This is a genomic window from Microcystis wesenbergii NRERC-220, from assembly GCF_032027425.1.
In the GTDB taxonomy this organism is placed as follows: domain Bacteria; phylum Cyanobacteriota; class Cyanobacteriia; order Cyanobacteriales; family Microcystaceae; genus Microcystis; species Microcystis wesenbergii_A.
Genome location: NZ_JAVSJA010000001.1, coordinates 3,879,043 through 3,936,713, shown reverse-complemented (window position 1 = coordinate 3,936,713; position 57,671 = coordinate 3,879,043). Strand labels below are relative to the sequence as shown.

Below are 57,671 nucleotides of genomic sequence, written 5' to 3'. Positions count from 1 at the left end.
TAAGAAACATTATCAGAGGTTGCGAAGAGCAGCGAAAAATCTTTCTAGAAAACAGAAAGGCTCAAAAAATCGAGAAAAAGCAAGAATCAAAGTAGCCAGAATTCACGCTCAAATCACCGATAGCAGAAAAGACCATTTACATAAGCTAACCACTCAATTAGTTCGTGAAAACCAAACGATTGTGGTTGAGAATTTAGCCGTCAAGAATCTGGTCAAAAACCCGAAATTATCTCAGGCAATATCTGATGTTAGTTGGGGAGAAATAACCCGACAATTAGCCTATAAATGCCGTTGGTATGGGAGAAATTACATCGAAATAGATAGATGGTTTCCTATGGCATAGAACGAGTTAGTTAGGACAGATGCCTGAAGGCTTTACTCACAGCATCCACAAGGTTTTCACTATCATTGATAATCTGACTAACATAGTTTTTCAATCTAGCCCAGAACTTTTCAATTTTGTTGAGGTCTGGAGAATAGGCGGGTAAAAATAGCACTTCACATCCCGCTTTAGCTAACAATTTTTTGATTCTCTCTTTGGGATGAAAACTGGCGTTATCAATGATGATAATTTGACCGGGTAGTAGTTCGGGTAATAGCAATTGTTCTATCCACTCACACACCAACTCTGTATTACAGTACCCCTCAAACACCATTGGCGCGATCGTGGAACCACGCCACCAACCGCTGATCACACTAACTCGTTCGCTACAGTGACCTAACTTTAAAGCCTCAAATCTTTCTGATTTGTGACAATATCCATAAGGATAATCGATGGTGTTATCTATTCCAGCTTCATCAATATAGACAAATCTTTCCGGGGCATAACCTCTGATTTTTTGGAGAAACTCTTTTCGGGCTTCTTCATCTCTTTCTCTGTAGCCATAAGTTTTTTTTTTCTAGTAAATCCAATTCTTTTGAGCGCTTGACCAATTCTCATCCTACTGACTGGGTTAGCCCATTTTTGCGCCATTTTTTCTTGGGTCAAATGCCCATATTGTTCGGCCAACTTTTGAAAGGCTTCTAAATCGTCAATTTTGGGCTTCGGCCCTCGACGATAGTTAGTTTTAGCGGCCACCGTCCCAGTTTGTTTCTTCCGTTTCAGCCATAGGTCTAATGTATTACGACTAATATTGAGGGTGCGACAGACATGGCTTTTTTTCTCCCCTCGCTCTACGGCACTCACTGCTTTCTGTCTTAAATCATCACTATAGGGTGCTGCCATGAAAGCTTCTCCTCATTTCTTTTTCTCTATTATGTCCTAACTATCCCGCTCTTTGCTATAGCTCTAAAAGATGTAGTAATTGCGGGTATATTGCTGAAAAAATGCCGTTAAATATTCGAGAATGGGACTGTCCAGACTGTGGGACTCACCATGACCGAGATATTAACGCCAGTAAAAATATTTTGGCCGCAGGGCTTGCGGTGTCAGTCTGTAGAGCGACCTGATGACCAGAACAGAGTAAAACTGGGGCGGCAGGTGCGAAAAATCCTTCGGGAAAGAAGCAGAAACTCAAATCGTGAGGTTTGGGAATCGCCGTCCGTTTTACGGCGGCGAGGATGTCAAGACGATCCATCGCCCTATATAGGGTTTGCGGCAAAAAGTTTTTCGTGGGGGCAGGGTGTGGCCCCCCCAACCCCCCACCCCCCCTGCCCCCCCGACATCGGGGGGGTTGGGGGGGTTGGGTGTGGGGTGTAGGGTTTTACCGATTTTGAGGTAGTCAGTTACCTAATTTTCAGGCAAAAAGTACCGGAATTTTACCCCCGATCAGTGCAAGGGTCGGCACTTTTTGAGGTCAAAAAAGTCTAAAAGCCTTATCCAACAAGTTTTTTAGATTTATTCAGCCAGCCCTATATAGGAGCGATCAATCTTTGTGTCCTTTGTGTCTTTGTGGTTCGTTCCACTCGCTCGCCGGCAGGACTGTATCTTAGAATACATTTTACCCAGCAAACCCAAGAGAGCCTGCGGGCTTCCAATCCAGCAATGATTTATTAATAAATGTCACCGGATTTACTGGTACTTTACCAGCTTTAGGTAGCATTAATGTTAGTAGCTTCTTTATCTAAGTAAGCTAAGACGCATTTAAAGCGCTTATTCTTAAGATTAGCCGAATCTCCCCCAATCCCTTTACTGTTGCCTCTTGCAAGAGTGCCTCTTGCCTCGTCTCAACAAGCAATTTAAATGCGCGGGCAGCTTATCTAAGCTCTCCTTCTGTGATTCGGTTAGCATAATGATTAAAAATTAATCAAACAACCGCTAATTATGATCAACCCTGGGAAGAAGCATTAAGCGAATATTTTTAAGCGTTTTTATGCTTCTTTTTTCCTGAAGTTCACCGATTAATTGAGGTTCTTCGGTTTGTGTTATGCAATAGACGGATTTAGAAGGAGTGAAACCCTTACGTAGAAAGGTATTCGGCGATTTTTGTCAATTGTTTTCGATCTAGAACGAACTAATCAATTAAGTCTCCTGCCAAATAAGGATTTAGTCGCACCTGAGCGAACCATACCAAGTAACGAAGAACCTTAATTGATTGGACAAAAATTCCCGAATCTCCGTACATTTTTGTGGATTAAGTGGGATAAGCTAAGACGCATTTAAAGCGCTTATTCTTAAGATTAGCCGAATCTCCCCCAATCCCTTTACTGTTGCCTCTTGCAAGAGTGCCTCTTGCCTCGTCTCAACAAGCAATTTAAATGCGCGGGCAGCTTACCAACATACGCCACCTGAAAATCAAACTCCGAGAAAATCTCACTTTAACTGATAGTTGATAACCGATTCCTTGATGCTGTTATTCCCAAATTGGACCGGCTGCAATTATTTCTTGGGAGGCAGTGGTAAATTGACGGAAATTTTCCACGAAACGATGGGCCAATTCTCGCGCCTGTAGGTCGTAGGATTCGCCATCTTGCCATGCTTGTCGCGGGTCGAGGATTTTTTTGGGAACTCCGGGGACAATTTCGGGGACGAGAACTTGAAAGATGGGATGAGGATGGAAAAAGACTTCCTCTAAATCGCCATTTAAAGCGGCGGAAACCATAGCGCGGGTGTGTTTGATCGAAATGCGATCGCCGACTCCGTAGGGACCGCCGGACCAACCGGTATTAATCAGATAAACGGAGGTTTCGGGGTGTTGTTCTAAACGTTCCCCTAACATTTGGGCATAGACAAGGGGTGACAGAGGGAAGAAACATTGACCGAAACAACTGGAAAAAGTCACCTGTGGGGCGGTGATTCCCCGTTCCGTTCCCGCTAATTTGCTAGTATAGCCGGAGAGGAAATGATACATCGCCTGGTTCGTGGTTAATTTGGCGATTGGTGGCAGTACCCCAAAAGCATCGGCAGTTAAGAAGATAATAGTTTTCGGGTGGGTTCCCATGCCAGATACGGCACAATTAGGGATATAACGCAGGGGATAGGCGGCGCGGGTGTTTTCGGTCAAACGTCCATCATCGTAGTCGGGAAGGCGATTATCGGGGGACAGGATCACGTTTTCGAGAATAGTGCCAAATTGAATCGCTGCCCAGATTTGGGGTTCGTATTCGGCACTTAAACGGATGGTTTTAGCGTAACAACCGCCTTCAAAGTTAAAAATGCCGTCTTCTGACCAACCGTGTTCATCATCACCGATGAGGCTGCGTTTAGGATCGGCGGAAAGGGTGGTTTTACCCGTACCGGAGAGACCGAAAAAGAGGGCTGTATGACCGTGTTTATCCATGTTAGCGGCACCGTGCATCGGTAAAACCCCTTGTTTGGTCATCAGGTAGTTCATCATCGAGAAGACGGATTTTTTGATTTCGCCAGCGTAGCGAGTGCCACCGATGAGAACGATTTTTTTGGCCAGGTTGAGGACGATAAAGGCTTCGCTGTTCAGGTCGTCATCTTCGGGATCTCCCTGTAACCCCGGCAGGGCAATCACGGTAAAATCAGTTTGATGGGCAGCTAGTTCGATCGCACTGGGCCGGAGGAATAACTGATGGGCAAAGAGGTTATGATAGGCGATTTCGGTGACAACGCGCACGCCAAAGCGACAATTAGGATCGGATCCGACGTAACCATCGAAGATATATAGGTCTTTTCCCTGCACATAGGCGAGGACTTTTCGGTATAACTGCTGGAATTTTTCCTCGCTAATCGGGGCGTTATGCTGATTCCAGTCGATTTCCTTTTCGCTATTGGCTTCTTTGACAATGAATTTATCTTTGGGGGAACGACCGGTATATTTACCTGTTTCCACCACTAAAGCCCCATTATCGGCTAAAACGCCCTCATGACGTTCGATCGCCTGTTCGACTAATTGCGGTACGGAAAGATTGCGATAAACGCGACCGAGATTTTTCATGCCTAGGTTTTCGAGGCCGTAGGTGGGATGAATTTGATTTTCTAATTCGTAGTAGAAATTGACATTCTCCATGCGATCGGGCAAGGGACAAGAGATACTATCATTGGTCAGCGTGTGTAGAGTCGGCATAACCCCAATTCTCCTGATAATTTAGTTGTCGGTTTAGAGCTAAGTTCCAGGTCTCTGATTAGTGCAGTTATAGAAACTAGAAAAACTCCGTTCTCTGTCCTTTTCACTCCCAGACACCTAAGGAGCTATATTAATTAGTTTATTTGACGATATTTGCCTGATTAATCTGGTCTTTCGCTGTCGGTAAAGCCAATCTTAGAGCGGTAATTCAGGATTATTTGCGTATTTACCCCTCATCTCCCAGTCAGGGTTTTTACCTTTTCCCTCTTGCCGATCTAACTGCTTTTTCTAGATATTTTTAGTCTATCTGTACAATAGGATACAGACGATGTTTTTTTTACAAAAATTAACAGCTAAACAAAATTGGTCAGCTAATCTAGCAGTTAAGCTGCCCGCGAATTTAAATTGCTTGTTGAGATGAGGCAACAGGCAACAGGCAACAGTAAAGGGATTTGGGTAGATTTAGCCAATCTCAAGGATAGGCGGTTAAAATGCGTCTTAGCCTATCTTCATGGTGGCGTAGGAAGTCTCTGGTTTTGGGCAACGTCAGAACAATAGCTGGTCGTCCGGAGATGATGCCAAGGATCCTAAACGTGGTCAAATCGATTTCACCCCTAATCAAAAAAGTCGATTGACACAGGGACCAGTTAGCGGCCAAAATTAACTCTATTAGCCGTTGGCAAGCTTTAGAATTGATTGTGTAAGTAGTCGGACATAAATTCTGTTGTCTATCTTAAGAAATGTAAATTGCCGCAATTCTTACTGACGACCGACGACCGGCTACTGACTCCTTACCCCACAGTTAACTTTACTTTTGTCCAACTACTTAACAGGTTAATTAAGTCTAGCTCGATCTCGAAAAAAAACAACTAATAATGATCATCGCGGGAGAAAGAAGCGGAGTCGGTAAAACTACGATTACTCTGGCAATCTTGGCCTATTTAATCAGTCGTGGCGATCGAGTGCAATCTTTTAAAGTTGGGCCAGATTATATCGATCCCATGTTCCATACTCATTTTACCGGTCGCCCCTGTCGCAATCTCGATCCGGTTTTAACTTCTGAAGACTATGTAAAAACCTGTTTTGCCCAACATTGTCAAAATGTCGATTATGCTCTGATTGAAGGGGTAATGGGGCTATTTGATGGTATTCAATTAAGCGATACTCAATTTCCCGATTATGCCAGTACCGCCCATATTGCCCGTATTTTAGGGCTTCCTCTGCTGTTAGTTATCGATTGCAGTCGTTTATCTACCTCTGTCGCCGCTATTGTCCGCGGTTATCAATCTTTAGACAAAAATCTCCATCTAGCCGGAGTTATCCTCAATCGGGTTGGTAGCGATCGCCACCAGCAATTACTGCAAACCGCCCTAGAATCGATCAATATGCCGATTGTCGGGGTTCTGCGTCGTCAAGATTCCCTGACAATTCCCGATCGCCATCTAGGATTAGTTCCCAGGGATGAACTAGGAGAAATCAGGCAACTGCAAGATCAACTGGCTTCTATTGCCCAAAACTGCTTTAATTGGGACATTCTCTTGCCTTTACTGACCATTTCTCCCCCAGAGAACCCGAAAAATCCCACAGGAGCAAATAAGCTTTTTCCCCCTATCCGTATCGGTATTGCCAGAGATAAGGCTTTTAACTTTTATTATCCCGATAATCTCGATATTTTAGCCAATTTAGGCGCAGAATTAATCTTTTGGAGTCCCTTGCAAGGGGCAAATTTGCCCGAAAACCTACAAGGATTGTACTTTGGTGGCGGTTTTCCCGAAATCTTTGCCCCAGAATTAGCCGCTAACACCCCTATCTTAACTCAGGTGAGAAAAGCGATCGCCTCTGGAATGCCCACCTACGCCGAATGTGGGGGATTAATGTATTTATGTGAAAAAATAATTGATTTTGAGCAAAAAAACCATTCTATGTTGCAAATAATCCCCCAATCTGCTATAATGTCACCGAAATTAACCCTAGGTTATCGGCAAGCCATCGCCAAACAGGAGACGATCCTGCTCAAAGCAGGTCAACCAGTGCGCGGCCATGAATTCCATCGCTCCCAATTAAGCGGGGTGAGCGACGCACCGATTTATCAACTGCAAGCATTCCCAAAAAGTGCTATCAATGCCGAAGGGTGGCAAGGTAAGAATCTGCACGCTTCCTATCTCCACCTACATTTTGGGGCTAATCTGGGCCTGCCGAAAAAATTTTTAGCTGCCGGCCTTGATTTTTTCCGCACAGCTGCGTTAAGCTAATTACAGATAAATTTGATAATCAATCCGTTAAGGGATACAGGAGGTGATGTCGATGGTAGAAAGTAGTAAAAGCATGGGTCTCCTAATCGACAATAGCCGGCTGTGCGCCGGGGCTGTTCTCTAGACCCCCACGTCTAAACAAGATTTAGACTAGCTGGAGTTCCTTCCGGCAGTCTGGTGTCGATTCCGATGACCCGCTACACCGCCCTTACCGAGCAATTGGTAAGGGCGGATAGTTTTTGAGGGTTTCCCGTCATCTGGGAACCCCAGAACCAGAACTAATATCAATTTTTTCCTAAGTGAGCCTTTCTTGACTTTAACTCTACGGGCGCAAACTAACCCAGCGTCGCTTCTGGTTTGGGGACACCATTTTAACGCCTGTCACCGAGATAATATCATTGGCCAAATTCTCTGCCATCATGGGAATGAGTTGATTTATATTATTCTCATAAGCTTTTATCCAGAATTTAGCTAGTTTCTCTCTCGCCTCCTCATTGACGTAGATAGTTTTATCTGGCGTAATCAATACCATTGCCACGTGACCGGAGTTTTCCGTGACGGCAAAGACAAGCTGATCCCGGTCGGACTTGAGACCTTCGTACCAGTAGTCTATGTGTTCTTCTAATTCGTATTCATAGAGAGCGCGTTCCATCTTGCCATCTTCTAGCAAGGCTTTACGCAGTGTATTGGCTATCTTTCTTTTTTTCATGGTCTTGTCCCTGTTTTTGTGGGCGCTAAGTTTTGCCCATTAGGCATCACTCCATATTTAAGAGTGCCACTATAGGAATCATCAATTAACTTTACAACAACCCAGTCCAGTCGTCGTTATCAAAATCACAGAACCTTGCCCGACTCGTCTAGACGAGCCTGTTATTTGAGATTAAGTTTTCTCTCTGCAAGGATTCTAACCTAGGGTTTGCTGAATAATGGTAAAACCCTTTTAAAATAAGGCTTTTGACTTGTTAAAATCCGATGTTCATGCTGCGAAAATAGGATTGGAACCTTCAAAAACCTGGCATTATCCTTCTTTTAGTAGAAAAATTGTACAAAAAAGAGGGCAACAAAGCCTGAAACGACCAGCTACTGACTCCTGACGACCGGCTACTGACTCCTAACCCCACCAACAAACTTTTTGCCGCAAACCCTAACCTACTTTAGTTTTTGTTTAAGTGCCGTTAGGAGCGACAGGGTGGCCACTTTGTCAACTGGTCAAGGGAAAAAAATGAGATCACATCTTTCCCTAAGTAATTAAATTGTGTATAATAGCAAAAGAATAGCAAGGCTATATGCGTCGTCAAACTGTGTAGTCAACCTATAAGGTGTGAGGAAAAAACCATCATGTTAAGAATGTTCTGGAAATCATTGCTGGTTAGCCCAGCGATTTTAGGGGCTACCCTAGTAGCTTCCGCTAATGCTAGTAGCTTCGATCCCGCCAAATCTACCAGTGTTTCTACCGAATTTAACAATCTAGAAATCGCTCAAGTTCAGGACAACGCTGCAGGAACTGGCGAATTACTCAATCAGATCGAGCGCTACGGTAACGAAGGTCAAGTTGCACCCGTACAGGGGAACACCATCGATCAAGTCACCAGCGTTAACCAACTGCGGGATGTTTCCCCCACCGCTTGGGCTTTCGAGGCTTTAAGAAGTTTAGTTGAACGCTATGGTTGTATTGTTGGTTATCCCGATCGCACCTTCCGCGGCGACCGAGCTTTAACCCGTTGGGAATTTGCGGCTGGTTTAAACGCTTGCTTAAACGTGATGGAGCGTTTAATTCAAGATGGTGTCAACGTCCTCAAGGAAGACTTAGATGCCCTCAAGCGCTTGATGGATGAGTTCCAAGCTGAGTTAGCGGCCTTGGGAGCTAGAGTTGATAACTTAGAAAGCCGGGTGTCTTTCCTCGAAAATAACCAATTCTCCACCACCACCAAATTAGCTGGGGAAGTTATCTTCGCTGTCACCGATACGGTTGGTGCCGGTAGCCCCGCCTCCCAGGCCGCCATGCAATACCGCGCTCGTTTAGTTTTAAACACGAGCTTCACCGGTCAGGACGTTTTGAAAACCCGTTTAGCGGCGGGTAGTGCCACTCCCTTCGGATTTGATTACAAATCGACCACCACACTACAAAATGGTGATCCCGCTTCCGTCAGATTCGATAACCTGCAAAGCCCTTCCCTATTCCAAACTTGGACTGCCGCCGGTAACGGTAGCGATGTGGTTCTCGACTGGTTGGCCTACTATACCCCGATTGACTTAGGTTATTTTGGTCGCTTCAATACCTACGTCGCCGCTTGGGGCGGTATTTGGAATGACTTCGTTCCCACCACTAATCCCTTCTTTGAAGACTTCGACGGTGGTAATGGTGCGCTTTCGACCTTCGCTTCCGAAAACCCCATCTACCGTATCGGTGGTGGTTCTGGGGCTGGTGTTAGCCTACAGTTAGGCTTCCTCCAAAGCATTGTCGGTCCGACCTCCCTATCCTTGGGTTACTTAGCCGGTGGTGGTGGCTCCAGTTCTGCGGCCAATCCTAACCCGGGTAATGGCCTCTTTAACGGAGATTACGCCGCTTTAGCACAGATTAACGCTAACCTCTTTAACTTCCTCAACGTCGGCTTCACCTACGTTAACGCTTACCAAGGTGCCGATACCGCCATCTTCGGTAACGGTGGTTCCTTCGGTGTAACGGGGACTTCCGCCGCTAACCTTTCCCAAACTCAGTTAAATACCCTGCTCAACGTCAACGGCAACGATCCTGATAGCGTCACCCTACAGGATGAAGTCGGTTTCTTCAACTTTGGAGCCAAAGTGTCCAATAGCTACGGTTTAACCGGTGCAGTGAATCTTGGTTTTGCCAGCTTGAGTGCCTTCGGTTCCTACTCCACCGTGCGCTTACTCGGTTTAGGTGATGCGGAAGTGTGGACCTACGGTGCTGGTATTGCCTTCCCCGACTTAGGTAAAGAAGGAAATATCTTAGGTCTGTTTGCTGGTGCGCAGCCCTACATCGGTCACTTAAGCTTCCGAGACATGGGGCTAAAAGTATCTAACATCGTTCCCTACCACGTTGAATTGTTCTACAAGTACCAAGTCACCGACAATATTTCTATCACCCCCGGTGTCATCTGGATTTCTGCACCTGAACAGTTCAAAGGCACTGGTAATGAGTGGATTGGCACTCTCCGCGGAACCTTTACCTTCTAGGATTTCCTAAATTAAACCCGAAACCCCACCCATGGTGGGGTTTTGTTTTAGGGAAATAAACGCTGATATTCTATCTGGATACAAGCATCCATAATCACATTTAAACCCGCCTCGATCGCTTTTTTTTCGGCAACTGGGTGATAAATTCTCAATTGTGTCCAAAGGGTAGCGGCCCGAATAGCAATAGCTGACTCGACAATTTCGGGTAGATAATCAGGATGACGAAAAACGTTAACAATATCCACAGGTTCGGGGATAGCCTCTAGAGAAGGATAGCAGCTTTGACCGTCAATTTGCTTGACCATCGGATTGACCGGATAGACTCGATAACCCACCGCTTGCAGGAATTTGGCCACCTGATAGCTGGCGCGGCTCGATTTCTCGGAATGCCCGACCACTGCGATAATTTTACTATTGCTGAAGATGGTTTTGAGCGCACCATCGTCTCCTTTAATATTCGGCATTGTCCCACCTATCTTAGAACAGAGTTTCGTTTCCCATAAAGATGAAGTTTAACCTAATTTGGCATCGACTTTTGACTCCAGCTTTAGCCACTCTGAAGAACTGGTAGGAATGTTTAACTTTTCTACCGGAAAAACAGTTAAGTAGGTAGGTGTTAAAAGTTGTCAGACACCCCCCTTATCAAGGGGGGCAGGGGGGATCCCCCCGCCTATCGGCACCCCCCTTATTAAGGGGGGCAGGGGGGATCAGAGGCAAAATCTATCTTCTATTTAATTATAACTACTTACTTATTACCAATCCCAGTCAATCCCTCGGTATCTGTAGGAAAATTTACCCGATGGTCGCCCCTAAATCCTGTGACTTTAGTTACCATAAAACCTGATGAATTATCTTAGTATTATCATTCCGACCCTGAACGAAGAGTTAAGGATTGCAGCAACATTAAAACAGATAGGTGCGGGAGTAGAAATTATTGTTGTCGATGGGGGAAGTACCGATAAAACTAGAGAAATAGCCGAACAATTGGGAGCGAAAGTAATTATTTCACCCAGTAAAGGTCGCGCCTTCCAGATGAATTTAGGAGCCAAAATAGCCAAAGGAGATGTTTTGTTATTTCTGCACGGAGATACTTTACTTCCCCAAAATTATCAAGAACAAATCATCAATACTTTATCCCAATCTGGGATAGTAGCGGGGGCCTTTGAATTAAAAATTGATGGAGAGGAAAAAACCCTGCGTTTAGTGGAAAAATTAGTTAATTGGCGTTCTCGCTGGCTTTCCCTTCCCTACGGAGATCAAGGAATATTTTTAAAAGCCTCAATCTTGGCCGATTTGGGCGGTTTTCCTGAGTTACCAATTATGGAAGATTTTGAATTAATACAAAGATTGAAAAAAAGGGGTAAAATAGCCATAGTTGATGCTCCGGTGATTACCTCGGCAAGACGTTGGCAAAAATTAGGAGTTGGCAAAACTACCTTAGTTAATCAATTAATAATTATTGGTTATTATCTAAAAATTCCGCCGCATTTGTTGAAAAGTTTTTATCGTTTATGGTAGTAAAATAAAGGCTGGTTTAAAAAGTATTTTAGGTTATTGTGCAATGTAGGGGCGCAACCTGGTCAGTGAGTTTATCGAACTGCTTGCGCCCATAATGTGACATTGTGAACATTTTTCAGCCAATATCCAAGAGAGGCAAAGACAATTATACAATCGAAGAAACTCTACCAAAGAAGAGGTTTCCATGGCGCAAACATTAACAAAAATAATTAAAAATGCGGGGGGGGTAAGCATTACTTATTGGTAGCAGGCAATACCAGTCTTTTGAAAAATACAATTATATAATCGAAGAAAACTTACCAAGGAAGAGATTTCCATGGCGCAAACATTAACAAAAATTATCAAAAATGCGGGGGGGGGTAAGCATTGCTTATTGTTAGCGGGGGCAACTCTAGCCATCCTAACCCCTTTCCAAGCCGCCCAAGCGAGTGTTATCTTTAGCCAAGCTGCCGACTTTCCCAGTGGCAACGTGTTCGCATCCCAAAATGATACTAATTCTTTCGGTAATTTTGCCACTGTTTACGACAACTTTAGTTTCTCCAGTGACAATTTAGTTGATGGTGTTGACTGGGTGGGGGGTTATTTTAATGGTAGTCCTGCAGCCATCTCCTCCTTTGCCCTCTCTATTTTCGGTAATAACGCTGGTCAGCCCGGTTCTTTGCTTTTCTCGGAAACGATAACGGGGAATGCGGGGGAAACTTTTATCGGCACAAATAATCTTGGCGCTCCCACCTATAGTTATAGTGCGAACTTGACCAATACTTTCCTCGCCCAAGCGGGTGCAACCTATTGGCTGGCCATTGTTCCTAGTCTTGGATTTCCGCCCCAGTGGGGATGGTACACCAGCAGTCAGGGCGATGGTGTTTCTTATCAAGACTTTTTCGGGAGCCGCAGTCAACTTGGAACGGATTTTGCCTTTAGTCTGACCGGCCAACAGGTTCCCGAACCTTCGGCAATTTTAGGATTATTAGGTTTAGGACTTTTGGGCATCGGTTCTCAATTCAAACAAAAACGATAAATTGACAAGTGTGGGGGTGGGATTTTTTCCTTCCCCACTTGAGAAAAAACGCGCTCTAGAAACCTTCCAAATTTAACTCTTAATTTGAGTAAACAAATTTTTTTAAATCCCCCAGCAATTACTCAAAAAATTTGACATCTTATAGCGGACAGGTAAAAATAAGTAGTCGTGCAAAATTAATTTCCTAGTGAAGATAGGCAAGAGGCAAGAGGCAAGAGGCAAGAGCGGGGTTAGATATGTGTAATTAATTTTGCCTAGGTACTTAAAAACTTTTGTCTGCCAAGGCACCGATCGATAGGATAATTAATAATCGGAACATCTGCTCTGAGAATATGTCTTTTGATCGCCGTCAATTTCTTTATCTTTTAGGTGCTACCCTTGGCACAGCCACTCTTGCTGGTTTTAACCCTGCCGCTTTTGCCGCTACCGGTCCCTATAGTCTTATTGCCCTACCCTATAGCTATGATGCCCTAGAACCTTATATTGATAAGGAAACGATGCAATTTCATCACGATAAACACCATGCTGCCTACGTTAATAATCTCAACCTGGCAGTGGCAAAATATCCAGAATTGCAGAAAAAAACAGTAGTAGAATTAATTAAAAATCTTGACTCTTTACCCGCTGATATTCGCACCACTATCCGCAATAATGGCGGCGGCGATCTTAATCATACGATGTTTTGGCAGATTATGTCCCCCGATGGCGGTGGCGAACCAAAAGGAGAAATAGGAGCGGCAATAATCGCTAAATTTGGCAGTTTCGAGGAATTTAAAAACGCTTTCAACCAAGCAGGTACTAAACTTTTTGGTAGTGGTTGGACATGGTTGGTTTTAAATAAGTCAGGAGAACTGGAAATTATCAGCACTGCTAACCAAGATAGCCCCCTAATGAAGGGATTACAGCCAATTATGGGCAATGATGTCTGGGAACACGCCTATTACTTAAAATATCGTAATCAACGGGCTGAGTATTTAAAACAGTGGTGGAATGTGGTTAACTGGGAGGAGGTAAATCGCCGCTATCTTCAGGCAAAAGCTTAACCATGTCAACTTTTACGGTAACAGTTCCCGCTACCACTGCTAATATTGGGCCCGGCTTCGATTGTCTCGGAGCGGCCTTAACCCTATATAATCAGTTTACTTTTACCCTGCTGCCGGCAACGACAGCTAACCCTGTCAGCATTAGTGTCAAGGGAACTGAATCAGCTAAAGTTAGCCAAGGGACTGATAATTTAATCTACACTTCTTTTTTGCAAGTTTATCAAAAAATAGGACAGAATCCGCCCCCCATCGCCATCGAGATCGGTTTAGGGGTTCCTCTGGCTAGAGGTTTAGGTAGTTCTGCCACTGCTATTATCGGTGGGTTAGTGGCTGCCAATCAATGCGCCGGAAATCCTTTATCTATGGGGGAAATCGAAGCATTAGCGATCGCATTGGAGGGCCATCCAGATAATGTGGTGCCAGCTTTGCGGGGCAACTGTCAGCTATCGGCAGGAGATAGCACAAATTGGGCTATTTGTCAAGTATTTTGGCAAAAAAATCTCATTCCCGTCCTAGCGATTCCCGATTTTGAACTGGCTACGGAAAAAGCTAGGGCGGTTTTACCCGAAAAAATTAGCCGTCAGGAGGCAATTTTCAATATTTCCCGCTTGGGTTTATTATTGCGGGGATTAGAGACGGGTAACGGCGATTGGCTGAGAATTGCCCTAGAGGATAAACTGCATCAACCCTATCGCCAATCTTTAATACCGGGTTACGAAAAGGTGAAAAAAGCCGCCATTAATGGGGGTGCTTACGGGATGGTAATTAGTGGCGCAGGTCCGACCCTATTGGCGTTAACTAACCCCGACAATGCCCAAAAAACAGCCACAGAGATGACAAATGCTTGGGAGGAAGTGGGGATTAACTCTGAGGTGAAAATTTTAGCTTTAGATACCCTAGGGGCGCAAGTAAACTGTTAAGAGTCCCTGGCAGATGGGTGTAGGGTGTAGGGTGTAGGGTGTAGGGTGTGGGGTGTAGGGTGTAGGGTGTGGGGTGTGGGGTGTAGGGTGTGGGAAGAATAAATAAAAATAATCTCCTGAATCCTGACTCCTGACTCCTAACTCCTGACTCCTGACGACCGGCTCCTATCTCCTGACTCCTATCTCCTGACTCCTGACTCCTGACTCCTAACCCCACCAACAAACTTTTTCAGCAAACCCTAATTATTAAGAAAATGACGCAAATTACCGTTATTGGTGCAGGGATTGGCGGACTAACGGCGGCGGCATTATTGGCGCGTCGAGGTTATCAAGTCACAGTATATGATCAGGCGCTTGTACCTGGAGGTTGTGCCTCGACTTTTTCCCGTCGGGGTTTTACTTTTGATGTGGGGGCAACTCAAGTGGCAGGATTAGAAGTAGGGGGCATTCATCAGCGCATTTTTGCCGAATTAGGGATAGATTTACCCGATTCTGTCCCCTGCGATCCCGCCTGTGCCGTTTTTCTGCCGGGGGAAACCACTCCGATTAATGTCTGGCGCGATCGGCAAAAGTGGCAAGAGGAAAGACAAAAACAATTTCCGGGCAGCGAACCTTTTTGGCAATTATTACAAAAACTCTTTCAAGCAAGTTGGCGTTTTCAAAGTCGCGATCCAGTTTTACCCCCGCGCAACTGGTGGGATTTAGGGCAATTAATCGCCGCTTTGCGTTTAGATACTGCCATTACCTTCCCTTTTACTTTGATGACTGTGGGCGATGCTCTACGATTATACGGCTTAGAGAGGGATAAACGCCTAAAAACCTTTCTTGATCTCCAGTTAAAGCTTTATTCCCAAGTTAATGCCGATGAAACTGCTTTACTTTATGCCGCCACCGCTTTAGCAGTTTCTCAGTCTCCCCAAGGTTTATCCCACCTTCAGGGTAGTATGCAAGTATTAAGCGATCGCCTAGTAACAGCTTTGGAAAAATACGGCGGTAAATTGCAAATGCGCCACACAGTAGAAAAAATACTGACAGAAAAGGGAAAAGCCACGGGAATTATCGTCAGAAATCAAAAAAATGGTCAAATATATCCAGAAATGGCCGATGAGATTGTGGCTAATATCCCGATCCAAAATTTACCACAATTAATCGATCGCGAAGCCATTCCCAGTCTTTATCACCGGAGAATTGAAAAACTTCCCCCCGCGTCCGCTGCTTTTGTGGTTTACTTAGGAGTCGATCGCGCTGCTATTCCCCCCGATTGTCCCCCCCATTTGCAATTCCTCTACGATTACGATGGCATAATCGGCGAAAATAACTCTTTGTTTGTTTCCGTGAGTAAAGAAGGGGATGGCCGCGCCCCAGAGGGAAAAGCGACGATTATTGCTTCTTCCTTCACCGATACCAGTCTTTGGTGGCGAAAAGGAGAAGATAATTATCAGCAATTAAAAGCAGCATACACCCAAGAGGCGATCGAGCGTCTCGGTAATTATTTCCATCTTAGTCCTGATCACATCGTTCATATCGAATCAGCTACACCTCGCACTTTTGAGCGGTTTACGGGGCGAAATCAGGGCATTGTCGGCGGTATTGGTCAAAGACTGTCCACTTTTGGCCCTTTTGGAGTAGCGACGCGCACTCCGATCCCCCATCTTTGGTTAGTGGGAGATTCCACCCATCCGGGAGAAGGCACTGCCGGAGTCAGCTATTCGGCACTAACGGTAGTTAGACAGATTGAGAATCAATTATTAGCTTCTAGTTAAGTGGGTGGGTGGAATTAAATCCGACATTCCGCACATCTTCATATACCTTTATATATTTTTACATTCCCCACGATGTTTTGACGAAAAAGCTTCATTGTAGAAACTACTATTGAGAACATTTTCAATAATTGATTTTTTCTGAGAAAACAAATTACAATTCTTCACCTTGATGAAAATCCATCATTCTAGCTATAATCCTTACTGGCAATGGGTTGTCAGCAATATGTTAGTAAAAATTATCAATTGAATGTTAAGAAGTGCGGAAAGTGGGTTGTAATTATTCTGTACAAAGATGAGAGGATTTTTCGTACCTGCTCTGATACTCTGGTTTTTATTCACCTTTAATGAGAGGAAATAACCTAGTGAAGCTCAATGCCCTTAATTCTTTAGCTTTCGCCACAGGGACAGTAACTCTACTGTTAAGTAGCGTGTCTTCTGTTAGTGCTTATACCATTTATACAAATCGGACTGCCTGGGAAGCGGCACTCGCCACTAACCCCTCGTACAAGATTACCACTGATACCTTTAGCAATCCCATTTCTTCGGCACAGTCAATTACCCTAGATTCAGGGATTGTTTCCACTAATTCCGCTCCTCCCACACTGCCTAATCCTCCGTTTAATAACAACAGTGTCAGCATCGTCAATTCTGGTGTTTACGATAATGCTTCCGGTACACTTACGGGTGCTTCTGATACCATAACCTGGCAGTTTCCTGCTACCGTGTTGGCTTTTGGTGCTGACTTTTCCCGCATTGATGAGTTAACTCTTACTGGCAATTTCGATGGCACAGGAGACCAAACTATTTCTATCAATCCTACAATTGGTGGAGAGAATGGGTTTCTCGGTATTATCGGGACAGCAGAATTTAGTTCTGTTATCTTTGCCAATAATACAACAGCTGTCGATAGTTTTAGTATTGACAATGCTTCCTTTGCCACCAAAGTTCCTGAACCCAATGCGGTTGTTGCTTTCGCCATACTTGGGGGCAGTCTGTTGTTAATTAAGAAAGCCAAGGGCAGCTGACCGGCTGACAAGCAGATTGAAAGTGAGAAGTGATCAGTAATCAGTAATCAGTAAACAGTGAAAAGACAGTAGGCAAGTGCTATTTAATACTACTCACTTAACACATACTGTGGGTGCATCTGACATTAGCAGAAATACCGACAATCAGCAATTATTAGTGACTCTTAAATGATGACAAATGTATCAGCAGCTGCCTGTAAGCATCCCACCGAAAAGCTAATGCGCGGGGGGTTTGGGGGCGGCGCCACGACCCCAACGGGGGGTTTGGGGGGTAGAACCCCCCAAAGGCTTGGATTGAGTGATAAAATCAGAAGTAATGTCCGATTTTAAAAGAGAGTTTCCCCTTAAAAATCCCAACTTGCTAGATTTGCAAAAATGAGATGCGCCCCATACTGCTCACTTAAAACTCAAATCTGATAACTGTTAACTTACCCACTGATAACTGATAACTGATAACTGTTATAAAGCACCGGCTGCCGTGCGATCGAGTATGCCCGCTCCTAGATGAGAGGTAATATTAATTGCTTGCAGGACCGGTTGAGATTCAACTCCTTTGGGATAATCGATAACACTAACCGCGCCATTTCCCTGTTTAATATTCCAGAAATTAGCGGGTTTTAAACCCAATAAATAACAAAGAATCACCTTATTAATGGCATCGTGAGCTACTACCATAATTGTCTTAGGACTATCACTATTACTATAGGTTTTAACGATTTGCTGCCAACAAGCGATCGCTCGATCCCAAACTTCCTGTAAATTCTCCCCTTCCGGCATTTGCACGGTTTCTGGGGCATTTTTCCAGTCTTCTAACATCCCGGGGAAACTCGCTTCAATTTCCTCCTCTAATTTACCTTCCCAAAGTCCGTGACAGATTTCTGTCAGATCCACTTGGGTGTCTAAGGTGACATTGGGGTGATATTGCAGGATAATTTGGGCAGTTTCCTTGGGACGGGATAAAGGACTGGTGACAGCGTGATCGATCGCCGTTTCTCGCAGAAATTCGGCGGCTTTCTCAGCTTGAGCTTTGCCATTATCATTGAGAGGAATATCGCGCACCCCTTGAAAACGTTTATCCCGATTCCATTGGGTTTCTCCGTGACGCACCAGCAGCAGCCTCGAACCTTGGAAAGGAGGACGTGGTGGGGGTAAAGCTATCCCTAAGTGTGCCGTTTGATTGAGGGATTCCACCTGGACAGGATCACCAAAATTACGCGTAAAATTGAGAACATTAACGCAACAGTTAGATTGTTGTAGGGAATGGTATAAGGAAACTGGAATACCGATGGCACTGAGGATTAAACAGCGATTAATGCCGTTATGGGCAACAATGAGGATAGTTTGTCCCTGGTGTTGGGGAATAATTTCTCGCCAAAAATCTTGGGCTTGTTGATAGAGAGAGAGAACGGGATAATGTTCTTGACCATCGGGCAGTATCATCTTAAATTCGTGAGGTTTTTGGTGCCAATCCCGATATTCTTGCGGGTATTGAGCTTTTACCTCCTCTTTGACCATATTTTCCCAGATAGGCAGATCGATTTCTAGTAACTGCGAAGTGGGTTGAATGACGGGAGAGTTATTTAAACGAGACTGAATCACCTCAGCAGTAGATTTAGCTCTTTGGAGAGGACTACAGTAAAAAGCGGCGATATCGATTTGACTGAGGGCATTTCCCACTTTTTCCGCGTCCAGATGCCCTTTTTCCGTCAAAACCGAGCCATCACTGCGACCTTGTATTTTCTGCTGTGCGTTATAACTGCTTTGTCCATGACGAACAATAATCACACGGGTAGCCAAGCGGTTCAGTCTCCTTAACTAAAAGTCTCAATATCAGATTACAGGCGATCGGGATCGGAGTACAAATCAGTGATCGGTAATCAGCTTCTGAAGGCAAAAGGCAACAGGCAACAGGCAAGGGGCAACAGGCAAAAGAAAGAATCTAGCAATTCTCCTACCTAAAAAGAAGGTTAGAAACTAAGTACATCAAAGCTTTTAGCTTAACCAATTAGGTTTTAGATTCGGTCGAGTGGAGAGTGTTAAGTAAACAGTGGGGAGCGGCGAGCATTTGTACTAAAATTTCCTGATGCAGTTTCAATGCAGCACAGCGTATCAAAACTTCCTGATATTACAATCTTTTTGGGATCAAGGGTTTGGCGGTTTTATCAAGAAATCATGACAATGTACTTGGCCAAAATCGGAATCTTACTGTTTAATAGGTATTTATAACAAGCGATCCCCTTGATCCCCATCGAGTGGATCTCTCGTTCACAAAGCAATCGATGAGTAGTTAGAAGGGTTAACCAGATCACTACTTTTGCAAATGCTCAAAAACATTTGCCGTCGTAACTAATCGGAGAGTGTCAACTCATGGTTCCAGAATACCCACCCTTAGATGAGATGACCTTGCGGCAGCTGCGACGAGTTGCCAGTCAATACAGCGTCTCTCGTTACAGCCGGATGCGGAAAATGCAATTAATCGAGGCAATTACCCAAGCTATGGGAGTCAGCGGCAATTTTAAATCTATTATTAAAGAGGAAAAACCAGTGGAAGCAGCAAAATTTGAATTAGGTCAAGCTAACCCGATCGAAGATATCCTAGGTTCGGTGGATGATGGTTTAGGAGATCTGCCCGGTGGCTACGGTGAAAATCGCATTACCCTCCTACCTCGCGATCCTCAGTGGGCTTATGCTTACTGGGATATCCCCAACGAATCAAAAGAAGATCTACGTCGTCAAGGGGGACAACAGTTAGCCCTGCGTCTTTATGATGTCACCGATATCGATATCAATAGCCAAGGCGCGCATGGCGTCCAAGAATATCTCTGTGATGAATTGGCCCGGGAATGGTATTTACCGATTCCGGTCAGCGATCGAGATTATGTTATCGATATCGGTTATCGTTGTGCTGATGGTCGTTGGTTAGTTTTGGCCCGTTCTCCTTTAGTGCGGATTCCTCCCGTCTATCCTTCCGACTGGATTGAAGATATTTTTGTCACCGTTAACTGGGAAGAAGAACTGGTGGGCAAAACTGTTTACGAACTCGTTCCCCCCAGCAAACGCTACGGCAGCAGCGCCGGAAGCACGGGAACTAGCCCCATCTACGACCAAATTTTCGAGAGTGTCGGCGACATCGAGGCCCTACGGGTGGCCGGTTCCTTGTTTGGTTCCATGCAGCACGTCGCTGGTTCCGTACCGATGTCGGAAGTGATCAGTTCTTATGTATTCCCCTCTGGGGTTGGTATGTGGGCAGTTCCCACGGTATCGGGACTAACCGCTTCCGGTATCGGGATGACTGCTTCCGGTATCGGTATGGGTGCTTCGGAAACCCTACAACGTCCGCGCAAATTCTGGTTAGTAGCCGATGCAGAATTAATCGTCTATGGTGCTACCGAACCCGATGCCACCGTAACTATCGGTGGTCGTCCGATTAAACTCAATCCCGATGGCACTTTCCGCTATCAGATGTCCTTCCAAGATGGTTTAATCGATTATCCGATTATGGCCGTGGCCGCCGATGGTGAACAAAATCGTTCTATCCACATGAAATTCACCCGGGAAACCCCCTCTCGCAATACCAACACTAAAGATGAGGCGGTTCTAGAATGGTTATTCTAGATCGGGTTTTCTAACGTTACCAAAGCCAAACCAATTACTTCCCCCTAACTAAATCTCAGTTAGGGGATTTTTTGGGGATTGTCAACGCTATCAACTTCTATTCCCAAATCTGACAGCTTAAATCGCCCGATTTTTGGGAAAGACGCAGATTTTCACCGTAATCGACGGGAACATCGATCACCGTAGGGACATCTTGCCGGAAAGCCTCCTCTAGGATCGGGATCAAATCCTGGGCAGATTCCACCCGATAGCCTTTTAATCCCATACTTTCAGCAAATTTAACAAAATCGGGATTACCAAACTTAATAAAAGAAGATGTCCCAAAATAGTTTAACTGCTTCCATTCGATTAAACCGTAACCGCCATCATTAAAGATGAGAGTGACGAAGGGAGTTCCCACCCGCAAAGCTGTCTCCAATTCCTGACAATTCATCATAAAACCGCCGTCCCCCGTCACCGCCACAATGCGCTTATCGGGATGAACTAACTTAGCGGCGATCGCACCAGGGATAGCAATACCCATAGCGGCGAAACCGTTAGAAATAATGCAAGTATTGGGACAATCGGAGTGATACTGGCGCGCCATCCACATTTTATGAGCGCCCACGTCACAAATAGCGATATCTTCCGGTCCCATCACCTGACGCAGATCGTAGATCAATTTTTGTGGCTTGATCGGAAAACCCGTATCATTGGCATAGGTTTCGTAATCGGCCCGAATTTCCGTCTTTAATCCCGCGGTGACAGGAGTTGGTTTATTCTGGCGATCAGCCCGTTTGAGGATATCGATGAGAGAATCGGTGATATCACCCACCACTTCCACCACCGGGGCATAACTGCTGTCAATTTCCGCCGGAGTCATGCCGATGTGAATAATCGGTAATTTACCGTCTGGATTCCATTTTTTCGGGGAATACTCGATTAAATCGTAACCGACAGCGATAATTAAATCACTGCGATCGAAGGCACAACTAATCAAATCCCGTTGCTGTAATCCTACCGCCCAAAGAGCCAGAGGATGGGTATAGGGAATCACCCCCTTACCCATAAAAGTGTTAGCCACAGGGATATTCAAGGCCGTGGCGAATTCCGTTAAAGCCTCACTAGCATTAGCGCGAATTGCCCCATTTCCCGCCAAAATCAAGGGATTTTTGGCTTTAGAAATCACCGCCGCCGCCATATTCAAAGTCCGATAGGAAGCGTAAACTTTTTCCTGACTATCGAGGGGCAAGGGATGACCATCGGCAGCCATAGCGGCGATATTTTCGGGAAGATCGATATGAACTGCCCCCGGTTTCTCACTTTGGGCGGTTTTAAAGGCTCTCCGTACCACTTCTGGGGTGATACCCGGCCGGACGATCTGTTTATTCCATTTCGTCACCGGGGCGAACATGGCCACCAGATCCAGGTATTGATGAGATTCAATGTGCATCCGATCGGTTCCCACCTGGCCGGTGATGGCCACCAAGGGCGCCCCATCGAGGTTAGCATCGGCTACCCCTGTCATCAGGTTAGTCGCCCCCGGTCCTAGGGTGGAGAGACAAACCCCCGCTTTTCCCGTCAAGCGTCCATAGACATCGGCCATAAAAGCCGCGCCCTGTTCGTGACGGGTGGTGATAAATTTGATCGAGGAGTTTTTTAGGGCTTCCAAAACATCGAGGTTTTCTTCCCCGGGTAGCCCAAAAATATACTCGACCCCTTCATTCTCTAGACATTTAACTAGAAGTTCGGCTGTGTTTAATTCCCCCATAATTCCCTCCTGTAGAGCTTACTTCATCAGTCAAGTCTCTAGAGATAGTTCATCCCGGCGGATTGAGGTTGTTGCGCTCAACTCGTCGGGATGATATCAGTAGACTATATGTACCAATGCAGCTGAATAAAATTTTGTTTAAGTCTATCCATATATCATTGTGACTTAGATCTTGACCTTTGGCAGATTATTTATTAGCACAATTGGGGGGAATTTTTTTTAGGCCGTTAATTCTTCGGCGGCGTGGGCTAGTTGGGCGGCGACTTTGGCTAAATAGGGACGACTTAACCACCAGATAAAGGGGGACAGCCAACCCCGCAGGGTGACAGAATAGGAAATATAAGTACCACAGAGGGTTGATTCCACTTGGTAGGTCATTTTCTGTTCCATGCCGGGGATAGCGAGAACTCTGAGGCTGAGGAGTTCCCCGGGACGGACATTTTCCACGAAAACCCGGATAGGAATGGGAGTCAGACGGGTGACAGCTTGATAGATTAACCCCGGTTTAGCGATTAAACCCAAGGGAACATCAGCCTTGGCAATCAAAGGATGCCAAGAGACATCGGCCACATTGATTAATTTTTGCCAGAGGACATCGACGGGGGCGCTACTGACCACCCGATAGGTTTTGTAGAGTGAAAACTTACAGAATAGTCTGCCTTTTGCCGCTACAATCCTTAAGGAAAAATTGAGAATCACCGATTGCCTCCCGCAAAAATAATCCAGGGAATTTTCTATTGTAAGGGCTGCATCCCCCATTTGCAGAAATACCGACAATCAGCAATTATCAGTGACTCTTAAATTGGTACAAAAAATCTGCACAATCGCGTGTAAGCATCTGACAGTTAATCTAATGCGCGCTGGGGTTTGGGGGGGTAGAACCCGCCAAAAGCATGGATTGAGTGATAAAATCGCAAGTAATGCCCAATTTTAGCCGAGAGTTTCCTCTTAAAAATCCCAACTTAGTAGATTGACAAAAATTAGATGCAGCCTTCGGTAAGTAAAACGACGAATGACTTAACGGCGTACTCATACCAAATCCGTTGAGTATGGGCTACATATCAGGACAGGCAAAAGGCAACCCCCCCCGACCCCCCGACATCGGGGGGGTCGGGGGGCAAGGGGGGGTAGGGAGAATAAATAATCAGTTTTTAATAACCGGATTTGATATAAATAGGGTTGGCTGAATATCAGTGTCAGCCTTTCTAGAAAAGGTTTTGGGGACTTTTGGGGCAAAAAAAGTGCAAGAAACAAACGTTGAGAAATCGAAATAGGAATCACTAGCATCCTCTGACAATATTTCCTGATTGTAGTGGTTATAAAAATATTCAGAGTCCATACTTTGATGGGCTAGATCCTAATTGATGTTGGCTATGGTTTTATTACTCATCTAACAGCGAAAGACATCCGATAAGAGTTCACTCTCGGCAGTTACGGTTAATTTTATTGAACTGAATAATCCCCATCCTTATCTGCGGTGAGGATGTGAATGTAGCTCATGATTGCAACAAACGCTATATACTAGACTGAAAGTAATCTTAAATTGAGTGACCTAGCCCTATTTTTTATCTAAAAGAGACAATAATGCTTAATCCCTATCCCATAAAAAAAGAAACGGCTAGTTTAATCACCAGAGATGGAATTAGTTTAGCTGCCGATATTTATCGTCCCGATAGTCGGGAATCTTTTCCCATTTTACTAATGCGACAACCCTACGGAAAAGCGATCGCTTCTACGGTGGTTTATGCCCATCCTAGCTGGTATGCACGTCAGGGTTATATTGTGGTAATTCAGGATGTCCGTGGCCGGGGAAACTCGACGGGAAATTTTAATTTATTTGCCGATGAAATTAGCGACGGATTAGAAACTATTGAATGGGTTTTAACTATTCCTAATAATACGGGTGTGGTGGGAATGTATGGTTTTTCCTATCAGGGAATGACCCAATTATACGCATCGGCTAATGGTCATGGTGCTTTAAAAACTATTTGCCCGGCGATGATTGCTCACGATTTGTATCGAGATTGGGGCTATGAAAATGAAGCCTTTAATTTACAATATAATCTCGCTTGGGCAATACAATTAGCAGCGGAAACAGCTAGATTAAAAGGGGAGGAAACTGCCTATCAAAAACTCTGGGTAGCTTCTCGAAATTTACCCCTTTTTGATCCTATTGCTGCCTCTCCTCAGATTCTGCAAGATTTAGCCGCCGATTCTTTTTATCACGATTGGATTACTCGTTATCTTCCCGATGACTATTGGCAAAATTTATCACCGCAACACCTTTTAAAAAATATCGATTTACCGATGTTACATATCGGGGGGTGGTTCGACCCTCATCTCCGGGGAACTTTGAGTTTATACCAAGAAATGCAAGCGCGTTCTATCTATCCCCAACGGCTAATTATTGGTGCTTGGACTCATCTACCCTGGGGGAGAAAAGTAGGAGAGATAGATTATGGTCAACAGGCAATTAGTCCTGTGGATAAAATGCAGCTGCAATGGTTTGATTATTTCTTAAAAGGTCAGGAAACGGAGTTATTAAAAAATCCTCCCGTGTATCTATTTCAAATGGGGTCTAATCAATGGCGATATCTGGAGAAGTTTCCAGGAGAAAATCAGCAAATTTATTATCTTGCTAGTCAAGGTTTAGCCAATCTGCGCGAGGATGAGGGGAAATTAAGCGCGATTTTGTTAGAACCTGCGATCGAGGATACCATCGTTCACGATCCTTGGCGACCGGTCCCATCTTTAGGAGGTCATAGCGCCCTACCGGGGGGAATATTCGACCGCACCATGCTAGACTGTCGCAGTGATGTGATTACCTACACTTCTCTCCCCCTAGAGAAGGATTTAACGATTTTGGGTAGTCCCCGTCTGGATTGTTATTGTCAAGCAGATGCGGTTAGTTTCGATATCTGCGCGGTGGTTTCTCAAGTTACCCCCGATGGTCGAGTTTTTAATATCACTCAGGGTTATAAACGGGTAAATAATCCCGAATCGCCCCTAAATATTGCCCTACAGGCCACTTTTATCACTATTCCTCAAGGTCATAGCTTGCGTTTAAGTCTGAGTGCCTCTTGCTTTCCTGCACATCCCGTCAATGCGGGGACGGGCAGCTATCCCCACCAGAGTCGAGCGATCGATTTTTCCATTATCACAATTAAGGTTTTTTGTCAAGGAAATTTTCCTGCAAAATTGCTATTACCTTTAGTCGGGGAAAGCTAAACCGCTGCGGGGATCGCGAATGTATAAACCTAACACCAGCGAGGAGATAACCGTATCCCAGACGGGGGTGAATTTTTCCGCATCATCGACCCAATAATCCATAGTAATTAAACATTGAACACCGGAACCAATACCCACGGCAATACGCGAATAAGCTGGCCGATTTTCTTGAGGGTCGATGAATTGAATTTGCACCCAAACAATGCGCGCAGTTTGGCGTTTTTCTTGGATAACTTCGCCGATTTCGTGAGGATTACGGCTATCTTCACGAGCTAATTTTTTGACCATTCCTTTTAGGGGTAATTCTTTCCAATCTCCGGGGGGAAGTAAATTATAGGAAACCTCTAAACGACAATCATCATCGGGGGGTTTTCTATCTAAAAAACGAAAGGAATTATCATCGGGTTCAAAATGCCAATCTTGAGGAACTTCAAAGCGAACTGCACCGCGACCAGCTACAAAAATACTGTTACCCGGACTAGATTTCCAGTTATGATCTGGATTTAAATCGAGGGTTTCTTTGATCCATTGCAGATTGTGTTTTTTGGACTTAGCCATAGGTATAATCCTGCGGTAAGAATCGAACTATAGCTATCATTATACAGGCTTTTTCCTGAGAATTAAATAGGGTGCATCTCACTGGCGTAAATCTACTAAGTTGGTATTTTTCAAGGGAAAATATCGGCTAAAATTGGGTGTTACTGCCAATTTTATCACTCAATCCCAGCTTTCGGGGAGTAGAACCCCCAAAGGCCACTTATAGATAGAAAAAAAGTCAAATTTTATCGGGGAATTGCCAGAAATTGACCGGGAGATAATTCGGCATTAACTAAAGACTTGATCGGGATTAATTTGACAGCACAAGCTTTTAATTCTGGTTGCAGGGAAATCGGACAAGCGGCCGGATGGGTGAGACTATTAGCCTCAGCATTTTCTGCCCATAAAGCCCCCCAGTGCATCGGCACAAAGACACAATTAGGAGCAATTGCTTTGGTAATTAAAGCGGGAAAACGGGCAAAACCGCGACGAGAACGCACCTCCACCCATTCCCCAGCTTCTATGCCCAATTTTGCCGCATCTTGGGGATGAATTTCCAGAAAAGGTGCGGGGTGCATTTTGACAATTTTCTCGATGCGGCCGGTGCGAGTTTGGGTGTGCCAGTGACCGTACAAACGCCCCACGGTCAACACTAGGGGATAATCATCGTCGGGGGGTTCCGCTAGACCTTTACTGTGGTAGGCGGCGAAAACAGCACGACCATCGGCAGTATTAAATTTACCATCGGTATAAAGGCGTTTTGCGGCTGTTTTTTGGCTTTTATGGTCATCTTTAACTAAATTACCCAGTAATTCCCCAGAATTAGCGGTTTTAGGGGCGGAAATTTCATCGATGGAATCGGGCCACGGTCGGGGAGTCTCGGCCAGGCGCTCATAATTAATCGCCGTCATATCACAAGGACGTTTATATGTCAAGCCAATAAACTCAGAATGTACCTCGGCCGAATCCTGAAAATTAAATTGTGCCTGAAACCCCAAACGGCGACCAACTTCGGCAAAAATTTGCCAGTCGGCCCTAGCTTGACCGACGGGAGGGCGAAAAGCCTTATTTAACGTCACCACGCGCTCAGAATTGGTCATTGTTCCCGTTTTTTCACCCCATTGGGCCGCCGGCAGTAATAAATGGGCGTAGGCGCTGGTTTCCGTGGGATAGTAGGCATCCTGATAAACAGTAAAAGGTGATTTTAACAGGGCCGCCTGGGTGCGTTTTAGATCAGGCATACTAACAGCCGGATTAGTAGCGGCAATCCAAAGCAATTTCACCTCTCCCGTCTCCAAACCAGTAATCATACTCCAAGCATCGCGACCGGGGACGGGAGAAATCCGACCGGCGGGTAAACCCCAAGCTTGTTCCACTTCGGCCCGGTGTTGGGGATTTTTGACGGAACGATAACCGGGGAGAAGATGGCAGAGGCCGCCGGCTTCCCGTCCCCCCATGGCGTTGGGTTGTCCCGTTAGGGAAAAAGGACCGGCCCCCGGCCTACCGATATTAGCCGTCATTAGGTGTAAATTGATTAAAGTGCGGGCTTTAGCCGTGCCTTCGCTAGATTGATTAATACCCATCGACCAGAGGGAAAGCACTCTTTTCGATTCGGCCCAGTAGCGGGCAGCCTGTTCTAAATCCTCGATGGGGATACCGCATTTAGTGGCGACTATTTCCGGGGGATAATGGCGGATAATTTCGGCGTATTTGTGGAAATCTCGGGTACATTTATCGATAAAATAGGTATCGATCGCACCCCAATTCAGTAACAGGTGAGCAATACCGTTAAATAGGTCAATATCGGTCCCGGGGTTAATGGCTAGGTGGAGATTAGCGGCCTCGGCAGTTTTGGTGCTGCGGGGATCAACGACGATTAATTTCGCTTGTTGGTTGCGTTTGAGATACTTGTGCAGACGGTTAAAGATGATGGGGTGACATTCGGCCGTATTTGTCCCCACCAAAAAGGCACAATCGGTTAATTCTAGGTCATCGTAACAGCAGGGGGGACCGTCAGACCCGAAACTGTCCAGATAAGCGGCCACGGCCGAAGACATACAGAGACGGGAATTAGCATCAAAGTTATTGACTCCCAGACAGCCTTTGACCAGTTTTTGGGCGATGTAGTAATCTTCGGTGTGAAATTGTCCCGAACCGTATAAACAGATACTTTCCTTTTCCCCCTGAGCGATTAGAGTTTGGATGCGGTTAACGATGCGATCGAGGGCTTCTTCCCAAGTACAAAGACGGAATTGCTCTTGGAGAGAATCGCGGATCATCGGGGTTTTGAGGCGATTTTTATCGATTGATTCCGCTACGGTGGCCCCTTTAACACAGACCATACCTTGACTGGAGGGGTGGGACTTGTCCCCGAAGACTTTCCATGCTTGTCCGGCCGACGCGGGGGGGGTGACTGTCAAACCACAACCTACTCCACAGTAAGGACATTGGGTTTTTGTAGATTCAGTCATAAGCGGTTGGTCTGATTAGTGGCGCTGTCTTTAGGCATACTAAGATAGTCGGCAGATTTTCTCGGCCAAATTGTAGTTATTAATACAATTTATTAGAAGCCTTAGCTAAATTGCCATTCTTGTGATGCAAATCGCGCATTAAAACTGGCTAGATAAAATTTGCTGATGGGTGCAGGGTGTGGGGTGTAGGGTGTAGGGTTTTATACTGTTGCCTGTTGCCTGTTGCCTGTTGCCTGTTGCCTGTTGCCTTTTGCCTCTTGCCTGATCTCAACAAGCAATTTCAATACTTAACAGCTTAAAAAGCATACACTTGTTCTCGTGTTGAAAAAGAATCGGGATAGGATAATAGTAGTCTCTAGGGTGCGGAAAAAGTTTTCAGCCAGTCATGACCTACGAACCTCTACATCATAAGTATCGTCCCCAAACCTTTGCCGATTTGGTGGGACAATCAGCGATCGCCACGACCCTGAGTAATGCCTTAATCAGTGAGCGAATCGCTCCTGCATACCTATTTACTGGACCCAGAGGCACGGGGAAAACCTCCTCGGCGCGAATTTTAGCCAAATCCCTTAACTGTCTGTCTAGTGACCATCCGACACCGATTCCCTGCGGTAAGTGTTCCGTCTGTCAAGCGATCGCCAATGGTTCCGCTTTAGACGTGATCGAAATTGATGCCGCTAGTAATACCGGTGTGGATAACATTCGGGAAATTATCGAGCGATCGCAATTTGCCCCCGTCCAATGTCGTTATAAAGTCTATGTCATCGATGAATGCCATATGCTCAGTACGGCGGCCTTTAATGCTTTGCTGAAAACTCTGGAAGAACCGCCGGATCGAGTGATTTTTGTGCTTGCTACCACCGATCCTCAGCGTGTCTTGCCTACCATCATCTCCCGTTGTCAACGCTTTGATTATCGCCGTATTGCTCTCGATGCGATGGTGGCACACCTGCAAAAAATCGCCCAAATAGAAGCGATCGATATTAACCTAGAAGCATTAACCCTTGTGGCTCAGATCGCTAACGGTGGTTTACGCGATGCCGAAAGTCTTCTTGATCAATTAAGTTTACTCGCAGGAACGATTACGGCCGAGCGAGTCTGGGATTTAGTCGGTGCAGTACCCGAAAGAGACCTCTTAACCCTACTTAAAGTCATTCATGGCAATATTCCCGATCAAGTTATCGAACAATGTCGCCATCTGATGAATCGCGGTAAGGAACCTTTAATCGTCTTGCAAAATCTAGCGGGGTTCTATTTAAACCTACTTTTAGCTAAAACCGCCCCTAATCGTCCAGAAATGGTCGCTGTCACTGCTCCCACTTGGCAGGAATTGTGTACGGAAGCGCGTACTTGGTCTTTAGAGGAAATTCTCCGCGGTCAACAACTGCTTAAAGACAGCGAAACGCAACTAAAAAACACCACTCAACCCCGTCTCTGGTTAGAAGTCACTCTCTTGGGACTGTTACCGCAATCACAGGTGATTCCTCTAGTTGCCACGGTAGCGCCTTCCCGTCCCCAAACCAGCGTCGAGAGGCCCCCGGAAGTGATCACAGCGCCGGCACCGGTGAATGAACCGATCAAACCGGCGGTTATCACCCCGACAACTAACGTCGCAGTGCCGAAAACTGAGGTTAAAACTGTTACCAGTGATGACAATCATGAACAAATTTGGCAGCAGGTTTTAGAAGTAATGGAACCCCCCACTACTCGCACTCTCTTGCGTCAGCACGGCAGTCTTTTTAATATGGAAGAATCGAGCGCTTATTTAAGCATATCTTCGGAACAATTATTAAAAATGGCCCGGCTACGCTTGACTAATATTGAGTCAGCTTTCGAGGCAGTTTTTCAGCGCCGGATTAAAGTTCATTTACAGGTAGGTTCCGCCACTGCTGCCATGGCTGCGGAAGTTTCCCAATCCCCGGCGGCCAGGATACAACCACCACCAGAAACCGCACCAACCCCACCAATAACTCCCGAAAATAAAGTTATGACCGTGGTGGATATTCCCCCGGTCAAAGAAGCAATTATCGAGAAAAAAGAAGCAAAGATCACCGAAGCCAGAAACCCAAAAACTCCTAGCACAGAACTGCCACAAAAAATCTTAAATTTTGATTCATCTTTAGAGACATTAGATCAAGATGTAGATGTTAGCGAAATTTTGGCGGCCGCTCAAAAGTTAGCGAAATCTTTTGATGGTGAAGTGGTCAATATGGGTTATTCACTGCCGGAAAATTCGGCCGCAGAAACTAAAGTTAATAAGTCTGTGGAAAATATGACTATCGTGCGCGGGAGACCTGATGTTAACGAAATTTTAGACAGTTTGGAGGAGGACGAAGACCTGCCTTTTTAAAGCTATCTCAACGGCTTGTGCTAAACTGATAGGATATGCCACGTCTCAGGATTGGCTATTCTTGCTCAAATTCTAGCTACTAGACCTATGACACCCGAAACTAAGGCCAGAATCGATCAATTAGTCCAGAATAACAAAGTTCTTGTGTTCATGAAGGGCAATAAATTAATGCCTCAGTGTGGTTTCTCGAATAACGTCATACAAATTCTCAATATTCTGGGGGTTTCCTACGAAACTGTCGATATTCTGCAAGATCAGGAGTTAAGACAAGGAGTTAAGGAGTATTCCAATTGGCCGACTATTCCCCAAGTCTATATCAACGGTGAATTTATTGGCGGATCCGACATTATGATCGAACTCTATCAAAATGGGGAACTACAACAAATAGTCGAGGTAGCCTTAGCTTCCTAAAAATTTTCTAGGTTAGGTTAGCTATCCTAACCTAGTTTAAACCTACCAAACAGTAATCAGTGATCAGTAATCAGTAATCAGTGAAAAGACGGCAATTTTCTACTTAGGGTTTGCGGCAAAAAGTACGGGCGAAGCATTCGGGCAATAACCTATCGGTGAAACCGTAGATTTTCTATCCGAATGCTTCGCCCCTACAGGATGCGGAGTGATAACTGATAACTGATAACTGATAACAAATCCGTTTTTAATAGTGTGATTAACTCTCAAGTTATGAATTGTTTCTCCCTTCTCCCCACACCCTACACCCTACACCCCACTCTCCTATACCTTTTAAACAGGATTTAGTATCACTCCCCTTTAAAACTGTCCCTTGAATTGTTCTCTATCTTTTGCTACGAGGACACTTTGTTGGGGGATACCGATGTGAATTCCCTTCTCCTCAAAAGCAATTTTTAGACGACGACGATACTCTCTTTCTATATCCCATTGTCGTAATCTTTTGACGACAATTCTGAGCATAATTTCCATCCCCGTGTGAGAAACCCGACTAACACCAGCAACCTCCACGGGATTGATGATATCTTCTTGCCATTGTGGATCCACAGCCATATTTTCAGCGATGGCTGCCATTAAAGCGATCGCCACATCTGGCTCGGTCTGATAGGCGACTTCGATGGTAAAATCGACCCGCGCCCAATCTTTACTGAGGTTGTGTGCGATAATAATTTGGTTATGGGCAATAGTGATTAAACGTCCATCGTCGGCCCGCAATTGAGTCGCTCGCAAACTCATATTTTCCACCAAACCGATAAACTCCTGAAACTGGATTATATCACCGACAGTGTACTGATCTTCAAAGACAATCAGAAAACCGTTCATCCAATCTTTTAAAAGATCCTGAAAGGCAAAGGTGAGCAATGCTCCCACTAAACCGGCTCCCGTGAGTAAAAAGGCGAAAGAAAGACCCATCCAAGCTAAAAAAATCAAAATTCCTAGAAAAATAGCGATAAATGTGATAATTTCTCGCCAAACTTCTAATAAAGTTGGAGCGCGCAGAATCCTCCTTTCCAAATTTTCCGAAAAAACCGCTCCTTCCTCTACCCACTCCCGTAGTCTGGAATTAACGTAGAGATTAACCATATTGCTCACTGATGTCAGCAGCAACCAGATGATAAAAATCTGTAAAGGAATACGGATTATTCCGCGTCCTTCTAGCCTAGTTTCGGGAAATACATACAAAATCGCCGCTATTCCGGCAAACCAAAGCAGTATCAGTCCAATAAGAGCCAGTCTTTTCCAGAGAATATTTAGCGTTAGTTGTCGCTGAATATCGGCCTGTTGACGGAATTTAGAGGAATCTTCTAGAGAGGCTAAAATCGGTTCTTGGGAGCGATCTTTTCTGGGGGGGGAATTTATAGGTAAATTTCGATCGGATTGACTTTTAGCCTGTTTTTTGAGGAGATTGAAGCGATTTCTTAAACGTTTCTGCCACCAAATTGATGCCCAGCTTAAGAAAATTAGCCCCAAAATAATTATAGTGGCAGTCATTACCTGTTGCCGACGAGGGGCGGGCTGACGTTCTTGCCAAGCTTGGATCAAAGCTGTTTGGATGATTTTAACCCATCTGTCCGCTAAATCGCCAACCGAAGAAGAATCGATCAGGGCATCAACTTCTGTCACTGTCAGAATTACCTGTTGCGGTAACTTCTGGTTATCCTTGGCCACAATCACGGTTAAATTATTGAGAGTCGCCGTACTTACTTGCAGGGTTGTCGGATCGAAACCCCGATTGATAATATTATTTAAACCTCTTTCAATGCGCCTAGCCCGTCTTTCTACCGGGGAGAGTTCCCGGGCCTCAGAAGCGGTAAAATCTTGGGAGGCAATCTGAAATAAGGCAAATCCATCTAGATGCACGGAAGCATATTCTATATCCCCGGCTACAAAAATCCTTGTCCCCGTGGGAGATACAAATGGAACCAGAAAATTTTGGCCTAGGGATGGCAGGGAATTAAGAACAAATATACTAACCAAGAGGCAACCCGCCAATCCTTGAATGACCAGATTGAAAACTTTTCTCCGTTGCCGTCGTCCCATTGCCCAAGTTTCCTTTTTGATTAACAATGATCTTGACTCGCTTTCTCAGCTTATGACAGTTATCTTAAGGGTGAGATCAGAAGTTTTCGTTTTGGGGAGTCGGTCGTCCTTCTCCCCTCTCCCCACTGATTACTGATAATTGAAGTCCCCAATCCCCAACATTAGTTAACTTCTCATGTCCAATATACCCCCACAGTGGCGCGAGGAAATAACCTCTTTACCTCCTTGGTTACGGCGTTCGCTCGGCAAATCTAGCGAAATTTCCACGGTTCAGCGCATTATCAAACAAAGGAACATTCATACTATCTGCGAGGAGGGTCGCTGTCCCAATCGCGGCGAATGTTATGCCCAAGGTACGGCGACTTTTTTGTTGATGGGTCCCACCTGTACCCGGTCCTGTGGTTTTTGTCAAGTGGATAAGGGTCATGCACCCATGCCTCTCGATGTGGAGGAACCGCAAAAAGTGGCAGAAGCGGTGCAATTGTTAAATTTAAGTTACGTTGTCTTGACTTCTGTAGCCAGAGATGATCTGGAAGACGGCGGAGCCAGTTGGTTCGTGCGGACGATGACAGCCATTCGCGAACTCAATCCCCACACTTTAATTGAAGTGTTAACCCCGGATTTTGCCGGAGGCAAGGGAAGTCAACAGGAACGGGTGGCGACGGTGGTAGGGGCAAAACCTGCCTGTTACAATCACAATATCGAGACGGTGCGCCGTTTGCAAGGACCGGTTAGACGCGGGGCTAAATACGATCGCTCTTTGGCGGTTTTGCGTTATGTTAAGGAAATCGATCGCTCAATTCCGACGAAATCTGGCTTAATGGTCGGTCACGGTGAGACAAAAGAGGAAATTATCGAGACTTTGGCAGATTTACGCGCAATCAACTGCGATCGAGTTACTATTGGTCAATATATGCGTCCTTCTCTGGAACATTTGCTCGTACAGAAATATTGGACTCCCTCAGAATTTAGCGAGTTGGGAGAAATTGCCCAAAAAATGGGTTTTTCTCAGGTTAGATCCGGACCCCTAGTCCGCAGTTCCTATCATGCGGGAGAGTAAATCAGTTATCAGTGATCAGTTATCAGTTATCAGTTATCAGTTATCAGATGTAAGTTTTAAGTTAATTAGTTAGTTATCATTATCTTTATCTTTATACCTGTTTACCGATTACTGTTTACTGATCACTGAAAAATCTTACCCACTTCCCTGATCAAGATGAATTTAGAAGCAATCATCCTAGAGGAAATTAAACAATCAGTAGCAGGTCGAATTAGCTTCGAGCGCTGGATGGATTTAGCTCTCTATCACCCCGATTATGGCTATTACACCTCTGGAAAAGTAGAAATTGGCTCAAAAGGAGATTTTTTTACTTCCTCGTCCCTAGGGGCAGATTTTGGCCAATTGTTGGCAGAGCAATTTGTCGAGATGGCGGAATTTTTGGGCAATTCCCGAGGATTTACTTTAGTGGAAGTGGGAGCAGGTTCGGGAATTTTAGCGAAAGATATCCTTGATTATTTAAGTGATAGCTATGCTGATTTTTATCAAAATCTCAGTTATATAATTATCGAACAATCTCAGAAACTCAGGGAAAGACAACGGGCAACTTTAGCGGGATATTCCCCGGTATCTTGGCGAAGTTGGCCGGATTTAGCCGATAATTCCCTTGTGGGTTGTGTGTTTAGTAATGAGTTAATCGATGCTTTTCCTGTCCATCGAGTTGTGATCGAGTCGGGGGAATTGCGAGAAATTTATCTGGGATTGGGGGAATCTTTTCAGGAGATTACCGCAGATTTATCCACCGACAGAATCAAAGATTATTTTGATTTAGTGGGGATACATATTCCTTCCCCACTTTATCCGGAGGGTTATCAAACCGAGGTAAACTTATTAGCTTTAGACTGGTTAGAAACGGTTAATCGGAAACTCGATCGAGGTTATATCTTAACCATAGATTACGGTTACACTGCTGAAAAATATTATCATCCCCAAAGAAGTCAAGGAACCCTACAATGTTATCGACAACATCAGCGTCATGATCATCCTTATTTGTGGGTGGGGGAACAAGATATTACTACTCATGTGGATTTTACTGCTTTACAACGTCAAGGGGAGAAATTAGGCTTAAAAAATCTCGGTTTTACTCAGCAAGGATTATTTTTAATGGCTTTGGGATTAGGAGATAGATTAAATCAACTTTCTCAAGGAAAAATCGATATATTAACTATATTTCAGCGTCGAGATGCCTTACATCAATTAATCAATCCCACCGGTTTAGGAGGATTTGGAGTGTTAATTCAGGGGAAAGGAGTAGAGGAAAGAATACTTCAGGGATTAAGCAAATAACTAAAAAAAATAGGGCTGAATGCTGTTAACTTTCAGCCCCAAGAAATAATTAAGCTCCTACGGATTCTTTAGCCGCATACATTACCTCTAAAGTTATTTCACCAATACCTCGCTCCCGGGCAAATTTTTCGGTATTTCGTTTGACTTTACCCCGCACAAAACCGGGTATTTTCTGTAATTCTGTCGTAGCTTCCTTATTCCAATTTAGGTCAGAATCTGCCGAGATACCTTTAGTAATTACCTCTTTGGTATCATGACCACCGAATATCTCCAATAGGTGATCTTCCATACCCAAAGTAAAGGAATTATAGACCAAATCGGCGATCTGATTAGTGCCTTCGTAACCTAAGAAAGGTTTATAACCGAGGGGGAAATTTTGGATATGAATAGGTGCGGCAATTACTCCACAGGGAATATCTAAACGTTTGCCCACATGACGTTCCATTTGAGTACCAAATATCGCCGCCGGTTCCAAGCGAGCAATAGCATCTCCTATCGCCCCATTATCATCACTAATTAACACTTCATCGCAATATTCACTCACTTGTTCCCGGAACCAATCGGCATCATACTTGCAATAAGTCCCCGCTAAAACCACATGAATTCCCATCTCCCTGGCGAGAATTTTTGTCATAGCGGCTGCGTGGGTATTATCACCAAAAACCACCGCTTTTTTCCCGGTTAAATTCTGACAGTCGATGGAACGAGAAAACCAAGCAGCTTGGGAGATATGCAGAGTTTGTTCATTGATAAAATCTTCGTAATCTACTGCCGCACCTTGAGCATTAATTACCTCTTGAATTTTGCGAATACAGCGGGCTGTTTCCACTACTCCCATGGGGGTAATATCAACGTAGGGCATGGCGAATTCACTTTCGAGATATTTGGCTGTCATTAATCCCACTTCTCGATAGGGAACCAGATTAAACCAAGCGCGGGGCAGATTTTTTAAGTTGTCCACCGAAGCAGCTTCGGGGAGAATTTCATTAACTTCAATGTCCAAATCTGCCATTAACCGCTTTAATTCTGTGCGATCATGTTGGTTATGGAAACCGAGGGTGGTAATACCAATAATATTAACCGAAGGTTTAGGGGTTTTTTCCGAGATAATTTCCCTTTTTCTCTGGGCCTTATCGAGATAATACTTGATAATTTGATAGAGGGTTTTATCGGCCGCTTGTAGTTCATTATAGCGATAGTGGTTGACATCGGCCAGCAGCACATCCCCCTCGGCATCCTGTCGCGCTCTTTCGACAAAGTTTTGTAAATCCTCTTGGAGAATGCTGGAGGTACAGGTGGGGGTTAAAACGATTAAATCGGGACTTTCTTCGCGATCTTTGCGAACAATATTATCGACGACTTTTTCTTGGGAACCCCGGGCTAAAACATTACGATCGACAATACTAGCAGTGACGGGGGTAAAATTACGCTCCCTTTCCAACATCGAGCGCATGACGTTAAAATAATCGTCTCCCAGAGGAGCGTGCATGATAGCATGAACATTTTTAAAGGAACTGGCGATCCTTAAAGTGCCAATATGAGCGGGACCCGCATACATCCAATAGGCCAATTTCATAGAGGGTTCTCCTACAGTCAGACTTTTTTGATTGTCTCAGACTTTACCGATTTAGGAGTGAACACTTAACGGAAGATTACAAAAAGTCCCCATGCAGATTAAGTATCTTTTTGGGGAAAAATGACACAAATATTAATATTAACTTTTTTAACAATTTATGTCATTAGGGACAAAATTTCTTTACCGACCGCTTGGTAACAAAGCCAACCGAAATTGGCCCGGGAGTCGGGATAATCTTTGACGATGACTCCTTTTTCGGCCGCTCGTTCAAAAGCAACTAAACGGGGAATTTCTCGCTTAAATACGGGTAATTTTGCTTCTTCTAGAGCTTTCCGCGCTTCTCGTCCTGTTTTTGTCCGTGAATCCACTTGGGTTAAAAGAACTCGATAATTATCGGTCATCGTGGACAGCAATTCTACCGCTTTAATCGCGACATCGATATCGAGATGATTGGGAGTGGTGGGTAGGATTAATAAATCGCTGCCCTGAGCTAAATCTTTTAACTCGTCTGGCTCTGGCCGGGCCTGGGTATCGACGATAATATGAGTGTATTGTTTCACCAGTCCCGTCGCTCCAGCTTGGGACGCTACCATAAAAGGAAGGGTATCTTCCCGGGACCAATGGAGAGCCGAACGATTTTTATCCGCATCGATCAATAAGGTGGGCGCTTTTTCTTGAAAATAGGCGGCCAGATGAATCGATGTGGTGGTTTTCCCGACCCCTCCCTTCAGTGCTACGACGGAAATAATCATGAACGGCTCGATCGAATAAGTGAGTATTTTCTAGTGTACTCCCAGACGGACTGAAAACCGTCTAAGTTTCCCCCCAGAAAGGCTATCTGTCGGGATTCTTGATTTTTGAGCGTGGCTCTCTCGAAATTATGGTGTAAAGTGTTTCTTAATGTTAGATTTTGGGCCGATGCCCTCCCGAGCGATCACTTTTTCCGCTCACCAAAAGTACGGGAGAGTCTTCAATGTTGAACCAATTCTTAGCAATAGCGATCGCTTTCATGATTGGGTTAACTGGGGAATTAGTCCTCTCTTTACCCGCTACTCGTTTATCCGATCGAGAAATCTCCCAACAATTACAGACTATCCCGGGCTGGCAGTTACGAGATCAACGGATTGAAAAAACTTTTAAATTTAACAATTTTATCGAAGCGATCGCTTTTGTTAATCGTTTAGTTACTCCGGCTGAATCCCTAGGCCATCATCCTGATATTACCATCAATTACAATCGCGTCACCCTTTCCCTAACTACCCATGACCTGGGAGGTTTAAGTAACTTAGATTTTGATTTAGCTCAACAAATCGATCGCCTGATTCCCTAGTTTTAAATCAGCTTTAACGCACACATCTATTATCTTGGCGAATATCCCAACTACCATCAACACGGAATAAAAATAAACAGCGTTTGTCGGGTGTACCGGGAGCAACTAAAGTAATTCTGCCTAACTGTCCCCAAGAACCGCCTAAACCCCCCCTTGTATCGGCCCAACTAGCGCGATAAATTGTACCTTGATTACCCGCCGGTCCACTAACTCGGCGTAGGGTAGAATTATTAGTATCGATGCTAACGCCGCGAGTGATGGGAGTCCAATCGGTGACATTTTCACACTCGTCCCCCTGCACTTTTGCCACTTTAATCTGTTCGGTTTCACTTTCTGCCATGCACAAAGATAGGGGATAAGAACCTTCTCCCATGGCTTGATAACGGGTATTTTTCCACTGTTGTGATATTTCAAATGTGGCGATATTTAAGCGAATCCAAGCCATTAAACGCTGATAAACAGAAAGGGCAATGGTTAAGAGAATTCCTAATAAAATTATGGTAACTAACATCTCTACTTGAGTTAAGCCAGAGGTGGATTTTTGCCGATCAAAAAGCTGTAAATTGCGAAAAGTATTGGAAGAAAGGTCGAAGACATTCATGAGCCTCATCTTGCCTTTTTATTTTCAATAAATTATGTAATTAACAAGGAGCAACAATTAATTTGCTCTAGGATAATCCACATAATTTCTTGCTGTTATTACGGACAAAATTGACGGTGATCGCTATTTTTTTCTGATACTGGCAAAAATGAGCTAAATACAAGCAATTTGCTAATTTTTTGGGTCAATTCAGTTTATTTGCTCTGTTTATATAGCAAAATGTCCCGCTAATGAATAAATCCCAATTGTCGTCTGGCCTCAAATAATCCGATCGCCACACTAACGGAAAGATTTAAACTTCTCACCCCCGGTTCTGCCATGGGAATATAAACCGTGTCATCGCACTTATTTAATAAATCTGCCGGAATACCGTCGGTTTCACTGCCAAAAAGTAGCCAATCTCCGCTTTGATAGCTGTATTCCACATAACTGCTGCTGCCGCGCACAGTAAACCCGATCGTCCGTCCCCCGCTCTTTTGTTGATATGCACAGAAATTATCAATTGTCAAGTGGTACATGAGTTTTACATAAGGCCAATAATCTAAGCCGGCGCGCTTCAGATAGCGATCGCTAATTTCAAAACCCAAGGGACCAACTAAATGCAATTCTGTCCTCGTTGCGGCGCAAGTACGGGCAATATTCCCCGTATTTGGCGGAATTTGCGGATTGATTAAAACCACTCGTAAAATCGGTTCAGTCATCATTTATCAGTCATCAGTCATCAGTTATCAGCTTCTGAAGGCAAGAGGCAACAGGCAAGAGGCAAAAGACAGAATCTGACAATTCTCCTACCTAAAAAGAAGGTTAGAAACTAAGCACATCAAAGCTTTTAGCTTAACCAATTAGGTCTTAGATTCGGTCGAGTGATCAGTCCACTGTTTACAGCAAAAAACTCCCCACCTCTCAATTTATAATTCATAATTTATAATTTATAATTCCCACTTCCCATCTCCCTTGGGTGAGGACTAACTATACTGGATTCTGCCCCACCCCAGTCAAACTTATTTTAAATTGGCATAACTATCCATACTCAACGGGACTAAATCGCCATGGATAGTCAAACCTAACAACATTGTTTCATTAGCGGGGATTAAATTACCTGTAAGAGCGCAAATCTCATTTTTTCTAGCTGTAGCGTTAAATACTGCCCTTATATCACCAGCACAAAACTGAGGTCGATAATCTCCTGATTTTTGCTGAACGAAATTCCATAAGACATCGCGAATGAGTGCTTGATAACCTTGATTGCCGGAAATCTCTTTCAGCTTGTCCTTGAGGACTCTTTCCAGACGAATGCTGGTGACTTCCATATCGGTGGTGGTGGTGCGTGTGATTGTCCGCATAATTTTTCTCTCCCGAATACTAAACCTATTGGTGTTACAAGTGTAGTATAAGAAAGATACCTTTAACAAGCACAACCGGCGAAACCGTGACCTCTGCTGCTCTTTTATTGTTACCTCTAAGGAGAAACCGCATCTAGTCAGAATCCTATTTTGCTGCTAGAAAAAACATTGCTTAACTCTGAAACGTGATTGCTATCTGAATCTTACCTGAAGGCATAACTTAATATAATAATTTCCTTCTTCCTGATATATAGTTCCATAATCATGTCTTGTTCTACTAGGTACATCCAGCTTAGTTTGAGTAAAAAGACAATCTTCAAAAGTTTTCCTATCTAACAAATAATAGGAAAGAACTTCACCATTTTTTGTGACCACTAAAAATCCATTAGGTGTATTATCTTTTTTCCAATCTTCCGAAGCTTTTAATCCTAAGGTTATATCAGTTAAAAAGTTTTTTATCTTTCTCTCATAAATTTCTCCGACATTTTGCAGTTCATAGCCACAGGGATTATCCATTGTCATTTTTTCGTGCAATTTTATTATACTTTTATTATTTTCACCACTATAAGCATTTAGCAGTAAGTTCGCCACAATAATTGGCATACTATCATCTATCAGGATGAGATTTCTATAAAAAGTGTTAGTAAACTCTCTGGTTTTTAACTCGTCAAATACTATTTGACACTGGCCTCTAATTGTTATTAAAATTTTTGTTGCTGATTTCAACTCTTTCAACTTTAGAATATCAAGATTATTATTGCTTTCAATCCTATAAATGAAAACCGTTCTTCTACCAGCATTAAAAATTGTTGGTGGTTGACCTAATTTAGATTTGATTGAGAAACTGAAATTGTCATGCTGATCTCTTTTTGTATCAATAATTCCAATTTATATATCTTTAACATTTCTTGAATCTTGTTTAATAGTTTGACAATTGATACTTTTGAGGAAATCTTCGATGGCTGGAATAGAAAAACTCCTTCCTTGACTATTTATAATAGCTTTAAATATGTCATTTGCTTTATCAATGAAATCCTGAACAGAAATTCTTTGATCGATGCAATTACTTCTTTTAATGACGATTTCAGAGAGATTTTTTTCTAATTGAAATTCTACTTTTTCTAGGTTCTCATAGTGAAAAATTCTGCTTATATAAAAGAAATCTGAAAGTTTTTGAAAACCCGCATCACCTTTATAAAGTTTTTTTGCCCCAACAAGTAAAATAATACATAAACTTCAGTCCATTCTCTCTTATTATAGCTGCGATAATTCATGGTGTTTTTTCAATTATGTGAATAACTCTAATTTTTTTCCTTGCCAGTCTGTAAATTTAACATTTACATTTGATTCCTTCGATAAATCTAAAGCTTTAATCACCTCTTTTGCCACTGCTTTTACCACGGGAATAGCCACAGAATTACCGAACTGTTTATAAGCTTGGACATCGCTAACAACAATCCGAAAACTATCGGGAAATCCCTGTAATCTTGCCCATTCTCTGGGGGTCATTCTGCGGACGAATAATTTATTTACCTCTCCCTTAATGCGAGTAACCGGAGTAAAATTAGTCAGTCTTTGATCGATAACTAAATTTCTTTCTTTTCCCATACCTCCCACTACAATAGCATTAGCGATACCATCGGGAGAAATAATCTCATAACCGAACCCATTACCTTTATTTTCGTGTCTGGCCCTGTGTTTAAACAAAGTTTCTAAATACTGATTAGAGAGATAATATTTAACGCTGACTTCCTTTTCTTCTAGGATATCTTTGAGACAAGTTTCTTGATGGGTTGGTTGGGGATAGGAAAAATGGTAAATATTTAAATCTTCTCGAAAACCGACGATAAAAATTCGGGGACGGTTTTGAGGAACCCCAAAATATCTGGCATTTAAAATCTGGGGACTAGGGACAAAATAATGGAAATCCTTTTCTAGTATATCTAAAATAGTTTTTAAAGTTTTCCCTCGATCGTGGTGAACTAAACCCTGGACATTTTCTAAGATAAAAGCTTTCGGTTTCTTTTCGTGTAAGATCCGGGCAACTTCAAAAAATAAGGTTCCGCGTGCATCTTCAAAACCGTGTTTTCTGCCGGCGATACTAAACGCTTGACAGGGAAACCCGCCGCATAGTATATCATGATCGGGGACAGTTTTTACCTCTAATTTTCTGATGTCTTGATTATCGGGTAAATGACCATAGTTAGCCAAGTAAACCTTTTGGGAGTGAGGATCGATTTCCGAAGAAAAAACGCATTGACAACCGAGATTTTCTAGGGCGATTCTAAATCCTCCTATACCGGCAAATAAATCAATAAAAGTCCACATATTTTCTCTATTCTAAGCTTCCGTTTTGAGCCCTGAGACGATAAGTACCTAAGCAAAATTAATTACACATCTAAGCCACTACTCCGTCAGACTTCTGGTGTGAGGAAACAGTGAACTAAAAACTCAAATCTGATCCCGTCTCCTGTCTCCCGTCTCCTGTCTCCTGTCTCCTGTCTCCGTTCGGACCTCGGCGTGAGCTTTTGTCGAACGCAAAAGCTCACGGCCGAAGCCTGTCTCCTGTCTCGACTGGGAAATTAATTTTGCACGACTACTTATCTTAGATTTTAGTATAAATGCTCGAATCTTTCTGGCCATCTCCCCCCGCAACACCAGGGAAGTGGTCTTCCCTGTCCGGGTAATTTTTTTCTCCCCAATACTAAACGGATTGGTGTTACAAGTGTAGTATAAGAAAGATACCTTTAACAAGCACAACCTAGAAACGGTTTTAGGGTTACTGAGTTTAGAAGTATTAGGAATAGGTGCAGCCTTAAACTGAAAACTGTAACCCCTAAATTATCATCTGCAAAAGTTCCCTGACTTCGTTGTCCATTTAAAGTCAGGGATTAAGGGTTTGCTTGACCCAAATTCGGAATTGTTTTAATACTAAAGCGACCATTACTGGTAGATTTAAAAGCCTATTTCTCATTAATTTCTCATGATTTCCCTGGAGATATTTTAAGGAAGCAAATAAAGTGGGTGTTAAGTATTGAGTTAATTCTTCTACCATTTGAGGAATTGCCAAGGCGGGGGACTGACATTGAGAGCGTAAGTCCAGATTCCTCTCTTTTTTCGGTCGTTGCTTAGAGTGCGTTTTCCCTGACTCACCTGACAGGGGGACAAGCCAGCTGAAAAGCTTATGTAGCATAAAATACAGACACAGACTCCCAAAAAAGATCAGTCATATTTACCATATATGACCTAAATAACGAAAATGATAAGTGAACTATACCAGAAAGTGTTAGAAAATGAACTGGGACGAGCCAGATATCTACTGTTGTTAATGATAGTTGGAACCTGGCAAATACTAAAGCAAGCTAAGTTAGAGATATTAGCTGAAGCCTTACCAATACCGATCCTGTTTGAGAGTCGGAGAAAAAAACTAAAAAGATTTTTAAAGCTGGAAATTCTGAATATTGAAAAAATCTGGTTTCTCTGCCTAAAAGAGATGTTAAAACAGCAGCAGAGATTCACAACAAAAGGATTAGCGTATATTGCTATAGACCGGACAAGTTGGGGAGCAATAAATATCTTGATGGTGAGTCTAATTTATGACAAGAGAGCCATCCCAATCTATGGGGAGATATTGGATAAAAAAGGAAGTAGTAATCTCGAATAACAGCAGCGAGTATTGGGGAAAATATTGACGGTGCTATCAGGTCATAAAATCGTGGTGTTAGGAGATAGAGAATTTTGCTCGGTCAGTCTTGGAAAGTGGCTTCAGAAGCAGAGTTTATACTTTTGCTTAAGACAAAAAAAAAGTACAAATGTCAAGACAAAAGAAGGAATTTATCAAGAAATGAGAGCCTTAGGTTTAAGTCCAGGAACTCAACTATTTTTAAATGATGTTAATCTTACCTCAAGGGGTGACAGAAAGGTTAAAGAGCTTGCTTGATAAGGCTCATAGCCGTTAACCCTTTGGAGAAATAAGGGTTTTTCTGGGGTTTGAGGCGTATCAAAGAAAGGGCAAGTTCCGAAAAAATATCCATCGACTCAACCCAAAAAGTACCATAAGTCCCTATCCAAAAATCACTATGTCTTTCAGCAGAACGATTAGATTCTTTGAGGCGACAAATATAAACACGGTGGGGTAAAATATTGAGTTGTTGACCCCGTATTGTATTTAAAGAATAGGCGATAGCAATTAATAAAACAAGAGCTAAAAAACGCGGTTCGCTAACTTTAGTTTTCTCGATATTATAACCTCCCGTTTTACAATCTTTGAACATTGCTTCAATGCCAAAACGAGATTCATATAAATTTAAAGTCTCATCCAAAGAGTCAAGATTAGTAAGAAGATACCAAGGAGCTTCGGCTTGTTTACTACGGTAGCGTCTTTTCCAGCGAGTGGCCAAATTAAAAGGGCCAAGTTTATGAGCAGATGTATGATAAATATCCGAAAAAAAATGCTGAGTCCCCGGTTGAATATCTAGAGCTTTTAGAGGTTGATAGTTTTCTTCACCTGATAATAGCAAAGATGTTCCCTTCTTTTGTCTCAGAATAAAGGCTATCCCCTTTTCGTCTAGCCACTTTCCTAGTTGAACACTGTGAAATTCTCGGTCGCCTATCACGACAACTGGGTAGGATTTCAAAAATTTTAATACCGGCTTGAGAAAGTTTTTTTGGTTCCCTAAATTACTGCTTCCTTGTTTATCTAACAATATCCAGTACACAGGTAACGCCCTTTTTCCACAAATAACACTAGCTACAAACAAATTTCTTCCTTTCCAATCTGTTCGGTCAATTACCAATAATAGATGTCCCAGATGCTTAAGTTTTTTCAGTTTTCTTCTTTGATGTCGATTTTTATTTTTTTCGCTAAACTCTTGCTTAATAATGTGTTTAATTAGCGGAAACCATAACAATTTTACACTTAATTGCGGTAACTTGAGAAACCTTTGTAAATTTCTTCTTCTGCTTTCAAAGGTAATTGGTTGGGGAAATAAGGCGGCCAATCTCTCCAATTGTACTGTTCTATGGCTTTGTAGGAGCAGTATAAGAATTTGTAGAGTCAGATATTGTGCTTGTGTCAAGCTGGCTTGTAAACAGGCCTGATAGAATGATGGTAACATATTGAAATTTTGGGTGGTTGTCTCAACCACTCTATTTCTTTTGGGTTCATTTGGCTAGAGTCTTTATCTTGATTACCTTTGAACCCCTTTGTCACCCCTTGAGTAATCTTACAAAAGAGAAGGGATTTGGCGAGTTTAACTTAGCGGGTAAGTGGAAAAAAACTTATCGGGGTTTTCCAACAAAAGAGCCTTGGTATATTCTGACTAACTTTGGAGATTTAGAGACGGCAATAATGGCCTATCAAAAAAGATTTGATATTGAGGAGATGTTCCGAGATTTTAAGTCGGGAGGCTATAGCTTAGAAGGTTCTCAATTAGCACCGAAATACCTATCAAAGCTGATAATTGTTATAGCTATCGCCTATACAAGTGCCACACTACAAGGTAAAAAAATTAAGGATATGGGAATCCAAAAATATGTTACAAGACCTGAAAAAAGATATAAAGGTCAACGCAGACACAGCAGTTTTTATGTGGGTCAACATCTCTATCATTGGCTCCAGCTACATCAAATGTTCCCAAAAAATATAGAAGAGCTAATGCAAATTAGCCGCTATCGGTTGAAGGATTACATCAAAGGACAAAGAGCGATAGCGCTTGCCCTATCTACCTTCTAGCTCGCTTGTCCCCCTCTCAGCCGCCAAATACACCTGTTCAAATTTCTCTAACAAGGTCTCAAACGCTCTTCTATTGAGTCCTGTGGTCGCTCTCAAGAGTCTATCTTGATGCAATATTCGGCCAATGTTCAGCATTCAAGGGGATATCCAATCATTGTTTCTTCCCCATTATGCCACTATTACGCAACAAGTCTATTAAGCTTCTTGCTTAAGTTGACACCAATGGCAAGCATTGCGCCCCTACAAAATCGACCCGCCTTTGGGCGGGAAAGAAAGGGAAAGAGAAAAAATAGGGAATGAGGGAAAAAAGGGAAAAAAGGGGAAAAGGGTTACAGAGTCCTCCCAGCACCACACACCACCCGAAAACCGCAGCTGAAGCTGATGTAGTCGCGGCGGAAGTAGAAGTTGCGGCAAGCGGAACGGCAGAGAAATGGAAAGTAGAACCAAGAACCGCCCCGCAATGGAGAACGATTATCATTACCATTTTCTCTCCAGACACTTCCGTCCGTCGGCGCACCATCATAATTATCGTGCCAGGTATCGGCGCACCACTCCCAGACATTGCCGTGCATATCGTACAGTCCGAAGGCATTGGGAGGGAACTGTCCCACGGGAGTTGTTTCTTTTCGATATTTTCCCTTCGCTTCCCCGGCGTAGGTATTACTGGCAATGTAGTTAGCCAATTCCCCGGTAATGGTTTCCCCAAAGTAGAACGGGGTGGTCGTCCTGGCACGACAAGCGTACTCCCATTCCGCCTCACTAGGGAGTCGGTATTCCCGAACCGTCAACTTCGATAATCTCACGCAGAACTCGACGGCATCGTACCAGTTGACTTGTTCGACGGGACGGCGATCGCTGTCGGGACGGTCTTTGAAGTGGGCTGGGTTGAGGTCAAGGTCTTTTTCTACTTTTAAATCCGTGCGTTCGGCGATCGCTCTCCACTGGGACTGGGTGATGGGATATTTACCCATGGCAAAGGGGGGGACAGTAACCTCATGTTGAGGGCGTTCATCCTCATAACTATCTTTCTCATTTGTTGACGAACCCATCAGGAAAGTCCCACCGGGGATGGCGACCATCTCTAGAGTGATGCCGTTGCCCAAATCTTGGGTGAAATATGAGGCTTCAGCCTTTTCTCGTTCGAATTCCTGACCTTTGGCATTTACTTTTACCAGATCAAATGTCATTGTGTTGATTTCCCCCAAATATTATCTCATTTGCCTTTAACCAAACTTTCTAACTCTACTATCTTTCTCTCGACCTCCGCTATCCCTCTACCAACACCCTCGACGTACTGGTTGAGTTCGGCGAGGAGGGGTGGGGGAATTCGGACGGCGATTTGTGGTTTGCCCATAACAATTACATTTCTTCTGCCGCCATGCTACTAAACGCATAGCCAAATATTACCCTTCCAGTCATTTTTCTTAACGAACGACCGAACAGCGAACTGCTTTCGAGTAGCATCTCGCTAGAAGTAGTACACGACAAAGGTTACAGTTTAGCTCTCTTGGATATTGGCTAAAAAATGTTCACTCTGTCAGATTTTGGGCTCAAGGCTTCATTGGTGTTAACTTAACGGTTGGGATTCCCCGCTTTTTTAATTGGTAACAATAAACCTCTCGCACAATTAATTTTTGAGGATTCAAAAACGTCAAAAAGGAGGACTAACTGGCATAAAATCTCTAAATAAACCATTTAATTGATTATTACTCATTCTTAATTCTCCTATCTCCTGTCTCGGATTCTCCTATCTCCGTTCGGACCTCGGCGTGAGCTTTTGTCGAACGCAAAAGCTCACGGCCGAAGCCTGTCTCCTATCTCCTCACCAACCACGATAATTTGGGATTTTTACAGCAGGTCCACTTTCTCACTTTCCCCACCCGTGACCTTTTTCCGTTAGATTATAAATGGATACAAAACTTAACATTTTATCCAGAATCTACCGAGAGGGCAGACCGTGCGGCCAGATACCCTAGAAAATAACCAGCATTCAGCCGATAATTCGCTAGTTCCCGAAGAAATCGCATTTAAACCCGAAATTGAGCCAGAGGAAACCGAATACTCGCCAAAACCGACAAAAACCAACTCTTGGCTATCGGGAGGAAAGGGTCTATTTATCGGTGTGGGATTGGGGGTTTTATTGACCCTAGGGGCGACTCGTTTCGCTGATCGACCCCAAACAGCCCAAAACCCCAATACTCAGCCCGTAGCGGCAAAAAATGAAGCACCAGCACAAACAGTAACCACCACTAGGGTGGAATCCACTGCCGTGGCCCGCACCCTGAAAGCGACTGGAAGCGTGGCAGCCGATGAATTAATCCCGATTCTTTCCCAAGCGACGGGACTACAAATCAAAGAAATCTTTGTCGATGAGGGTGATATCGTTAGTCAAGGTCAAATTTTGGCTCGTCTCGATGATACCGTCCTACAAGCGCAATTAACCCAAGCACAGGCCAATGTCGCCCAATCGCGAGCGCGTTTGGCAGAATTGCAAGCGGGTAGCCGTAAAGAGGAGATCGCTAGAGCTAAACAAACTATTCAACGCATAAAGGCTGAAATTAGTCAAGCTCAATCGGATTGGGATTTGGCTAAAAAACGCGTCCAGAGAAACCAAAGTTTAGAAGCGGAAGGAGCGATCGCCCGGGATCGTCTCGATGAAGTCCTCAATGAAGAAAGAAAGCAAGCGGCGATCGTACAACAGACCCAATCTCGTTTAGGAGAAGCAGAGCAGCAACTGGCACAATTGCAAGCGGGCAATCGTCCCGAAGTGATCGCCCAAGCTACAGCCCAATTAGCGGAAGCTCAAAGCCGTTTAGCCATTGTTAAAGCCCAATTAAACGAGACGCGCCTGATTTCTCCGGTTAGTGGCAAAATTGCCGAAAGAAATGCTCGCATCGGGGATACCACCAACGGTCAAAATGCTCTCTTTAAAATCATCGAAAATGGGCGTTTAGAGCTAAGATTGCGGGTTCCTGAGAATCAATTGCCCTTAATCCGCGTCGGAGCGCCCGTTACTATCACTTCCGATGCTAATAGCAGTTTAAAATTATCGGGACAGGTACGCGAAATTAATCCCATCGTCGATGAGGCATCCCGTCAGGCAACGGTTAAAGTCGATTTAACCGACAATACAGGATTAAAACCGGGGATGTTTTTACGAGGTGCGATCGTGACGAATACTAGCAATAGTTTAACCGTCCCCATGACCGCAGTTTTACCCCAAAAAGATAATCAAGCTCTAGTTTATTTAGTCGGACCTGATAACACCGTTACCGCCAAAACTGTGCAATTAGGTCAAATTATGCCGAATAATCGCGTGGAAATTCTCACCGGTTTACAAGCTGGCGATCGCATTGTGGTCAAAGGGGCAGCCTATCTCGGTGATGGCGACAAAATTACAGCAATCAGTGATCAGTGATCAGTAATCAGTGATCAGTAAACAGTAATCAGTAATCAGTGATCGGTAGCGGGGCAAACGGATGGAGAGTAAAGTTTATGATAAAGCTTATAAATTTGCCATTAGGATTGTTAAAGGCTATAAATATTTGTGTGAGAATAAACAAGAATATGTTTTGTCAAAACAGCTATTAAGGAGTGGCACTTCAATCGGGGCTAACATTGCCGAGGCTAATGGAGCTATTTCTCAAGCTGATTTTCGAGCTAAAATGTCAATAGCTTATAAGGAATGTCTAGAAACAAAGTATTGGCTGTCTCTATTGAAAGACACGAATTACATAGAGGAAAGAGCCTTTCAAAGTATCAATGATGATGCGGAGGAAATTGGTAAAATGCTTTGGGCTATTCTAAAAACCTGCCAAGAAAATACCAAAAACCAAAAACCAAAAACTGATAACTGATAACTTACCCACTGATAACTGATAACTGATAACTGATAACTGAAATTATGGCTTTTAATATTTCTAATTGGTCTATCAAAAACCCCATTCCGACGATCCTGATCTCCCTGGTTATGGCCCTAATGGGATACATTGCCTTTCTCGGATTAGGGATCGATCGCTCTCCTAATATTGACATTCCGGCCGTGATTATCACCGTTAATCAACCCGGCGCAGGTCCTGAGGAATTGGAAACCCAAGTCACCAAAAAAGTCGAGGATGCGGTGGCTGCTTTGGGTAATATCGATCAAATTACTTCTACCATCAACGAAGGCAGCAGCACCACCACCGTTAACTTTATCCTTGGCACTAACAGCGATCGCGCTACCAATGATGTGCGTAATGCCATAGCGCAAATTCGGCAGGATTTGCCCCAAGATACTAATGATCCAATTGTCCAACGTTTAGAATTTGCCGGGGGTGCGGTGATGAACTATACCATCTCCTCCCCGAAAAGATCGATCGCCGAATTAAGTGATCTAGTTGATCGTCAAATCGGCCGCGCTTTAACGGGAGTGCCGGGAGTAGCACGAGTCGATCGCGTTGGGGGAGTCGATCGAGAAGTGCGTGTAGATTTAGATCCCGGTCGTCTGATCGCCTACGGTATCACGGCCACGGCGGTTAATGACCAAATTCGTAGTTTTAATATTAATTTACCCGGAGGGCGCTCGGAAATCGGTGGCAGTGAACAAACTGTCCGCACCCTCGGCAGCGCTGAAACCATCGAAGATTTAAGAAATTATCAAATCTCTTTACCTAACGGTGATACAGTCCCCTTGAGCAATTTAGGGACAGTTAGTGATAGTAACAGCGATCCCCGACAAATGGCCCTCTTAGATGGGCAGCCAGTGGTGGGTTTTTCGATTCTAAGGGGGACTGGCAGCACCTTGGTGACGGTAGAAACAGCAGTGCGCCAAGAAATCGAGAATTTAAAGAAAAAACTGCCCGAAGATATTAAATTTCAATTAATTTTTACCCGTGCCGACTCAATTCGTGCTAGTTACGAAAGCCTTCTTAGCGATCTCCTGATTGGTTGTATGATGACGGTGATCACGGTGGGTCTATTTTTACGCAATTGGCGCGCCACGATTATCACGGGTTTGGCCCTGCCTTTGTCGATTTTCCCGACTTTTTGGGTGATGCAGTCCCTAAATTATACCCTTAACGGCATGACCCTACTGGCCTTAGCTTTAGCTTTGGGTAATCTGGTCGATGATGCGGTGTGTATGGTGGAGGACATCGATCAACATTTAGCTATGGGTAAAAAACCCCTGCAAGCGGCTTTTGATGCCTCAAAAGAGATTGGATTAGCCGTTTTAGCCAGTGCGGCGGCAATTATGGCGGTATTCCTGCCGGTTGCTTTTATGGGCGGTGTGCCGGGCCAATTCTTTCAACCTTTCGGCGTTACGGTGGCGGTTTCTACCCTATTTTCTAGTTTGATCGCTGTCACCGTCACCCCGATGTTAAGTGCCTATATTCTACAGCCGAAAAAGCTCAAAACCGGTGATAATAATCCCTCCTCGCGCCCCCGTTTTCGTCCCTACAAAAGTTTGTTAACTTGGGCTTTACGTCATCGAATCCTGACTTTATTGGCGGCTTTGGCCTTTTTTATCGGTAGTTTACAGTTAGTTCCTTTGATTCCAAAAGGATTATTTAGTTCTGGGGATACTGGATTAAGTACCATCAGCCTAGAATTGCCTCCCGGTGCGACTTTGAATGATACTGTTGCCGTGGCCAATCAGGTGAATAGTTTACTGCAAAAAAATCCCGCCGTCGCTAATGTTTTGGCTATTCCGGGAGATTCGGGACGGGTAAATACGGGGTTAATATATGTTAATTTAGTTCCTAAGGAACAGCGATCGCTAACTCAACGGCAATTTGAGGAACAAACCCGTCGGGATTTCCAGAAGATACCGGGGGCTAGAGTGACTTTTCGAGCGCAGGGGGGAGCAGGAAGCACTAAGGATGTCGCTATTATTTTAAAAAGTGAAAATGGCGATATTTTAACCCAAACTGCCCAAAAATTAGAGCGAGAAATGCGTGCTTTACCCGGTTTTGTCGAGGTAAGTTCCGGGGTAAGTTTAGTTAAACCGGAGATCATTATTCAACCGGATCCTGTCCGGGCTGCCGATCAGGGAGTCTCGGTCAGAGCGATCGCCCGTACTGCATCTTTAGCTTTAATCGGCGATAATGAGTTTAATTTAGCTAAATTTAACCTTGCTGACCGACAAATTCCCATCCGGGTAAAAATTGCCAACGATGGACGCAGTGAGATAGAAACTCTGCAAAATTTGCGCGTTCCTAGCAGTAATGGGACGTTAGTACCGCTTAACTCGGTGGCGACAATTAGCTTAGGTAGTGGACCTGCGGAAATTCAACGCTTTAACCGTCAACGTCAGGTTAATATTGGAGCTAATTTAGAGGGAGTTTCTTTGGGAAGTGCGGTGACACAAATTCGCGCTTTACCAATCATGAAAAACTTACCCCCAGAGGTGACAGAAGAACCCTTTGGTGATGCTCGCATTATGCGCGATATCTTTGCTCGTTTTTTGGGGGCGTTAAGTTTAGCAATTATTTCGATCTATGGGATTCTGGTGTTGTTGTATAACAATTTCCTCTATCCCCTAGCGATTTTAAGTTCCCTTCCTTTATCGATTGGTGGTACTTTAATCGCTCTTTTAATTACCCAAAAAGAGTTAGGTTTATACGCTTTAATTGGCATAGTTTTACTGATGGGATTAGTCACTAAAAATGCGATTCTGTTAGTAGATTTTGCCCTGAGTGGCATTGAGTCAGGGAAACCGCAATTTAAGGCGATGATTGATTCGGGAGTCTCTCGTTTACGACCAATTATTATGACCTCCGTTTCCACAGTTGCCGGGATGTTACCGATTGCTTTAGCTTTAGGTGCAGATGGTGAAATTCGCGCACCGATGGCGATTGCCGTTATTGGTGGTTTTACCACTTCCACCCTATTAACTTTGGTGGTTGTGCCGGTAATCTTTACTTATATCGATAGTTTTTACTATTGGTTCCGGGGATTATTTGTTAAACAAAAACCCAAGTCGATTTGGTAGTAATAACGCACAGAAAACGGGTTTCTCTGAGAAACCCGTTTTCTACTCATGCACTCATGCAAAAATGGGAATAAATAATCAGTCTTTAATAACCAGATTTAGTATAAAATATCTTGCTGAAAGCTTGAGAAAAAACCCAGAGAAACTGACCCATGAATCCCTTGACAGTCACACATCAAACTCTATCCCTTCCCCCCATGGGCTGCGGTACTTGGGCCTGGGGAAATCGTCTTCTCTGGGGTTACGATGAGAGCATGGATAGCCAGTTACAAGCGGTTTTTAATCTCTGCGTCCAGCGGGGTGTCACCCTATTTGATACGGGAGACTCCTACGGCACAGGCAAACTCAACGGACAGAGTGAGAAGCTATTAGGACGCTTTACAGGGGAATATAGCGGTTATAACGCTGATCATATTCGTATTGCTACCAAACTCGCCCCTTATCCTTGGCGTTTAACCCGTCATGCCATGGTGAAAGCTTGTCAAGCTTCGGCAACCAGACTAGGCCGCCGGGTGGATTTAGTGCAAATGCACTGGTCAACGGGCAATTATGCGCCATGGCAGGAGGGAGGATTATTAGACGGATTGGGGGATTGTCTAGAAAAGGGGTTAGTTAAAGGAGTCGGTTTATCCAATTTTGGACCGAAAAGATTGAAGTCTGCCTATCAAAAGTTTGCCAGTCGCGGCATTCCTATTACCAGTTTACAGGTACAGTATTCTCTCCTTTCTACCTATCCTCTCACTGACTTAGGATTAAAGGAACTATGTGATCAATTGGGTATTAAAATTATTGCCTATAGTCCCTTAGCTTTGGGGTTATTAACCGGGAAATATCGAGATAATAAAAACTTACCCCCTGGATTACGTCGCTTCCTTTTTGGTCAATTAATTCCCGCTATTTCGCCTCTGATAAGTTGTCTAGAAGTTATCGCCCAAGCTAAAGATAAAACTATTAGCCAAGTTGCTTTAAATTGGTGTATCTGTAAGGGAACAATTCCTATCCCCGGAGCTAAAAATGTTCGGCAAGCTGAGGATAATTTAGGGGCTTTAGGATGGAGTTTAGACAGTGGGGAAATAGCAGAATTAGATAAAATTGCCGCGGGTTTGGATAAAAAAATGGTACAAAATATCTTTCAGACTAAGTAGGGTTTGCTGAAAAAGCTTGTTGGTGGGGTGTGGAAAGAACCACAAAGACACAAAGGACACAAAGATTGATCGCTTATAAGTTAAACTGATCAGACAAAGAATAAGAGAGCCAATTTCCCCCCGATTACTCGAAGAACCGGCAATTTTTGAGGTCAAAAAAGCCTAAAGATATTATCCAACAAGGTTTTTAGATTTATTCAGCAAACCCTAAGTAATACTAAATCTGGTTATTCAGAACTGATTATTTACTCTCCCTATTGCCTTTTGCCTATTGCCTTTTGCCTATCCTAACCAAGAAGTTAATTTTGCACGACTACTTGTCTTGAGAGACCAATTTTAAGCTAGGACGGGGTTGGATTGTTCCCCCGTAAGCGACGGCAGTATGAGGAGATAGGACAAGATGAGGAGATATACCCAGGGAAATTCGATAGATTTCCCCAGCTTTATCCATTAATTGCTGTTTAACTGGCTCTTTCGGCAAATTTTGCCGCCAAGCTAGGGGAATCCCCTCGATACCGTTGTACAATCCCGCCCAAATCCCCGCTAAAGTGGTGGTTAATTGCCGTTGATAGGGACTAGAATTAGCGCGACGCACGCTAACGGCGAAATCCTCGGTCGTTTGCAGAAAGGTATAGAGAGAAGCTGCGATCGCAATTCCTAAAGGTGAGCTATCTTTCGCCCAAGCCGATAAAATGGACTCTAAGGGATGATTTTGCCTTAAAGCTGACTGAATCTGCTCTAATAGCTTATTCTTGGGGTTAATAGTTAGTAATTGCGCCATTAACTGATTTAAAGGCTTTTTTCCCTGTAATAACAGACCTACAGCCTCTCCCCAAATTATCGCTTCTTGTCGGGTTAACTCGGAAATTAAGCCCTTTTTTAGCCAAAAATTTAATCTAGCTTGCCAACGTTCCCCATGGTCGGGCCAGGTTAAAATCTCCGGCAACAGTACAAATAATAACGCCGATTCCGACTGCTGCTTGGCTGCGATCGCAAGGGAAAAATCCTCCTTAGATTGCAGTGCTTGCAAAAGCAGGGTCGTCCTCGGTGTAGCCTCATAGTTAAAGGCTGGTATTAGGGGTTGATTATGCAAGGATTCCCCAATATATGCCCCGATTAACCCTCCCTGAAGGCGATCGAGGGGTGAAAAAACCTTTTGCATAAATTAGCTCAATTTGCCCGGTAGGTGACTTCCTCGACTTTGCCCGGTTGCCCCAGTTGTTTAGCATTGGCATTATTAACGGCAACGTAAACCCCGCCGGCATTACCCGCCCTCACGGTTAATTCTCGGTTTGCTTGCCAAGTGCGATGGCTTCCTTGGGGCAGCACACCCTCAAATTCTGTCTTGCCATCCACCACCACCCGCAGCCAGCAGTCATCCTCCAGTTTTACCTCCACCACCAGCTGCTGATTATTGCTGGTTTTGTTGGCCACCGGTTGAAGGGGATTGCTTTTCGGTTGGACAATTTGCTGTTGTGGCAAGGAAGGCGGCGGTAGGCGATTCGATTGCAGTACCGATTTTTGCAGGACGTGGGATAGGGTTTGTACGGAACCAATAACTAGGATTAAATAGAGAAAATAGAGATGAATCGGGCGAATTTGAAGACTCGGCAGCGATAAAGACGGTTTTGTTCCCCTAAAAAAGTTATTGACCTTGGTGGGAAAACGTCGGCTAATCGTCTCACCATCCAGGGCCAGACTATCGGCAAATTGTTTGATTAACCAACGAATATAAATCGGTTCGGGCAATGCCTCCAAATCCCCCGCTTCCAGTGCTTCTAGGCGATGGCGCGGGATTAAGGTTTTCTGGGCAATTTCCTCGAGAGAAAGGGACTGTTCTAGGCGATTTTTTTGCAAATAAACGCCGATTTCCAGTAATTTGGTTCGCTGTTTATGCTGGGGATCAAGTTGTGATTGGAGAAGGCGAAACATATCGCTATTAGGGGCTGACTTTCAGCTTAGTTAATCTGGTTCTTTAAATATTTCAGTTCATCAAGGGTTAAAAAACGGTAATCACCCAAGGGTAAGGGGGAATTATTACCAGAGTTTAGTTGAATACGACCGATGGCACTGCGATGAAGTTTCAGGACGCGATGGCCCAATTCTTCCGCTACAGAGCGAATCTGCCGATTTCTTCCCTCCACTAAAATAACTTCTAGTAGGGTTTTTTGGTCGGTTTGCTTGAGTATCTCAACCTGTGCGGGTAAGGTTTTTTTTCCCTCTAAGAGGATACCTTCTCGCCAACGCTGGAGAGCAAGTCTATCAATGGCACCATCTAGCCAAACCCGATAGGTTTTGGGCAAATGATAACGGGGATGGGTGAGGGTGAGGGTGAGTTGACCGTCGTTGGTGAGGAGTAAAGCCCCAGTGGTGTTGATGTCCAACCTGCCTACGGGATGTAACCCCGTCTCGCTGGCGAGGGAGTCGGGCAAAAGGTCAATTACCGTCGGCCGGTTTTGTGGATCCCTACAGGTAGAAACCACACCAATGGGTTTGTTGACCAGTATATACAATCTTTTGGGACGATTGGCCGGTTCAATTTTTTTTCCGTCTATTTCTAGGTGATCTTTTTCGGGGTCGGCTTTTTCTCCTAACTGCACGATTTTGCCATTCCGTCTCACCCGGCCGGCTATGATCATCTCCTCCGCCCTTCTTCGGGAGGCAATTCCCCACTGGGCAAGGATTTTCTGGACTCTCTCCGCCATTTTTTTTTAGTTTTTAACCCTTTCTCTCTCCTATTATAGGCATCCTAAAAGGGTTTTTTCGCCCAAATAGTGAAGAAAAACAGAATATCTCCGGCTGCCTCTTTGATTTTTTTTCTTTGAAAACTTCTCAAAAAAAAGAGGAGTGACCCCTTGACTTGGGCGGCGGCTTCGGTTATACTTTTCTTATAATGGGAATCCGTGCATTTTTCTCTAGACTCCACCACTCCATTATATATAAAGTCTTATAAAAAT

At 44.1% G+C, this 57,671-nt stretch carries 45 protein-coding genes and 6 pseudogenes (1 of these 51 running past the window's edge); 26 read left to right on the top strand and 25 right to left on the bottom strand.

All coding sequences use genetic code 11. The annotated features are described in order from the left end of the window. Window positions 1-334 (top strand): annotated as a pseudogene (locus tag RAM70_RS19100) (RNA-guided endonuclease InsQ/TnpB family protein) (its annotated part extends 614 nt beyond the left edge of the window); the annotation flags it as partial. Between the two features lie 19 nt (window positions 335-353). On the opposite strand, the pseudogene RAM70_RS19095 reads toward RAM70_RS19100, so the two are convergent. Both RAM70_RS19095 and RAM70_RS19090 read right to left on the bottom strand, forming a co-directional pair. After that, window positions 354-839, bottom strand: a pseudogene (locus tag RAM70_RS19095) (IS630 family transposase); the annotation flags it as partial. Further along, complete coding sequence (locus tag RAM70_RS19090; protein WP_312672026.1) at window positions 785-1,225, bottom strand: IS630 transposase-related protein; 441 nt, start codon at window positions 1,223-1,225, stop codon at window positions 785-787. The pseudogene RAM70_RS19095 and the gene RAM70_RS19090, both read right to left, overlap by 55 nt. 59 nt (window positions 1,226-1,284) lie before the next feature. On the opposite strand from RAM70_RS19090, the pseudogene RAM70_RS19085 reads away from it, so the two are divergent. Both RAM70_RS19085 and RAM70_RS23030 read left to right on the top strand, forming a co-directional pair. Further along, window positions 1,285-1,524, top strand: a pseudogene (locus RAM70_RS19085) (zinc ribbon domain-containing protein); the annotation flags it as partial. A 441-nt stretch (window positions 1,525-1,965) separates the two neighbouring features. Then, window positions 1,966-2,067: pseudogene (locus tag RAM70_RS23030) on the top strand (bluetail domain-containing putative surface protein); the annotation flags it as partial. A gap of 725 nt (window positions 2,068-2,792) precedes the next feature. Here the strand turns inward: RAM70_RS23030 and pckA are convergent. Further along, on the bottom strand, window positions 2,793-4,472 hold the full coding sequence (pckA, locus tag RAM70_RS19080; protein ID WP_312675136.1) for a phosphoenolpyruvate carboxykinase (ATP): 1,680 nt from the start codon (window positions 4,470-4,472) through the stop codon (window positions 2,793-2,795). Between the two features lie 417 nt (window positions 4,473-4,889). Between pckA and RAM70_RS19075 the strand changes: the two genes are divergently transcribed. Together RAM70_RS19075 and RAM70_RS19070 are read left to right on the top strand one after the other, a co-directional pair. Continuing rightward, entirely contained in the window at window positions 4,890-5,030 is a 141-nt protein-coding gene (locus tag RAM70_RS19075; protein WP_002759867.1) for a hypothetical protein, read from the top strand. A gap of 317 nt (window positions 5,031-5,347) precedes the next feature. Next, entirely contained in the window at window positions 5,348-6,724 is a 1,377-nt protein-coding gene (locus RAM70_RS19070; protein ID WP_045359101.1) for a cobyrinic acid a,c-diamide synthase CobB, read from the top strand. Window positions 6,725-7,046: 322 nt separating this feature from the next. On the opposite strand, the gene RAM70_RS19065 is transcribed toward RAM70_RS19070, so the two are convergent. Then, window positions 7,047-7,433, bottom strand: coding sequence for a hypothetical protein (locus RAM70_RS19065; RefSeq protein WP_045359098.1), 387 nt, complete (start codon window positions 7,431-7,433; stop codon window positions 7,047-7,049). Between the two features lie 629 nt (window positions 7,434-8,062). On the opposite strand from RAM70_RS19065, the gene RAM70_RS19060 reads away from it, so the two are divergent. Beyond that, the gene (locus tag RAM70_RS19060) at window positions 8,063-9,922 is read left to right on the top strand and encodes an iron uptake porin (RefSeq protein ID WP_045359095.1); all 1,860 of its coding nucleotides are present in this window, start codon (window positions 8,063-8,065) and stop codon (window positions 9,920-9,922) included. A gap of 47 nt (window positions 9,923-9,969) precedes the next feature. On the opposite strand, the gene RAM70_RS19055 is transcribed toward RAM70_RS19060, so the two are convergent. Continuing rightward, a complete protein-coding gene (locus tag RAM70_RS19055; protein WP_272082302.1) occupies window positions 9,970-10,386 on the bottom strand; it encodes a CoA-binding protein in 417 nt (138 codons plus the stop codon). 379 nt (window positions 10,387-10,765) lie between these two features. On the opposite strand from RAM70_RS19055, the gene RAM70_RS19050 reads away from it, so the two are divergent. The 6 genes from RAM70_RS19050 to RAM70_RS19025 all read left to right on the top strand — a co-directional run bounded on the left by RAM70_RS19050 (window position 10,766) and on the right by RAM70_RS19025 (window position 17,209). Then, window positions 10,766-11,440: a TIGR04283 family arsenosugar biosynthesis glycosyltransferase gene (locus RAM70_RS19050; RefSeq protein WP_312675135.1), complete on the top strand. Its 675-nt coding sequence runs from the start codon at window positions 10,766-10,768 to the stop codon at window positions 11,438-11,440. Window positions 11,441-11,756: 316 nt separating this feature from the next. Continuing rightward, window positions 11,757-12,458, top strand: coding sequence for a PEP-CTERM sorting domain-containing protein (locus tag RAM70_RS19045; protein ID WP_312675134.1), 702 nt, complete (start codon window positions 11,757-11,759; stop codon window positions 12,456-12,458). Between the two features lie 332 nt (window positions 12,459-12,790). Beyond that, window positions 12,791-13,501 carry a superoxide dismutase gene (locus RAM70_RS19040; protein ID WP_312675133.1) on the top strand — a complete coding sequence of 237 codons (711 nt, stop codon included), beginning with the start codon at window positions 12,791-12,793 and terminating at the stop codon, window positions 13,499-13,501. A 2-nt stretch (window positions 13,502-13,503) separates the two neighbouring features. Then, entirely contained in the window at window positions 13,504-14,421 is a 918-nt protein-coding gene (thrB, locus tag RAM70_RS19035) for a homoserine kinase (RefSeq protein WP_045359086.1), read from the top strand. A 254-nt stretch (window positions 14,422-14,675) separates the two neighbouring features. Next, the gene (crtD, locus tag RAM70_RS19030; RefSeq protein ID WP_312675131.1) at window positions 14,676-16,184 is read left to right on the top strand and encodes a C-3',4' desaturase CrtD; all 1,509 of its coding nucleotides are present in this window, start codon (window positions 14,676-14,678) and stop codon (window positions 16,182-16,184) included. A 344-nt stretch (window positions 16,185-16,528) separates the two neighbouring features. Then, on the top strand, window positions 16,529-17,209 hold the full coding sequence (locus tag RAM70_RS19025) for a hypothetical protein (RefSeq protein WP_045359081.1): 681 nt from the start codon (window positions 16,529-16,531) through the stop codon (window positions 17,207-17,209). 459 nt (window positions 17,210-17,668) lie between these two features. On the opposite strand, the gene RAM70_RS19015 is transcribed toward RAM70_RS19025, so the two are convergent. Next, complete coding sequence (locus RAM70_RS19015) at window positions 17,669-19,006, bottom strand: histidine phosphatase family protein (RefSeq protein ID WP_190381413.1); 1,338 nt, start codon at window positions 19,004-19,006, stop codon at window positions 17,669-17,671. A 570-nt stretch (window positions 19,007-19,576) separates the two neighbouring features. Here RAM70_RS19015 and RAM70_RS19010 point away from each other — a divergent pair. Continuing rightward, a complete protein-coding gene (locus RAM70_RS19010; protein WP_287999365.1) occupies window positions 19,577-20,824 on the top strand; it encodes a DUF4912 domain-containing protein in 1,248 nt (415 codons plus the stop codon). A 97-nt stretch (window positions 20,825-20,921) separates the two neighbouring features. Here the strand turns inward: RAM70_RS19010 and RAM70_RS19005 are convergent, their stop codons facing one another. Beyond that, a complete protein-coding gene (locus tag RAM70_RS19005) occupies window positions 20,922-22,574 on the bottom strand; it encodes an acetolactate synthase large subunit (protein WP_045359077.1) in 1,653 nt (550 codons plus the stop codon). A 219-nt stretch (window positions 22,575-22,793) separates the two neighbouring features. Beyond that, window positions 22,794-23,273 carry a hypothetical protein gene (locus RAM70_RS19000; RefSeq protein WP_002735718.1) on the bottom strand — a complete coding sequence of 160 codons (480 nt, stop codon included), beginning with the start codon at window positions 23,271-23,273 and terminating at the stop codon, window positions 22,794-22,796. Between the two features lie 885 nt (window positions 23,274-24,158). Between RAM70_RS19000 and RAM70_RS18995 the strand changes: the two genes are divergently transcribed. Further along, a complete protein-coding gene (locus RAM70_RS18995) occupies window positions 24,159-25,802 on the top strand; it encodes a CocE/NonD family hydrolase (protein WP_312675123.1) in 1,644 nt (547 codons plus the stop codon). Here the strand turns inward: RAM70_RS18995 and RAM70_RS18990 are convergent. Continuing rightward, the gene (locus tag RAM70_RS18990; RefSeq protein ID WP_012266834.1) at window positions 25,785-26,360 is read right to left on the bottom strand and encodes an Alr1449 family protein; all 576 of its coding nucleotides are present in this window, start codon (window positions 26,358-26,360) and stop codon (window positions 25,785-25,787) included. The two genes, RAM70_RS18995 and RAM70_RS18990, sit on opposite strands and share 18 nt — an antisense overlap. Before the next feature lie 224 nt (window positions 26,361-26,584). Further along, a complete protein-coding gene (locus RAM70_RS18985; RefSeq protein WP_312675120.1) occupies window positions 26,585-28,810 on the bottom strand; it encodes a molybdopterin oxidoreductase family protein in 2,226 nt (741 codons plus the stop codon). Window positions 28,811-29,195: 385 nt separating this feature from the next. Between RAM70_RS18985 and RAM70_RS18980 the strand changes: the two genes are divergently transcribed. Next, the gene (locus tag RAM70_RS18980; RefSeq protein WP_312675118.1) at window positions 29,196-31,160 is read left to right on the top strand and encodes a DNA polymerase III subunit gamma/tau; all 1,965 of its coding nucleotides are present in this window, start codon (window positions 29,196-29,198) and stop codon (window positions 31,158-31,160) included. An 87-nt stretch (window positions 31,161-31,247) separates the two neighbouring features. Continuing rightward, entirely contained in the window at window positions 31,248-31,571 is a 324-nt protein-coding gene (gene grxD / locus RAM70_RS18975) for a Grx4 family monothiol glutaredoxin (RefSeq protein WP_002780647.1), read from the top strand. Between the two features lie 357 nt (window positions 31,572-31,928). Here grxD and RAM70_RS18970 read toward each other — a convergent pair whose 3' ends face one another. Beyond that, window positions 31,929-33,668 carry a mechanosensitive ion channel family protein gene (locus RAM70_RS18970; RefSeq protein ID WP_312675953.1) on the bottom strand — a complete coding sequence of 580 codons (1,740 nt, stop codon included), beginning with the start codon at window positions 33,666-33,668 and terminating at the stop codon, window positions 31,929-31,931. A gap of 175 nt (window positions 33,669-33,843) precedes the next feature. On the opposite strand from RAM70_RS18970, the gene lipA reads away from it, so the two are divergent. Together lipA and RAM70_RS18960 are read left to right on the top strand one after the other, a co-directional pair. Then, complete coding sequence (lipA, locus tag RAM70_RS18965; RefSeq protein ID WP_312675115.1) at window positions 33,844-34,728, top strand: lipoyl synthase; 885 nt, start codon at window positions 33,844-33,846, stop codon at window positions 34,726-34,728. A gap of 156 nt (window positions 34,729-34,884) precedes the next feature. Further along, a complete protein-coding gene (locus RAM70_RS18960; protein ID WP_312675113.1) occupies window positions 34,885-36,012 on the top strand; it encodes a class I SAM-dependent methyltransferase in 1,128 nt (375 codons plus the stop codon). A gap of 49 nt (window positions 36,013-36,061) precedes the next feature. On the opposite strand, the gene bchB is transcribed toward RAM70_RS18960, so the two are convergent. Together bchB and RAM70_RS18950 are read right to left on the bottom strand one after the other, a co-directional pair. Continuing rightward, window positions 36,062-37,588, bottom strand: coding sequence for a ferredoxin:protochlorophyllide reductase (ATP-dependent) subunit B (gene bchB, locus RAM70_RS18955; RefSeq protein ID WP_312675111.1), 1,527 nt, complete (start codon window positions 37,586-37,588; stop codon window positions 36,062-36,064). A 155-nt stretch (window positions 37,589-37,743) separates the two neighbouring features. Further along, entirely contained in the window at window positions 37,744-38,340 is a 597-nt protein-coding gene (locus RAM70_RS18950) for a nucleotide-binding protein (RefSeq protein ID WP_045359064.1), read from the bottom strand. A 221-nt stretch (window positions 38,341-38,561) separates the two neighbouring features. On the opposite strand from RAM70_RS18950, the gene RAM70_RS18945 reads away from it, so the two are divergent. Further along, complete coding sequence (locus tag RAM70_RS18945) at window positions 38,562-38,918, top strand: 4a-hydroxytetrahydrobiopterin dehydratase (protein WP_045359062.1); 357 nt, start codon at window positions 38,562-38,564, stop codon at window positions 38,916-38,918. 13 nt (window positions 38,919-38,931) lie between these two features. Here RAM70_RS18945 and RAM70_RS18940 read toward each other — a convergent pair whose 3' ends face one another. The 6 genes and pseudogenes from RAM70_RS18940 to RAM70_RS18915 form a co-directional block, all read right to left on the bottom strand. Continuing rightward, on the bottom strand, window positions 38,932-39,519 hold the full coding sequence (locus tag RAM70_RS18940) for a prepilin-type cleavage/methylation domain-containing protein (RefSeq protein WP_287999392.1): 588 nt from the start codon (window positions 39,517-39,519) through the stop codon (window positions 38,932-38,934). A gap of 227 nt (window positions 39,520-39,746) precedes the next feature. Beyond that, the gene (locus tag RAM70_RS18935) at window positions 39,747-40,220 is read right to left on the bottom strand and encodes a tRNA (cytidine(34)-2'-O)-methyltransferase (protein ID WP_080754282.1); all 474 of its coding nucleotides are present in this window, start codon (window positions 40,218-40,220) and stop codon (window positions 39,747-39,749) included. Between the two features lie 300 nt (window positions 40,221-40,520). Beyond that, entirely contained in the window at window positions 40,521-40,862 is a 342-nt protein-coding gene (locus RAM70_RS18930) for a hypothetical protein (RefSeq protein WP_045359060.1), read from the bottom strand. 192 nt (window positions 40,863-41,054) lie between these two features. Beyond that, window positions 41,055-42,086: pseudogene (locus RAM70_RS18925) on the bottom strand (HpaII family restriction endonuclease). 63 nt (window positions 42,087-42,149) lie between these two features. Continuing rightward, on the bottom strand, window positions 42,150-43,190 hold the full coding sequence (locus RAM70_RS18920; protein ID WP_312675105.1) for a DNA cytosine methyltransferase: 1,041 nt from the start codon (window positions 43,188-43,190) through the stop codon (window positions 42,150-42,152). Between the two features lie 556 nt (window positions 43,191-43,746). Next, complete coding sequence (locus RAM70_RS18915) at window positions 43,747-43,917, bottom strand: hypothetical protein (RefSeq protein WP_312675103.1); 171 nt, start codon at window positions 43,915-43,917, stop codon at window positions 43,747-43,749. Window positions 43,918-44,145: 228 nt separating this feature from the next. On the opposite strand from RAM70_RS18915, the gene RAM70_RS18910 reads away from it, so the two are divergent. Continuing rightward, entirely contained in the window at window positions 44,146-44,526 is a 381-nt protein-coding gene (locus tag RAM70_RS18910) for a hypothetical protein (RefSeq protein WP_312675102.1), read from the top strand. Window positions 44,527-44,556: 30 nt separating this feature from the next. Then, entirely contained in the window at window positions 44,557-44,802 is a 246-nt protein-coding gene (locus RAM70_RS18905) for a hypothetical protein (RefSeq protein WP_312675100.1), read from the top strand. Here RAM70_RS18905 and RAM70_RS18900 read toward each other — a convergent pair. Further along, window positions 44,786-45,979: an IS4 family transposase gene (locus RAM70_RS18900; RefSeq protein WP_045356150.1), complete on the bottom strand. Its 1,194-nt coding sequence runs from the start codon at window positions 45,977-45,979 to the stop codon at window positions 44,786-44,788. The genes RAM70_RS18905 and RAM70_RS18900 overlap by 17 nt on opposite strands. 98 nt (window positions 45,980-46,077) lie before the next feature. Here RAM70_RS18900 and RAM70_RS18895 point away from each other — a divergent pair, with 98 nt between their 5' ends. Then, a complete protein-coding gene (locus RAM70_RS18895; RefSeq protein ID WP_312675098.1) occupies window positions 46,078-46,596 on the top strand; it encodes a hypothetical protein in 519 nt (172 codons plus the stop codon). Window positions 46,597-46,925: 329 nt separating this feature from the next. Here the strand turns inward: RAM70_RS18895 and RAM70_RS18890 are convergent. Continuing rightward, a pseudogene (locus RAM70_RS18890) lies at window positions 46,926-47,771 on the bottom strand (formylglycine-generating enzyme family protein); the annotation flags it as partial. A gap of 38 nt (window positions 47,772-47,809) precedes the next feature. After that, the gene (locus RAM70_RS18885) at window positions 47,810-47,950 is read right to left on the bottom strand and encodes a hypothetical protein (RefSeq protein ID WP_312675096.1); all 141 of its coding nucleotides are present in this window, start codon (window positions 47,948-47,950) and stop codon (window positions 47,810-47,812) included. 603 nt (window positions 47,951-48,553) lie between these two features. Between RAM70_RS18885 and RAM70_RS18880 the strand changes: the two genes are divergently transcribed. The 4 genes from RAM70_RS18880 (at window position 48,554) to RAM70_RS18865 (ending at window position 54,714) form a co-directional block, all read left to right on the top strand. Then, on the top strand, window positions 48,554-50,014 hold the full coding sequence (locus RAM70_RS18880; RefSeq protein WP_312675095.1) for an efflux RND transporter periplasmic adaptor subunit: 1,461 nt from the start codon (window positions 48,554-48,556) through the stop codon (window positions 50,012-50,014). A gap of 61 nt (window positions 50,015-50,075) precedes the next feature. Further along, window positions 50,076-50,453 carry a four helix bundle protein gene (locus RAM70_RS18875; protein WP_151694498.1) on the top strand — a complete coding sequence of 126 codons (378 nt, stop codon included), beginning with the start codon at window positions 50,076-50,078 and terminating at the stop codon, window positions 50,451-50,453. 47 nt (window positions 50,454-50,500) lie between these two features. Further along, window positions 50,501-53,569, top strand: coding sequence for an efflux RND transporter permease subunit (locus RAM70_RS18870; RefSeq protein ID WP_312675094.1), 3,069 nt, complete (start codon window positions 50,501-50,503; stop codon window positions 53,567-53,569). A gap of 152 nt (window positions 53,570-53,721) precedes the next feature. After that, the gene (locus RAM70_RS18865) at window positions 53,722-54,714 is read left to right on the top strand and encodes an aldo/keto reductase (RefSeq protein WP_312675093.1); all 993 of its coding nucleotides are present in this window, start codon (window positions 53,722-53,724) and stop codon (window positions 54,712-54,714) included. Window positions 54,715-55,027: 313 nt separating this feature from the next. Here RAM70_RS18865 and RAM70_RS18860 read toward each other — a convergent pair whose 3' ends face one another. Genes RAM70_RS18860 through RAM70_RS18850 form a run of 3 tightly spaced genes read right to left on the bottom strand, consistent with a single transcriptional unit; the run spans window position 55,028 to window position 57,419 of the window. Next, entirely contained in the window at window positions 55,028-55,876 is an 849-nt protein-coding gene (locus RAM70_RS18860) for an ADP-ribosylglycohydrolase family protein (protein ID WP_190381064.1), read from the bottom strand. Window positions 55,877-55,884: 8 nt separating this feature from the next. Next, window positions 55,885-56,646 carry a helix-turn-helix domain-containing protein gene (locus RAM70_RS18855; protein WP_045359027.1) on the bottom strand — a complete coding sequence of 254 codons (762 nt, stop codon included), beginning with the start codon at window positions 56,644-56,646 and terminating at the stop codon, window positions 55,885-55,887. A 26-nt stretch (window positions 56,647-56,672) separates the two neighbouring features. Then, complete coding sequence (locus RAM70_RS18850) at window positions 56,673-57,419, bottom strand: pseudouridine synthase (RefSeq protein ID WP_045359026.1); 747 nt, start codon at window positions 57,417-57,419, stop codon at window positions 56,673-56,675. Between the last annotated feature and the right edge of the window lie 252 nt (window positions 57,420-57,671).

What these genes read in the sequence shown, in the direction of transcription:
- RAM70_RS19090 (WP_312672026.1), bottom strand. Translation starts at nt 1,225, where the DNA reads ATGGCAGCACCCTATAGTGATGATTTAAGACAGAAAGCAGTGAGTGCC.
- pckA (WP_312675136.1), bottom strand. Translation starts at nt 4,472, where the DNA reads ATGCCGACTCTACACACGCTGACCAATGATAGTATCTCTTGTCCCTTG.
- RAM70_RS19075 (WP_002759867.1), top strand. Translation starts at nt 4,890, where the DNA reads ATGAGGCAACAGGCAACAGGCAACAGTAAAGGGATTTGGGTAGATTTA.
- RAM70_RS19070 (WP_045359101.1), top strand. Translation starts at nt 5,348, where the DNA reads ATGATCATCGCGGGAGAAAGAAGCGGAGTCGGTAAAACTACGATTACT.
- RAM70_RS19065 (WP_045359098.1), bottom strand. Translation starts at nt 7,433, where the DNA reads ATGAAAAAAAGAAAGATAGCCAATACACTGCGTAAAGCCTTGCTAGAA.
- RAM70_RS19060 (WP_045359095.1), top strand. Translation starts at nt 8,063, where the DNA reads ATGTTAAGAATGTTCTGGAAATCATTGCTGGTTAGCCCAGCGATTTTA.
- RAM70_RS19055 (WP_272082302.1), bottom strand. Translation starts at nt 10,386, where the DNA reads ATGCCGAATATTAAAGGAGACGATGGTGCGCTCAAAACCATCTTCAGC.
- RAM70_RS19050 (WP_312675135.1), top strand. Translation starts at nt 10,766, where the DNA reads ATGAATTATCTTAGTATTATCATTCCGACCCTGAACGAAGAGTTAAGG.
- RAM70_RS19045 (WP_312675134.1), top strand. Translation starts at nt 11,757, where the DNA reads ATGGCGCAAACATTAACAAAAATTATCAAAAATGCGGGGGGGGGTAAG.
- RAM70_RS19040 (WP_312675133.1), top strand. Translation starts at nt 12,791, where the DNA reads ATGTCTTTTGATCGCCGTCAATTTCTTTATCTTTTAGGTGCTACCCTT.
- thrB (WP_045359086.1), top strand. Translation starts at nt 13,504, where the DNA reads ATGTCAACTTTTACGGTAACAGTTCCCGCTACCACTGCTAATATTGGG.
- crtD (WP_312675131.1), top strand. Translation starts at nt 14,676, where the DNA reads ATGACGCAAATTACCGTTATTGGTGCAGGGATTGGCGGACTAACGGCG.
- RAM70_RS19025 (WP_045359081.1), top strand. Translation starts at nt 16,529, where the DNA reads ATGAGAGGAAATAACCTAGTGAAGCTCAATGCCCTTAATTCTTTAGCT.
- RAM70_RS19010 (WP_287999365.1), top strand. Translation starts at nt 19,577, where the DNA reads ATGGTTCCAGAATACCCACCCTTAGATGAGATGACCTTGCGGCAGCTG.
- RAM70_RS19005 (WP_045359077.1), bottom strand. Translation starts at nt 22,574, where the DNA reads ATGGGGGAATTAAACACAGCCGAACTTCTAGTTAAATGTCTAGAGAAT.
- RAM70_RS18995 (WP_312675123.1), top strand. Translation starts at nt 24,159, where the DNA reads ATGCTTAATCCCTATCCCATAAAAAAAGAAACGGCTAGTTTAATCACC.
- RAM70_RS18990 (WP_012266834.1), bottom strand. Translation starts at nt 26,360, where the DNA reads ATGGCTAAGTCCAAAAAACACAATCTGCAATGGATCAAAGAAACCCTC.
- RAM70_RS18985 (WP_312675120.1), bottom strand. Translation starts at nt 28,810, where the DNA reads ATGACTGAATCTACAAAAACCCAATGTCCTTACTGTGGAGTAGGTTGT.
- RAM70_RS18980 (WP_312675118.1), top strand. Translation starts at nt 29,196, where the DNA reads ATGACCTACGAACCTCTACATCATAAGTATCGTCCCCAAACCTTTGCC.
- grxD (WP_002780647.1), top strand. Translation starts at nt 31,248, where the DNA reads ATGACACCCGAAACTAAGGCCAGAATCGATCAATTAGTCCAGAATAAC.
- RAM70_RS18970 (WP_312675953.1), bottom strand. Translation starts at nt 33,668, where the DNA reads ATGGGACGACGGCAACGGAGAAAAGTTTTCAATCTGGTCATTCAAGGA.
- lipA (WP_312675115.1), top strand. Translation starts at nt 33,844, where the DNA reads ATGTCCAATATACCCCCACAGTGGCGCGAGGAAATAACCTCTTTACCT.
- RAM70_RS18960 (WP_312675113.1), top strand. Translation starts at nt 34,885, where the DNA reads ATGAATTTAGAAGCAATCATCCTAGAGGAAATTAAACAATCAGTAGCA.
- bchB (WP_312675111.1), bottom strand. Translation starts at nt 37,588, where the DNA reads ATGAAATTGGCCTATTGGATGTATGCGGGTCCCGCTCATATTGGCACT.
- RAM70_RS18950 (WP_045359064.1), bottom strand. Translation starts at nt 38,340, where the DNA reads ATGATTATTTCCGTCGTAGCACTGAAGGGAGGGGTCGGGAAAACCACC.
- RAM70_RS18945 (WP_045359062.1), top strand. Translation starts at nt 38,562, where the DNA reads ATGTTGAACCAATTCTTAGCAATAGCGATCGCTTTCATGATTGGGTTA.
- RAM70_RS18940 (WP_287999392.1), bottom strand. Translation starts at nt 39,519, where the DNA reads ATGAATGTCTTCGACCTTTCTTCCAATACTTTTCGCAATTTACAGCTT.
- RAM70_RS18935 (WP_080754282.1), bottom strand. Translation starts at nt 40,220, where the DNA reads ATGACTGAACCGATTTTACGAGTGGTTTTAATCAATCCGCAAATTCCG.
- RAM70_RS18930 (WP_045359060.1), bottom strand. Translation starts at nt 40,862, where the DNA reads ATGCGGACAATCACACGCACCACCACCACCGATATGGAAGTCACCAGC.
- RAM70_RS18920 (WP_312675105.1), bottom strand. Translation starts at nt 43,190, where the DNA reads ATGTGGACTTTTATTGATTTATTTGCCGGTATAGGAGGATTTAGAATC.
- RAM70_RS18915 (WP_312675103.1), bottom strand. Translation starts at nt 43,917, where the DNA reads ATGGTAGAAGAATTAACTCAATACTTAACACCCACTTTATTTGCTTCC.
- RAM70_RS18900 (WP_045356150.1), bottom strand. Translation starts at nt 45,979, where the DNA reads ATGTTACCATCATTCTATCAGGCCTGTTTACAAGCCAGCTTGACACAA.
- RAM70_RS18885 (WP_312675096.1), bottom strand. Translation starts at nt 47,950, where the DNA reads ATGGGCAAACCACAAATCGCCGTCCGAATTCCCCCACCCCTCCTCGCC.
- RAM70_RS18875 (WP_151694498.1), top strand. Translation starts at nt 50,076, where the DNA reads ATGGAGAGTAAAGTTTATGATAAAGCTTATAAATTTGCCATTAGGATT.
- RAM70_RS18870 (WP_312675094.1), top strand. Translation starts at nt 50,501, where the DNA reads ATGGCTTTTAATATTTCTAATTGGTCTATCAAAAACCCCATTCCGACG.
- RAM70_RS18865 (WP_312675093.1), top strand. Translation starts at nt 53,722, where the DNA reads ATGAATCCCTTGACAGTCACACATCAAACTCTATCCCTTCCCCCCATG.
- RAM70_RS18860 (WP_190381064.1), bottom strand. Translation starts at nt 55,876, where the DNA reads ATGCAAAAGGTTTTTTCACCCCTCGATCGCCTTCAGGGAGGGTTAATC.
- RAM70_RS18855 (WP_045359027.1), bottom strand. Translation starts at nt 56,646, where the DNA reads ATGTTTCGCCTTCTCCAATCACAACTTGATCCCCAGCATAAACAGCGA.
- RAM70_RS18850 (WP_045359026.1), bottom strand. Translation starts at nt 57,419, where the DNA reads ATGGCGGAGAGAGTCCAGAAAATCCTTGCCCAGTGGGGAATTGCCTCC.